A 57,671-nucleotide genomic window follows, 5' to 3' on the forward strand; every position below is an offset into this window, starting at 1 on the left:
TCCTCCGATCGCGAATTGAACTCGGCCACGGCCAATTCGACTCTGCCTTGGAAGGTCTGAAATCACAGCTCAAACGTCTTAATAACCGAGGCTGGCTCCGCACCGAGGCCCGATTGCTAGAGGCGCTCTTCGAGACCTATGTCGGCTTACAGGATTTCGCATCGGCGCGCGTAGCGGGTGACCGGCTCAGGGACCTGGCAGAGCACACCGATATTCCCCGCTTCCGATGGACTGCGGACCTTGCGGCAGTCGTCATTAATGACGATGTTGCGCTCGCCGAAACGCTAATAAGGGAAGCCGACTCTGAAGGAGCCGGCTTCATCGTCGCTCGCGCCGAATTCGCCCTGGGCGTGGCTAAAGGGAACGACCCTGACCCGCTGCGACGTGCATTGATCCGTTTTGATGCGATGGGAGCTCGATCGTGGCGCGAGCGAGTGCTCTTGCACTTGAATAGTTCGCCGATCAGCCCGGCCGTGGAATCGACTGACCCGCGATATCTCGATCTAACGGATGTCGAAAGGCGGCTTGTAACTCTAGTTCGCGATGGGCTCAACAATCGCGAGATCGCAGACGAGCTCCATTACAGTCGGAAAACGATTGAGGCATACCTGAGCCGACTGTATCGGAAGTTCGATTGCCACTCGCGGGTTGGCCTCATCGTCGCTCTTGAGGAAGACGGTGGATAGCGCGGGTCCGTCCGCGCTAAAAAACCGACCTTTAACGTTGTAGCGGCTGCCACCCGAGCGTCATGACCCGAACACGTTACCAGCGAGTGAACGCGTCCGTGATTCGAGGGCCAAGCAGTGAAAGCCCTGCGGAGGTCCTCGTATCGGGTTCGCACCAGTTGAATCGTCGATTCTCTAAAATAAATGAACCGCGTGGCATGCCGGCGGCTGGAGTGCCGTGGGCTGGATGAACCTCGCACTACTCACCATCTGCCTCACCGTCGCGATCCTCATCCGGATCCGCGCACGCGAGCCCGCACCATTTGCTTCCTGACGGCCGACCCTCACCATCTTGCAGCACTCGAGGTATCGACCTAGCGGTCAGTGTCGCCGGACTGCGTTACCTAGCGAGTATCGGCGGCACCAGCGGAACGCCTTGCTAATTCAATACCTGGTCAGTTGATACGGTTTGCGCGTGATCAAAGAATCCGTGACCGACACACTTCGGACAGTCGTCGAGGAGCGCGACTGGGCACAGTTCCACACACCCGAGAACCTCGCCAAGAGCATTGCGATCGAGGCGGGCGAACTACTTGAGTGTTATCAGTGGAGTGCCGATACCGATCCTGAGCGCACAAGAGACGAGCTCGCTGACGTACTGACATATTGCCTGCTGCTCGCCGACAGGCTGGACTTGGACGCTAACCAAATCATTCTCGAGAAACTGGCAACGACACGGGCGAAGTACCCCGTCGAGAGAGCCCGCGGCCGAAGCACCAAGTATGACCAACTTTGAGATCGAGCAACTGCGGTTCTCACAAGTAGACGTCAAAGGTTGGGCCACCCTCAGCAATCGACACACCAACTGGCCGGTTGTCTACAGCCTCGACGACGGGAGCGACATCTACGTCGGGGAATCCCTCAACGTCGCAGCCCGCTTGCTTCAGCATCTCGAGTCCCCTGATAAGAAGCATCTTCGGCGGATTCGGGTTGTCATCGACGGCACATTTAACAAGTCCACGTGTCTGGATCTCGAATCATTTTTAATCCGGCTGCTTGCCGGAGACGGTCGCTACCAAGTTTTGAACCGTAACGCCGGCATCACCGACGCGGACTACTTCAGTCGGAACCAATACCAACAAACCTTCGAGGAGGTATTCGCAGAGCTCCTTGCAGCGGGGGTGTTCACGCGCACCATTCCACAGATAGAGAACAGCGACCTGTTCAAGCTGTCCCCGTTCAAGGCCCTCAACAACGACCAGGCAATCGCAGTTGAGGACATCCTCGAGGGTCTGTTCGAAGACCTCGCCTCCGGCGATCGCAGCACTGTCGTCGTACAAGGCGACCCCGGCACCGGAAAGACCATTGTCGCCATCTACCTCATGAAACTGCTTCGAGATATCGCAAGGTCCATGCCAGGCGAAGAAGTGGACAGCGATTCGATCTTCTCCGAATTCTTCGCCGAGGGCTACCGCGAACTTCTCGAAAACGTGCGCATCGGACTTGTCATCCCCCAGCAGTCACTGCGTTCTTCGATCGAGAAGGTGTTCTCTAAGACTCCCGGACTCAGCAAAGGAATGGTCTTCACTCCGTTCCAAGTTGGCGAGAGCGAAGAGAGATTCGACTTACTCATCGTTGACGAGACACACAGACTCAACCAGCGTGCCAACCAGCCTTCTGCGATCCAAAATCGCCGATTTGCCGAGATCAACAAACGACTATTTGGTGTTGACGACAGTTCGAAAACGCAACTTGACTGGATTCAGACGCAAAGCAATCATCAAATCTTCCTCCTCGACTCGGCTCAGAGCGTACGGCCAGCCGATCTGCCTTCTGCAAGCCTCGAACGCCTCGCCGCGACGGACCGTTGCTACCCCCTGACCTCCCAGATGCGAGTCCGCGGAGGTTCGGACTACATCTCATACGTACGGCAGATACTGAGTCCATTACCGCCGACCCGGGAGCTCTTTCGGGACTACGAGTTCCGGATGTTTGATGATCTGGAGCAGATGCGCGACCAAATCCGGCGGAAAGATTCCGAGGAGGGCTTGTGCCGCCTCGTCGCAGGGTACGCCTGCCCATGGAAAAGTAAGAAGGACCCAACGGCGTACGACATCGAGCTTGACGGAGTTCAACTGCGATGGAATAGGACGGATAAGGACTGGATTAACTCCGCTAACTCAGTGGATGAGGTCGGATCAATCCACACAGTACAAGGCTATGACCTCAACTTCGCTGGCGTGATTATCGGACCCGATCTTCGTTACGATGCCTCGAATAGCCAGCTAGTCTTCGATCGAGCGAACTACTTCGACAAAAAGGGTAAAGAGAACAATCCACGCCTTGGCATTACCTACAGCGACGACGATCTGCTCCGGTTTGTCGTCAACGTCTATAGCGTGCTACTTACCCGTGGGATACGAGGAACTTACGTCTACGCGTGTGATCCAGCGCTTCGCACCTACTTGCAGCGATTCATCTCGATCTAACTAGAGCCGGCTACGACCTGGCGCCAGGATGGGCAGTGGGTTTACGCGCTGGTCGGTGCCTAGTCGCGACTGGCGCGGCCGACCCTTTCGCCGCGCCCCCGTGACCCAGACCCGACGACCTGTCCGATAGCCGGGATCTGCGCTTTAGTCGGCCCACTTACCCCCTGCTGCTTGGTTGCGCAATGCCGCTAAACTGTGGCTCGTCGGGGCTCGCTGGCCACTGCCATCCGTGGGCCGATTTCTTGTGGGGTAACTGTAGTGATTGTCGGGGGACGCTTGTATGTCTGCGCCTGTTGAGAGTTCGTCAGGTAATAAACCGTGGTATTTGCAGCGGTGGAGTTTGGCCCTTGCGCTCATTCTGATCATTGGCATTATCGGCTCATTATCGAAGTCAGGTACCGATAACGATGCGGCGTCGACTGTTGCACCGTCGTCGTCGGCCTCGCCGACATCGTCACCGACCAAGTCGACGCCCGCAGCGTCGTCGTCAGTCGAGGCCCTTACTGCGAATTTCGCTGCCGCGCAGGCCGCGTCACCTGATATTACGGCGTTGTTAGAGACGTTGCCGGTGAAGGGCCGCTCGCCGGAGACAGGATACGACCGAGACTTGTTCGGGTCGTCCTGGACGGACGATGTGATGGTTGACGGCGGGCACAATGGTTGCGATACCCGCAACGACATCCTGCGACGTGATCTGGTCGAGATCACGTTAAAACCGGGCTCAAACGGCTGCACAGTGTTGTCGGGCACGTTGAATGATCCGTATACGGGGACCGCGATCCCGTTTGTGCGGGGCGAGGGCACGTCAACTGCGATCCAAATAGATCACGTTGTGGCGCTTTTGGATGCATGGCAGAAAGGTGCGCAGCAGTTGTCTGCACAGCAGAGGACTGATTTGGCGAACGATCCAATGAATTTGCAGGCGGTCGATGGTCCGACGAATGAGGCTAAGGGTGATGGGGATGCCGCGACATGGTTGCCTCCGGACAAGTCGTATCGCTGCACATACGTGAGTCGGCAAGTGCAGGTCAAAGCGAAGTATGGGTTGTGGGTGACCACCGCTGAACGGGACGCGATTGTGAAGATTCTTGGAAATTGCGATGCACCGGCGGCGGCCTCGGTTGTTCCCGTGCCTGCACCGGTCACCACGACGACCGCGCCTCCACCGGTGACCACGACGGCCGCGCCTCCACCGATTACTACGACTCAGGCACCCGCGCCGGCGCCGGTCCCCGCGCCCAAGGTGGCACCTGCTCCTGCTCCACCTCCTGCGCCGCCGGCGCAGACGAACGTCTACTACCAGAATTGTGCGGCGGCCAAGGCCGCAGGGGCCGCGCCGATATACGCCGGTCAGCCCGGGTATCGGTCGGCGCTCGATAGGGATAAGGATGGCGTGGCCTGCGAGTAGCCTATGAAGTCACGGCTTCGAATAGTCCGTCAACGCCAGCTACTGGCGACTAGTTCACAGACGTGTTGCGACACCCCCTGACCCCACAGCCAGTCGCCACCGGAGCAGGTCAGTTCACGGCGAGAGCAAACACGATGCACGCGAATAGGATCAGCACGGTGACGGTCACCGCCGCCCGCTGGGTGAGTTGGTGTCGCATCTCAGATCCTACTTTCGCGCGAGGCTCTGGCTAGACAAAATTGAAGCGTTCGGTGTGGACCTTGTCTCCGGGAACACCCAGAGCCGCGAGAGCATCCTCCAGCGCGTCCTGCATGGCACCCGGCCCGCAAATGAAGTACTGCAACGCCTCTCGCCTGTCGACGGGCAGATGCCGGTGCAGCATGTCGGCGTCGAGGCGGCCGCTCTCGCCCATCCAATCGCCGGGTGGATCCGACAGCGTGAGTACAACGGTCAGGTCAAGAGACTCAGCGAGGTCGACCATTTCGTCGTAGTACGCCGCGTCCTCGATTCGCTTCGTGCCGTAGAACAGGTGGCACGGTCGGCGGTCGCCGCGAGCGTCGAGGGTGCGCAGCATGCTCCTGATCGGCCCGATCCCGACACCCCCGGCGAGGAACACGAATCCTGGCCCTTCGTCGAAGTCGGGCGAGAACACGCCGTGTGGGCCGTCAAGGTAGGCAACAGTGCCCGCTTGTAGGGCACCGATTGCGGAGGTGAAGTCGCCAAGGTCCTTAATGCTCATCTGCAGCCGTGCGGGGTCGTCACCGTTAGACGAGAACGAAAACGGGTGTTGGGTCACCGCAAACGGCGATCGATGAATCGACAGCCACCCGAACTGTCCTGGCGCGAAGGTGAATCCGGCGTGCCCTGCTGGCGTCAGAGTAACCGTGTTGACCCCGCCGGGTTCTGGTGCTACCGACTCGACCGTCCACGGCCTGCGCATGCGAAGGATCGGTCTGAGAATCCGCACCCAGATAAATATTACGACGAAGCCCAACGTCATCACGGTCCATAACACCCGCTTCCACGGCTGATTCACGTAGTGGCCGATCAGCTCGACATGCACCAGCGCTGCCGCGATTGCGACCGTCGAAAGCACGAGGTGCGTTGCCTGCCAGACCTCATAGGAAATGCGTAACGCTGAACGCCAGGCCGATGTGACGATGAGGATCAGCAGGCACAGAATCGCGAACGTACCGAATCGTCCGGCCCAAGGCGCGGTGAACGGGTTGACCCGTTCGATGTAGCTCCGGTCAACCAAAACGATCAGCATGATCGGGTGAGCAAAGATAAATAACGTTCCCACATAACCCATATAGCGATGAAAATGCACCAATGCGTCTTCGCCGAATGGTTCGGCCACCGTGCGAATCCGGGCTACGAGGACGAACTGCGCGCCCATCATTGACAGGCCGACGAACCCTAGCGCGACAGCGCACTCCCGCCAGAATCCTCGGTGCGCGTCGGTGACACCCAGGGCGGCGAAAACCAACGGAATCACGATTACCGCAACGTACGCACCGAACCAGATCGTGGAACGAACCGCCATGCGCATCCGGTGGCTCCAATCTTCCGCCCGACAACCATGACGTCGGATATCGAGGCGGGCCGTCGAACGCGTGGAGGGCTCAAGACTGTCCATCCGACGGCGTCGGATTTTGGGCGGCCGACCGCCTCACTTTGTCACACCCAGAACGATTCCCGCCAGCCTTCGCCTATCGACGATCTGGGCGCCGCTACTAGCGGTGAACTTGCGGATGAGACCCCAGTTGATTGGATCCAAGGCGGCGGCGAAACCGAGCTCTTGGTCGAATCCGCTCGACGTGCGGCGAAAAGCCTCGCAGCATGAGTCTGCCAACGCCACCAACGGAGCGCGCCGACCTCGCGGACTTCAATCTCTACGGGGACGGTTCTGTCCTTACATCTCTGCCAGGTCGCCGATGACTGACAGCAGCTGCAGCTTGTCATAGCTCTCGCTTCCGGGAGTGGCGGTGTAGACGAGCAGCGAGTGCGACCCCTCGGGATCCGCGAGCGCCTGGCAGTGCAGCTCGAGTGCACCGAGGTCGGGGTGGACGAAGTGCTTCTTCTCGCGGGGCCGCAGGCCGACTTCATGCTCGTCCCAGATCTGTCGAAACTCCTCGCTGTGCGCGCGCAACAACTCGGCGTAATGCGCCGCGCGGGAACCGGTGCCGCGTCTCGCGCTGGCCTCGCGCAATCCTGACACCCACAGCCGACCGAGGAAGGCGTGATCCTCCGGCGCGTACCGGAGTCGCGTCGATGGGTCAGTGAACCACCGGTAGCCGATGCTGCGCGCCGGACCACTGTAGGCGGTCAGGTCGCCGGTGAGCGCGACACCGAGTGCCGTCTGCCGAAGCGTCTCACCGAGCTCGGTGACGATCTCGGCCGGAGTGTCGTGCAGTCGATCGAGGATGCGCAAGAGTCCGGGGCTGACGTGGTCGCTCTCGGCAAGTCGCGCGGGCGGGGTGTGTCCGGCGAGTCGGAGCAGATAGTCCCGCTCGTCGCGGGCGAGGTGAAGCCCCATCGCGATAGAGGCAACCATCTGCTCCGATGGATGCGGACCCTGTCCCCGTTCGAGGCGGGCGTAGTAGTCGGCGGACATGTGGCTCAGCGCTGCGACCTCCTCCCGGCGTAGCCCTCTGGTACGTCGGCGCTGCCCGCGAGGAAGCCCGACGTCCTCCGGCTGCAGCGCCTCCCGGCGGCGACGGAGGAATGCCCCGAGCCCCTCACGATCGATCTGCATGGTCGTCTCCGTTCCATCTGCCTTAACTTCTACAACCATTGCGTCGCGACATCCACTGCCTGACGATCCCTCCCTCCGCTTCGGTCGGTGGATCGCGTATCCGTGGATTGAGAGGTCCTGGTCAGCCTCGCCGACTTCCCCGAGACTAGAAGACGACACCGACTTCAGGAGCGAGACATGGCACGCCGACCCACCAACATCAGCATCCCCGACCTCTCCGGCACACGCGCCGTCGTCACAGGCGCGAGCGACGGCATGGGGTTCGGCATCGCGACCCGACTCGCCGCGGCCGGCGCCGAAGTGATCCTGCCCGTGCGCAATTCGCGCAAAGGCGAGGTCGCGCTCGGCATGATCCGTCGGAACGTCCCCGAGGCGGACGTGTCGCTGCGCGAGCTTGACCTAGCATCGCTCGCCTCCGTCGCCGCGTTCGCAAACGTGCTGCGCGACGAGGATCGGCCGATTCATCTGCTCATCAACAACGCAGGCGTCATGACACCACCCGAGCGGCAGGCCACCGCCGACGGATACGAGCTGCAATTCGGCACCAACCATCTCGGACATTTCGCCCTCGTCGCGCAACTGCTGCCGTTGCTGATCGCCGGGCGGGCGCGCGTGACCTCGCAGATCAGCATCGCGGCCAATCAGGGAGCAATCAACTGGGACGACCTGAACTGGGAACGTTCGTACGACGGCATGCGTGCCTACAGCCAGTCGAAGATCGCGTTCGGGCTTTTCGGCCTCGAACTCGACCGGCGCAGCCGTGCAGAATCCTGGGGAATCACCAGCAACCTCGCCCATCCCGGCATCGCGCCGACGAGTCTTCTCGATGTGCGGCCGGAACTCGGCCGGGAGGCACCGGCCACAGGACTCCGCCTGATCACTCTGCTTTCGCGAGTCCGAATCGTCGGCTCAGTCGACAGCGCCGGGCTCCCTGCCGTTCTCGCGGCCACTACCCCGGACGCCGGCGGACGCTTCTACGGGCCCCGCGGAGTCGGTCATCTCGGCGGCGCGCCGGCCGAGCAGAAGCTCTATTCCCGCCTGCGTTCCGAGGACGATGCGGAGCGAATGTGGCGCGTGTCGGAGGAGCTCACGAAAATCGCATTCCTGGTCTGATCCAACACTGGTTCCGGCACACCGGCGCGGCCTGACCCGACCGACGCCGCTGTGGCCTTGCAGGTACACCAAGCAATCCCCCGCCCACGCGCCCATCGAGACGACGAAGCCCAGCGATCCGGCGGCTCCTTGGCTCGCCGGTGTTCGGTTCGACGGCCGGCACCGCGTGGCGTGCTGGCGGCTGGAACGCTGTGGGATGGACGAACCTCGCATTACTCGTCGGGAGATCGGTTGGGCATTGCTGGTTGCGTTGTCCAGTAGGTAGTGTCACTTCATGATGCCGCGGAAGACAGACGCGGAATCTACTCGCCCTTCACGGGCCCACAACTACCTCGCGCACCCCGCGCATGGTCCGCTGCCCGCCCTTCTGCTCGTGCTCACGTTCAGCACTGGGCTCATCGACGCGATCAGCATCCTCGGCCCGGGTCGCGTGTTTATCGCCAACATGACCGGCAACGTCGTGTTCATCGGCTTTGCGCTGGCTAAGGCGCCCGGATTCAGCCTGTGGGGGCCGTCCGTTGCCCTCGTATGTTTTCTGGTCGGGGCATCGGTTGGCGGCGTCGCGATCTCACGGTACGGCGAGCATCGAGACAGGCTACTGCGCAACGCACTCGCCGTTCAGCTAGCCCTCTTCGTCGTCGCCCTCGCTATCAGTCTCGCCGCTGGGACGCCTCTGCCGATCGCTCATAAGCTCCTGATCCTGGCGGTGGGCAGCATCGCCCTCGGCATTCAGAACGCGGTCGTGCGCCGTCTTGCCGTGCCCGATGTGACCACCACTCTCCTCACCATGACGCTTACGGGCATGGGAGTAGATCTGCGCAAACGAGACCTGGTGACGGCCACACGACGTTTGCTCGCGGTGCTCGCCATGCTGATCGGAGCCGAGATCGGCGCCATCTTGGTTCTCAATCTCGGTGTCACTGCCGGCATGGTGGTCGCGACTATCGTCCTTGCCGTGGCTATGGTCGGAGCGACCCTCGCCGCGCGCGGCGCACCCAACTGGGCCACGGGCACCGCGTTGTCCTAGTAGCTGCATTTTCCAAAAGGCTCCAACGACCTCGATGGCAGGGACAGCGTGGCAATCCGGGGGGCTGGACGCGGTGGGCTGGATGAACTTCGCACTGCTCATTGTCTGCTTCACCGTCGCGATCCTGATCCGAACGCGCGCGCGAGAGGCGCTAAGGACGGATTACCACCCGCATCGCCAAGGCGAGCGAAGCCAGCCATTCAGCATCCGAAGGAAGAGCGAACACCCTCGTGCTCGCGTGACCCGGGAGAGCCTGCAACGCGCCACGAGACAAGCGGTCCCCGAACAGACAGAAAGCTTTGCTGGAGTTGTAGTGCCTGCACATATAGGTCACACCACTCAGGCCCTCAAGCCAAGCTGCCTCTGCCCACCGCACCGTCTCGGGGTAGGCCCTGGGGTCGGTATCGGTGAGGTCGGACGGAAATAGCCCGACCTTGGTTGAGTCGCTAGGTAGACCCACGTGTACCGACCCGTTGCGCGCGTTGGTGATGAGCCCGGCTTCGTCCTTCGTGAGCCCAAAATCGTCGACGCATCGATCGAGGCGCTGTAGTACCTCATCAAGCCCGATCGTGCGTACCCGCGGATCGGCGAGTGTCGCCCTCGTGGTCAGGATGAAGAGCGACAGTTCCATGTTGCTGGTGAGCTTGACGAGCAATGCGGGGTTGCGCCGCCACAAGGCGACCTTGCCCAAGTGCTCCACTGCAGTGGGCGCGAGCACCCCCACGAGCCATGTGTCATCGGCGCTCCAAGCGGTGAGGGCCAACTCGATGGAGCGCGACGCCGACGTGATCAGAGTGGTTTCAACGCTGACCGGCTCTGGTGCAGGTTCATGTGGTTCGTGGGTCATGCCAGCGAGCGTTCCACACCGTGGGTCACCGACGTCGGGTCGGCAACGCTTACCCCGGAAAGTCACCGTCACGACCGACCCCCAGCATTCCTGTCAGACCGTAGTACGTGCTTCTGATGACACGGACCGTCTAGGTGCTCAGTCGTCTGACATGACCGCTTAGTCGCCGTTGTGGGTCGCCATCGCCACGTTGGCCACTGCGGGATTAGCCGACGCCTCGGGACCATCAGCGTGACTGATGACGGTGTCTCACGTATGATCCCGGAGCAGCGCAACGTTGTCGTTGAGCTGCGTTGATTCTTTTTGCAGAGGGGTTCCTGAATGAACTGTGTCGCGTGCGGTAATGACAATGTCACGATCGAGATGATGCAGGCTGGCGGTCGCACGCGAACGCACGGCACGGGCCTGGGCGGTAAGACCAACAATATGGCGCGTGGCATGACCGCCGTCAGCACCCTGGGCATGTCCAACCTCGTGTGGAAGAAGTCCAAGGGCACCGAGAAGATGAAGTACAAGAATCAAAAAGTCGCGCTCTGCCAGACCTGCGGCCATGATTGGTCAATCCGCTAGGGGCGGAATCGGAAGGTCTGAAAAGGCTCACTCCGCCTTCGGTAGATATCGCTTCCGAACCAGGCTGGCGGTCATGGCGTGGAGAGCACCCGACCGTCAGGGAGACGTCCGCCAGCATGCGAAAGGCGCGGGCAAGCGGGGGTCAGGAGAACTCATGTTCACCTTCGGTTCGGGCTGTCACGCCGGTTCGGCTGCGTCGCTCGCCTCGAAGGCCGAGATCGACGCGAGATAGTCGCCAGCGACAACGTGCGGGTTGTCCTTGTGGCCCTCGATCTCGATGACCACGGTGTCATCAGTCGTCGCTATCACCCGGAACCGCGCGCCGACCTCCAGCGTGATCCCATTGTCGTTGGCAACGTGGTCAACCACCTCGATCCAAGACGGTTCGTTCGAGGCTTGAGACTGTGACCGCCGGTCGCCCTTCAGTCGCTGGATGATCTTCTGTGCACCGAGAGTGCCTGTGGAGCCCACCGCCACCAATGCAGTGGCGACGGCCGCGGTCGCCGTCGCCGGCCCGCCCAGCTTCTTTACGACCGTGACGAGTACCTGGTAACCGCCGAGGTTTCCGGCCATGAGCGCCCTGCTTTCGATGAGGTGCGAGCGATGTTATCAATCGACACGATCAGACATCAGGTCGGCGCGAGGACATGATACGGGCAGGAATTGGCCAAACTGTAGCTACCTTATGGCCGCGACTGGCTCATGACTCGACGCGGGCCGCTTCGTGCCCGAGATTGTCCGGGCGATGGACGCCGACGGGACTGGAATCGGCCATACCCACTGACTGGCCGCGTCGTGAACCGTGGACGTCCGGCAGGTGGGTCGCTATGCAGAGCCGCCGGCGGCCGGCGGCGCAGCGAGCTTCTCGACGTCCTCGATCACCTCGAGCACGTTTCGGTAGCGCTTGGCGGTGTCTTGGTCGGTGCACTTGCGCACGATCTGGCCGACCTCATCGTCGCTGTGCTCCAGCGACGACTTGCCTGTGAAGATGAATCGCAGTAGCCAGCCAGCCGAGTAGATGTCGTTGACGACTGCGAAGTCCTTCATGCTCGCCAGCTGCGGGTCCCTGATCGTCCCGCGCATCTCGGTGCGGGTCATCGTGAACTGCGAGTCGAGATCCTTGATCAGCCCGAAGTCGGACAGCTTGACCAGCGCAGCTCCGCGGTCGAAGGTCTTGATCAGCACGTTCTGCAAGCTCAGGTCCCGGTGCAGAATCCTTTTGCCGTGGATGTAGTTCAGTCCGTAGAGAAACTGCAGGGCAATCCGCTTGCGGGTGGGCTGCTTGAGATCCTGGTTGTTCTTGTTGATGAACGAGCGCAGCGTCTCTTCGCAGTACTCCATGCTGTACTGGTTCTTCTCTTCGTCATAGCGGTAGACCTGCACGACGTACGGGAAACTGAGCCCTTTCAGGATTTCGAACTCGCGTTTGAACCTCGCTAGGTCCCGCTCGGAGATGTCTTTTTTGGCTCGTTTGATCGCGACCGTGGTGTCATACAGGTCATCGATGTAGGCGTAGACGTGCGCGTACGAGCCCGTTCCCACGAGCGTGAGCTGTTGTTCGGTGCGCTGCGCATCTAGCGTCACGCGAAGAGCATCGTCCGTGCCGAGGAATACAGGTTCGTGCTTGATAAGCGTGACCGGCGCGAAATCCTCGGGGATGGTGCTGCCGTTGGTACTCGCGAGCCATGGCGCGCATGCCTGCAGTGCATTTGTGTAGGTGTCTATGAGCGTCGCGGTCGCGCCTGCCCGTTCGAGTGACCGCAGTGTGGTCTCAATCGTGTCGATCAGCGCGATGAACTGACGACTGGCCTCGGCCCAGTAGTAGCGTTGCGGCGTTCGTGCTCGGTCGTTGATGGAGTTGAAGTGCTCATTAAGCTGCTCGTGGATCACGGCGAAAACGTGTCCGTGGTCGATCTCGCTGTATAGCGCCTCGAAGGCGGCCGAGGCTGGTTGTGCCGCATGCTCTGCGCTTAGGGCGGCCAAGATCCGCTCTTGGGCCTTGGGTGTGATCACGGCGCTGCCCCTCTCTGGCATCTAGTAGCAGTCGATCGAAATTGAGGCCGCCCCGTGGCGGTCAGTCCGTCACGAAAGAACTGGGGAGTTTCACGCTTCACGCGTAGCCGGCGAGCCTGAAACGCACTAGTCAGGTCGCTCAACGCTCCCCTCGGTCATTCCATCGGCTTGACCTTGGCCTCGATGAAGGCGATCTCCTCCGCGTCGAGGCCGTACTTGGCGTACAACTGTTGGTCGATCTGCGGGATCGACTTGGACCAGTCGATGTCTGATGACGCGGCGAAGTCCTGCATCGGAACATGCCGCCAGGTGTGCGCGGCGTTGTGTTGCGTCACCTTGAGGATGCCGAGCATCGCGCGAGCGAACTTCGACTTGACATACTTCAGCAGTGCTTCAGCCTCGGCGACGGTGGCGAAAGAGCCGATGGTGAGAAACGTGCTGGTGACCGCGACATCTGGCCCAAGCGCAGTCGGGTTGTTCAGTGCTACGCCAAAGAAGTCGGTTGTCGATCCCGAGCCGTTGGCCGCCGGTACAGCAACTTTGTAAGCAAGGAGCGAGGGTGGACCGGTGACGTAATCGCGGCGCAGCCAACGGGTGACGCGATTCCTCCCCGACAGACCAAACACTTCAACATAGTCACGCCCATCAGACGGCCTTTCCTCGTGGAACAGGAATGGGAGTCGCACAAAGGTACCCGCGTCGAGTTTGTACGGATTGCCTTTTGACATCAAAGCGCGTGCGCTGAGATTCTCCTCGTGCATCTTGTCTGTGTAGCGGTGCTGACGGTCGTTCGTGATGCCCAAGTCGATGAGAGAGGAACCGCGCGACGCTTGGACTTTTTGCAGAATCGCGTCCAACTCGGGATGTTTGGCGAATTGTCCGATGGGACCGAGCTGACGCTCCGAGTCGCGGTATGTGACGGCGATGCCGGCCTTGATTGGGTCCGTAAGGCCGGGGAAAAGGCGATTCGAGTCAGGCTCGAAGTGCGCCACCATCAGGTGCTCGTCCGCGAGCATCTTCGCATTCCATGCCTTGGGCGTGTAGCCGGCGTTGAAGAGGAATCGTGCCGGCGTAATGAGCACTACTTTGGTGCCGACCTCGAATGCGGCGTCCATGAACTTGTCGTAGATCGGCATGTTGTGGGTTGATTCGCCAACCGAATCTTCCTGGTAGGGCGGGTTGCCGATCACAACATCGAACTTTTTGCTCATGTCAGTGTCCTTCGGTCAGCATGTCGTCGGTCATCGCCTGGCGTTCCTCGGCGGTCATCCTGGCAAGGTTCCCTACTTTGAAGTGACCCGAGTCCTGGAGCCACGCCTTACGTTCAGCGACACCGCCGGAGACGGCTTCGATGGTGATGCGGTGCAAGATCTCGTTGTGGCTCATCTCGAAGACCTGAGACGTCAGGATGTGCTTGAGCCTGACCTGTTGGTCCGGGAACGTCGGAGCCAGATCAGTGTCGAGTCGGCGTACTAGTTCCATCAGGAATAGCCCTGCGGTGGAGAACAGGTCCGCGAACGTCTTGTCTGGGTCTTCGAAGATGCCTGGGTTCTCCGCCTCGAGGGTGTCGACCATCATCTTGACCACCGGCTGCGGGGTGAAGACCAGCGATGTCTTCTGCTGCGGGATGTAGGCGAAGATGTTCTCGGTCTGCGCGTCGTTGAAGTAGTCAGCCAGGGCTTCCTTCTTGTCGAGGAACTCCTGGATCGACTGATCAAACACTGAGCCGTCGAACATGCCCGGGATCGTCGTGACGACCCCGTTCTCCTCCTGGATCTCCTGACCGTCGCGCAACAGTCGGAACTCGGCCTCGGTGATCCCGGTGATTTCCTCGAACACGTCGTCGGGCGTGTAGTCGTCGAAGTTCGACAACCGTATTCCGCGGTCACCATAGGCCATCAGGAACATCGGAATCGTGCGGGCGAAGCCGCGTAGGTGGGAACGGGCGTCGTCCATTGTCTGGTCGGCGCGCTTCTGCTCTTTCTTCGTCTCCTCGCGCGTGACCACCTCAGGCACGATCTCCCCCATCGTCTTGTCCACGATGGCCAGGATGCTGCTCTGGAACGCCTTGTCGTGCTCAAGCCTCTGGGCCTGCACTGCCTCGGCTTCGGCTTCGGTGGCGGCGTTCTTCAGCTCGTCGTCGAGGTGTTTGCTGGCTATGTTGTGCTCGACGTAGGCACGCTCTACCTCGTCCTTGACCACCTGCTCGGTGCGCTTCTCGTCGCGTGCAACCTGCTTGCCAGTCAGCCCGTAGGCCTCCTTGAGCTCCTCGCGCTTCTGGCGGGTCTGCTCGGTCACGGCCGCGGCGATCTGCTTCGCTGCGGCCTGGGGCGGAGCGTCCGGTTCGATGCTCGGAAGATCTTCGATGCGATACACAGGCTTGCCCAGTTCAGCGACCTTCGGATTGATCACCGTCTCGGCGTCCACCTGGACGTTACCGTCGCGGTCAGTCACCGGCGGCGGCTGCGGGAGCTCGAAAGACTCATCGTTCTTGATCTTGCCCTGCTTCGCGGTCGGCAGCTTGTCGAGGATCGCCTTGACGTGCTCGGAGTACCGGAAGATCCCCCCAACGTTCGCGAACAGCAGGTTGGACAGGAACCCGCGGCGTACAACCTCGCGGGCCTTGAACACCTGCGGGAAAGTCAGCACCTGAGCGGCATCGAGCTCGATCATCCGGCCCTGCGCGTCCTCACCCAGGACCGGGAAGAAGTTCAGCAGCGTGCGGATGTTCTCCTGACGCGCCATCGGGTCTCCCGACGGATTGGGGTGCAGGTTGTTCGCGAAGGCGTCAAAAATCGTGAGCGTGCGCTCGGGCGCGAAGTCGAAAATATAGGCGTTCTGCTTCTGATACACCTGCCCACCACGCTCGAAAATGCACGGGTTCTGCGCACGGAACGCCGCCTGCATGTACTGCGCCGGCGAAGCCAAGTCAGACAGCATGATGACCGCAGTCCACTCCGGCACTGTCACACCCGTCGTGAGCTGCCCCACCGACAAGGTGATGGTCCTTCCGTCCGACTCCTCAGCCTGCGCGATAGCATCCCGCACCTTGTCGAGCGCCTTGCCCGCAGCCACGGGATCACTGTCGTCATTCTTCCCGTCGCCGGCGGCCAAGACGACGGTGTAGTCCTTGAACACGTCATGGTTCCGAAGGAGCTTCTCGAGCGCCTTGGCAGACGCGACGCGGTTCAGCAGCCAGAAAGAGTGCCGGATCTCGTCCCGTAACTGGGGCGTCGAGAACGGGTACTTCTCGTTGGTCGCCATGCAGTCGAGGAACTTTTTGACCTCGGTCTCGTGCTCGAAGAAGCCGTTGTCCTTGGTCGCGAAGAACTCGTTGAGGTCGAACGTGTAGTCGATGTTCGCCTCGTCCTCCTGGATTGCGACACCCTCGGCGAGACGGTCCGTGATCATCCGCGAAATCTGGTAGGTCAGCAGGTTGAGCGTGGGCAGTCCCGCGTACGGGTTCTCCTTACTTTCTCCATCGTGGTCCCACTGCTGCCGGGCGTTCTGCTCGTCCTCGTAGGTCCAGTTGAAGATCTGGTCCTGATCGAACCGCCCGGAAGCTAAGGCCTTGAAGGGCGTACCCGACAAGTGCAGGGTTCGCGCTCTTTTAATCTGGTCGAAGGCAACGTCTGTCTTGGCGGTGTCGATGCCCTCGTGCGCTTCATCGATGACCAACAGATCCCAGTCGACCTGTGCCACGTGCCTGAGCTTGTCGTAAGGGCCGCCGAAGTACTGCGATCCCTTCAGGTCCTGCAGTGACAGGAACTCCACGATGCGTGCGTCCTGATGATCACGCGAGTACCCGCGCCACTGCTCGCGGGTCATCGGGGACCGACCGGCCAGCGACGGCGACTCAGACACGAACTTGAACGTCGTCCGATGTGCGATGAAGCGCGTGAAATCGTCGAACCACGAGTTCGCGATCGCCGGGCGGTTGGTGACCATCAGGACGCGTCTCACATCCAGGGTCCGCATGAGGTGATAGGTCGTCAGTGTCTTACCGAACCGCGGTTTGGCGTTCCACAGCACCTCGGCCTCGGTGGCCGCGAAAGCAGCCACTGCCTGGTCGACCGCAGCTTGCTGCTCAGGGCGCAGCACGTAGTCGTCGGTACCGCTGCTCTGCAGATCGGAGAAGTCTTGCCCCGCGAAGTCGTTGAAGTACTCCAGCGACTTCTTCGGTGCTTCGCTGAACCGATGCCACTCGGTTCGTTTAGGGGTTGTCTCGCGCTCGACGCCTTGCTGTTTGAGGTAGGCGTGGAAGTCGTGGTCAGTGAAGCGTCCGCCGGCCTCAGTCGTGAACAGTGCCCTGCGGGACCACAACAGATTCTTGTGGATCGACATCTGAGATGCCTGCTGAGCCACGCGCTCGGCGGCGGTCTGCTGATCGGTATATCCGATCTTCTCCCACCCCGCGTACTTAGGCAGGTCAGGTGTGGACCAGGAATAGATGACCGGCCGGATTTCCCGGTAGGTCTTGATCCTCGGACTTGGCGGTATCGATTCAGACAGCATCGAATCAGACATCGCCGCCTACTTCCTCGTGGACCCTGTCGATCCGGCACGGTTGATATGTGTCGTAGATGGTGAAGTCGAAGCCACCGCTATGGCGCAACGAATCGAGCGTGAACGGCTCCCGCTGCACAGACCCGGCCTGGCCGTCGACGCGGTGCCACCACGAGAACTGGATGTCCTTGCCCTGGGAGGTCTGACCCGTCAAGGTATTGCCACGCACGATGTTCGTATCGATCAGATAGACCGCGGCCCGATGCAGGTTCGTGCGGGTACCACAGGCAACGCCGTGGGCTTCGTGGAAACTCACGAACTCGGCGAGCATGATCGCCTTGGCATCCCGATGGTTGTCCTCTAGCAACTCAACGCCGTAAATCGACGCCAGCGCGAACAACGACTCCTGCGGCCACTCCTGTGCGGGGAACCGGCTCTGGATCGCGTTCAACTTGCGCTGCAGGATCGCTACGAGGAAGTTGCCGTCGCCGGCCGCAGGCTCGAGGAACGTCTTGTCGACGAAGTCGGGTCCGGTCTCCAGCTCCTCGCGGACCAAGTCGAGCATCTGGTCGACCATGTGACGGGGAGTAAAAACCTCCCCGTACGTCTTCACGCGGTGCCGTGATCTCACAAATTGCTCCTCGACGACCGTCTCGGTCACCGTCATCGCTGTACCGTCAGGGCCGCCACGAACGTGCCCGAGCTGTACTCGGCGTCCGCGTGCGGGCCACGAAGCGTGTCAGCAACGCCCCAGATGAAGTTCGACAGCACAGACACGACGCGCGGATCTCCTCGTTTATGAGGCTGTACTCAGCCAATTGCTACGCATCGTAACTGGGCGCTCAGTCATGCCAACCTCGCCCGTGGGATGGGCGGAGTGCAGCGGAGTTCGCTTGCACGTCGTCGAGCTGACGCACGGTTGACGACACCGGATGTCGCAGTCAGCTCACCAGTGATGTCCGCCCCCTCAGCTAGGTTCTTTATGCGATAGGTATCGCCGGCGGCTGAGGAGGCGACGATGGCGAAGTACGACCTGCAACGCCTGAGGTAGCTCAGCTCGGCGTCACTCCATTTGGCGGCGACCTTCTTCTGCCCGTCACCTTCGTACATGATGGCGACATCGAGGCGACAGATGCCGGTCGAGAACGACTTCACCGTGATCTCGTACGACTGAACAAGCTGCGTCTCCCCCAACTCCGGAGCAGCATTCTTCATCTCCTCCGATAGTTGCACGACAGTTGGGCTCGGAGCGAAGGACGGAAACAGGTCATCGGCGTCCGCCACTTTGATGTCGTCGAACTGATAGACCACCGACGGCTCCTGCGACGTGCTGCCTGGCGCGCCAGCCGGTGAACCGTCCTTGGGATTCGCAACCGCGTCGGAACTCGAGCATCCCGCAACGGCTGCAACGATCGAGAGCGAAGCCAACGGGGAACTCCCTAGTATCTAGCGGTCACATTGACTCCGAAAACGACAGTGCCCAGGTGAAAAACATACTCTCACCTGGGCATTTGTCGGGCTGACAGGATTTGAACCTGCGACCCCCTGACCCCCAGTCAGGTGCGCTACCAAGCTGCGCCACAGCCCGTCGTACCCACGGCGTACGCCGTAAACACGAACGTCGCCCCACCTTGCGGCAGGGCGACGTTCAGAATACCTCAGTCGTTCTCGGCGTTCGAAAACGGCACGGGCGTGTTTAGCGGTCGGCGGCGGTGTATTCGATCATGCCGCGGATGTTCTTGCCATCGCGCATGTCCTGGTAGCCCTTGTTGATGTCCTCGAGCTTGTACTTCGTGGTCGCGAGCTCGTCGAGCTTGAGCTGACCCTCCTGGTACATCGACAGCAGCCACGGGATCTCCTTGCGCGGGTTGGACCCGCCGAAGATCGCGCCCTGCAGGTCCTTCTGCAGCAAGGTGAGTTCGAACAGGCTCAGCTTGACGTCCTGATTCGCCGCGTTGCCCATGCCGGTGACGACCGCGCGGCCGCCCTTGGCAGTGAGCGCGAGCGCCTGCTGGATGTCCTCGCCCTGGATGTCGCCGACGGTGATGATCGTCTTCTCCGCCATCCGGCCCCAGGTCAGCTCGTTGACCGGCTCCAGCGCGGCCTCGGCGCTGGCGAAGGTGTGCGTCGCACCGAACTCCATCGCCCGCTCCCGCTTGGACTCGACCGGGTCGATCGCGATGACGCGCTTCGCGCCCGCGGCGGCCGCACCCTGTACGGCGTTCATGCCGACGCCGCCGGTGCCCATGACCACGACGGTCTCACCGGGACGTACGTCGGCCACGTGGGTCGCCGAGCCGAAGCCGGTGGTGACGCCGCAACCGACCAGGGCCGCGATCGCGAGCGGGATGTCCGGCTCGATCTTGACCACGGAGGCCTGGTGCACGGTGATGTACGGCGAGAACGTGCCCAGCAGGCACATCGTGATGACGTCCTTGCCCTTGGCCTGTACCCGGAACGTGCCGTCGCTGATCGACTGGCCGGTCAGCAGGCCCGCGCCGAGATCACAGAGGTTCTGGTGACCCGAGGAGCACGGCGGGCACTGGCCGCAAGCCGGGATGAACGCGGTGACGACGTGGTCGCCTTCCTTGAGGCCGGTGACGCCGGGGCCCACCTTGGTGACGACGCCGGAGCCTTCGTGGCCGCCGAGCACCGGGTAGAACGGCACCGGGCTACCGCCGGTGACGAGGTGCTCGTCGGAGTGGCACAAGCCCGAGGCGGCCAGCTCAACGGTGACCTCACCGGCCTTCGGATCCCCGACCTCGATCTCCTCGACGGACCATTCCTCGCCGATACCCCACAGGATCGCGCCTTTAGTCTTCATACGATCTGTCCATCCTTACGTCGTTGAACGATGCGAATATGGCGATGACCTCATATGTCCGCGCACGCCGTACCGAAGTACGCCGCGGCCGGACGAAGGACACCCCCGCATAGGTGACCATATGTGATCCGGACCCCAATATCGACCGCGGATGCCCGATACGTCACACAACCCGCACGCGAGACCTGAAAGATTGACGCCAAAGCGAAACGTACGCCGTGGTCATCGCCCCATCCGTCCCAGTAGTCTCTTTAGGGACGCAAACTACTGAGCCGACGCAGACCCGAACGCACGATGACGACGAGACTTCGCTGGAGGCGGTGCAATGGGATTTTTCGACTTCCTGTCCGAACGCCGGGACGACATGATCACCCTCGGCATCCAGCACATCTGGCTCGTCGCGATCGCCGTCGCGATTTCCGCGTCCATCGGCGTCATCCTCGGCATCATCGCCTACCAGCGCCCCAAACTGCGCGCGGCGATCCTCAGCGTCACCAGCGCCTTCCTCACCGTCCCATCGTTCGCACTGTTCGTCCTGCTGCTGCCGCTGGTGGGCCTGGGCGCTCCCCCGGTCATCATCGCGCTGACGCTCTACGGTCTGCTGCCGGTCGTGCGCAACACCATCACCGGGCTGCGTGAGGTCGACCCCGCCATCATCGAGTCCGCCCAGGGCATGGGCATGGGCCGCCGCCAGCGGCTGCTCAAGATCGAATTGCCCATGGCATGGCCGGTGATCATCACCGGCATCCGGGTCACCACCGTGATGCTCGTCGGGATCGCCACCATCGGTGCGATCGTGCTCGGCCCGGGCTACGGCTCGCTGATCTTCGACGGCCTCGGGCACGCCGGCGTACCGGTCGCGGTCAACCTCGTGCTCGCCGGAATCATCGGCACCATCATCGTCGCGATCATCTTCGACGCGCTCTTCACCCTCATCGGCCGACTGACCACTTCGAGAGGACTGCGATGACTCAGACCGAACCACTTCAGGCTCCCCCGGCCGCCAAGCGGACCATGATCCAGCTGGAGGGCCTGACCAAGACGTTCCCCGGCACCAAGAAGCCGGCCGTGGACAACCTGAGCCTGGAGATCCCCGAAGGCGAGATCGTCATCCTCGTCGGCTCCTCCGGCTGCGGCAAGACCACCACGATGAAGATGATCAACCGGATCATCGAGCCCAGCGGCGGCCGGATCATCCTCGAAGGTGAGGACGTCACCAAGGCCGACCCGGACGAGCTACGCCGCCGAATCGGCTACGTCATCCAGCAAATCGGGCTGTTCCCGCACATGACCATCGAGCAGAACATCGCCACCGTGCCCAAGCTGCTCGGCTGGGACAAGAAACGCATCAGCGACCGGATCGACGAACTGCTCGAGACGGTCAGCATGGACCCGGCGCTCTACCGCCGCCGCTACCCCAAGGAACTGTCCGGCGGTCAGCAGCAGCGTGTCGGCGTCGCCCGCGCGCTCAGCGGCGATCCGGACGTGATGCTGATGGACGAGCCGTTCGGCGCGATCGACCCGATCACCCGCGAACGCCTGCAAAACGAGTTCCTGCGGCTGCAGGCCGATGTCAAGAAGACGATCGTATTCGTCACCCACGACATCGACGAGGCGATCAAGATGGGCGACCGGATCGCGATCCTGCAAGAAGGCGCCAACATCGCGCAGTACGCCACGCCCGAGGAGATCCTCACCAACCCGGCCAACGACTTCGTCGCCGACTTCATCGGCTCCGGCGCCTCCCTGAAACGTCTCAACCTCAGCCGGGTCCGCGACATCGAGCTGAGCCAGTGGCCGACCGTCTCGGTCGAGGCCACTCCCGACGAAGCGCTCGAGGTGATCCGGCGTTCGGAAGAGTCCTCCGTGCTCGTGCTCGACAAGAACAACCGGCCGGTCCGGTGGGTCGGCGCCACCGACATCCAGCGCCGCGGCGAGCGCAACCTGCTTCAGCTCGGCGCGCCCACCACCGCCACCGTGCACATGCACTCCACGCTCAACGACGCGCTCAACGAGATGATCACCGCCAGCCACAGCGTCGCGATCGTCGTCACCAACGACGGCACCTACCAAGGGATCGTGGACATCGACCGGATCAACGAGTCGATCCGCGCCATGCGCAGCGCCACCCGCACCCGGATGCGCGGCTCGCTGAAGCACAGCTCCGAGCCGGACGACGAGTAGTCATGTCGTTGACCACCGATAGTCAGACCGACACCGTCGACCCGCGGGCCACCACCGCGCCGCACGAGGGCAAGCGGACCCTCGCCAGCTACCTGCTGATGCCGATCTTCCTGGTCGTCGTACTCGTCGTGCTCTACCTCTACATCAAGAGCCAGGACCTCGACACCATCGAAGCCCGCTCCCTCAACGCCAAGACCATCTCCACCGCCGTCCTGCAGCACATCGGGCTGACCGCGGTGTCCACCGTCTTCGTGCTGATCATCGCGATCCCGCTCGGCGTCGTACTCACCCGGCAATGGACCCGCAGCTTCCGCGGCGCCCTGATCACCATCGCCAACATCGGACAGGCCACCCCCACCATCGGGCTGCTGGCCCTGATGTCGGTGGTCTGGTACATGATCGGCTTCAAGGCCGCGATCATCGCGCTCGTCGCGTACGCCGTCCTGCCCGTGCTGCGCAACACGATGGTCGGCATCGAGCAAGTCGACAAGACCGTCCTCGAGGCCGGCCGCGGCATGGGCATGTCCCGCGGCGGCGTACTGGCCCGGCTCGAACTGCCGCTCGCCGTACCGGTGATCCTCGCCGGCGTGCGCACCGCGCTCGTGGTCAACGTCGGTACGGCGACCCTCGCGGCGTACATCGGCGCCGGCGGGCTCGGCAAGATCATCGTCGCCGGCCTGTCCACCAACCGCATCCTGGTCACCATCACCGGCGCCGCGCTGACCGCCGTACTGGCGCTGCTCATCGACTACCTCGCCGGGATCGTCGAAGATGTGCTGCGCCCCAAGGGACTTTAAGCACCTACATGTGAGGAGAACGATTGTGTCGAACAAAAAACTCGTACGCCGGGGGGCTATTGCGGCCATCGCCGTGCTCACGATGCTCGCGTCGGCCTGCTCGTCCAACACCGACGTCAGCGGCGGGGACAAGGGCGGCTCCGCGTCCGGAGGGTCGATCGGCAAGGACTACGACCTCAAGGGCGCGTCGTTCACGGTGGGCTCGAAGGAGTTCACCGAGTCCGTCGTACTCGGCCAGATCACCATCGCCGCGCTCGAAGCGGCCGGCGCAAAGGTCAACGACAAGACCGGCATCAGCGGCACCGACACGGTGCGCGCGGCGCTGACGTCCAAAGAGATCGACATGTACTGGGAGTACACCGGCACCGGTTGGGTCAACATCCTCAAGCACACCACCACCGACCTGCCCACCGACCTCTACAAGGCCGTCGCGGACGCGGACAAGGCCAACGGCGTGACCTGGCTGCCGGCGGCGCCGTTCAACGACACCTACCGGATCGCGGTGAAGGCGGACTTCGCGAAGAAGAACAAGATCGAGTCGATGTCCGACGCGGCGGCGTACATCAACAAGAACCCGTCCGATGGCACGCTCTGCGCGGCGAGCGAATTCCTCAACCGTGACGACGGGCTGCCCGGTCTGGAAAAGGACTACGGCACGAAGTTCAAGGTCACCGAGCTCGACCTCAACCTGATCTACCCGCAAGTCGGCAAGGACTGCAACTTCGGTGAGGTCTTCTCCACCGACGCGCGGATCGTGTCCAACAAGCTGCAGACGCTCAAAGATGACAAGAAGTTCTTCGTCGACTACAACGGCGCGCTGACCGTGCGCACCGACGTACTGGACAAGAACCCCGATATCGCCAAGATCATGGAGCCGATCAGCAAAGAGCTCACCGACAAGGTCGTGACCGAGATGAACTCCAAGGTCGACAACGACGGCGAGAAGCCGGCCGCAGTCGCCAAGGCGTTCCTGAAGGACCACGGCTACATCGATTAGCTTCCGGTACGGCGCTCCATCTGCTTCGCGGTTGGGGCGCCGTACGCATGTGTAACACCTAAAGAGGAGAAGGAAAGTTGAAGAGGAATTTACGCGCGAGCCTGATCGCCGTTGCAGCCGTTTTTAGCCTGACACTCGGCGCATGCTCATCGAACACCGACGTCAGCAAGGGCGACTCGGGCGGCGCCGCATCCGGCGGCTCGATCGGCAAGAACTACGACCTCAAAGGCGCGTCGTTCAAGGTCGGCTCCAAGGAGTTCACCGAATCGGTCATCCTCGGCCAGATCACGATCGCCGCGCTGGACGCGGCCGGCGGCAAGGCGGCGGACAAGACCGGCATCAGCGGCACCGACACCGTGCGCGCGGCGCTGACCTCCGGCGAGATCGACATGTACTGGGACTACACCGGCACCGGCTGGGTCAACATCCTCGGCAACTCCACGACCGACGTACCGACCGATCTTTACAAGGCCGTGTCCGAGGCAGACAAGGCCAACGGCGTGACGTGGCTGCCGCCGGCGCCGCTGAACAACACCTACGCCATCGCGGCCAAGAAAGACTGGGCCTCGAAGAACAAGATCGAGTCGATCTCCGACGCCGCGGCGTACATCGCGAAGAACCCCAACGACGGCACGATCTGCGCGGCCAGCGAATTCCTCAACCGCGACGACGGCCTGCCGGGCGTGGAGAAGGCCTATGGGACCAAGTTCAAGGTCACCGAACTCGACCTCAACCTGATCTTCCCGCAGGTCGGCAAGGACTGTAACTTCGGCGAAGTCACCTCCACCGACGCGCGGGTGAAGTCCAACGACCTCGTCGTACTGAAGGACGACAAGAAGTTCTTCGTCGAGTACAACGCGGCGCTGACGGTGAAGACCGACGTACTGGACAAGAACCCCGACATCGCGAAGATCTTCGCGCCGATCAGCAAGAAGCTCACCAGCGAGACCATGCTGGGGCTCAACGCCAAAGTCGACATCGACGGCGACAAGCCGGCCGCGGTCGCGAAGGAGTTCCTGAAGAAGAACGGCTTCATCGACTAACTGTCTTGTAGCCGCTTGTGTCACGAACCGTGCCCTTGTGTCACCGACGTCGGTGACACAAGGGCACGGTCGATGATACCGGCGGGAGTTGGTGACCAACGTTTCGACCGCGGGCCGCAGCTAGGCGGCGACGAAGTACCAAACGACGCCGATCGCCCACATCGAACCGGCCAGGCACGCGCAGCAAAACTCGATCAGGATCCCGACGCCGGTCGCTTTCAACGCGGCGATCGCCGCGGACCAGGCCTCGGCAGCATTGGCGCGCCGCTGCAGTTCGCTGAGGAACAGGCCGAGCGTGAAGCCGACGAATAAACCGACCACCGGAACCACGAACATCCCGACGACGGCGAAGATCCCGCCGACCAGCACCGACCTGCCGGGGACCTTGCGTTCCTTGAGCTTGCGACCGGTCAGCACCAGCGACGCGGACCATCCGATGAGCACCAGCGCCATGCCGAGCCCGCCCATGACCCACGCCGGTGGCGCATCGAGGGTCCAGGCCCACCCCAGCAGTGTCAACAGCGCCAGCAGGCTTCCGGGCAGCACCGGAACGATCGTGCCGATCGCGGCGACGACAAGGAGTAATCCGGCCATTACTGTGACGATGATTTGCAAACTCACACGGAAAGTATCTCATCGCGCCCGCTGTTTGGTGTGCAAACGAGCACAGCCGAACCCCCGCAACGTGGTAGTGCCCACTAAGCCGAGTGGGTCTCCCATTCGAAGCCGTCCGGATCGGTGAACGGCGCCGCGTCGGCTCCGATGGCGATCCGGTGCGAACCGGTGCCGTCCGGGCAGACACCGGCGTCCTTCGCAAGCGCACGCAGTCCGTATAGCGCGAGCTTGACTGGGCTCGACGGCGAGGCGAACTCGACGTACTTGCTGCCGAAGCTCTTCCCCACCGTCAGGCCGCGTTCGACGTAGAACCGTTTGCTGGCCTTGACGTCCGAGACGCCAATGAGGAGTGCGATCTCGTCGATCTTCCGTACGTCGGGACTGGTGTCCTTTTTCGACGAGGTCGCGACCTTCCAGATCGCGCCGTCCGGAGCCTGTACGACGCCGCCGTACCCCCAGAACGACTTCGCGACCGGCTTCAGGGACGTCGCGCCGGCTGCGAGCGCTGAGTCGATAAGGCTGTTGACGGTGGCCGGCTGGGACACGATAAGTGACAGCGTGAACCCGCGAAAGCCGGTCGTCGGCGGCTGCGATTCGCGCAACACCAGCGGCGAGTCGAGGCCGAAAGCCTCGCTATAGAAGGCTTTTGCCGCGGTGGAGTCGGGAACTTCGAGAGTGATGGACTTAATGGAGGTCATCGCAGATCAACTCTGTTGGATGCGGATCATGTTGCCCGCGGGATCGCGGAAGGCGCAGTCGCGTACGCCGTACGGCTGGTCGACTGGTTCCTGCACGACCTCTGCCCCGCTAGCTTCGAGCTTCGCGAACGTGTCATCGAGGTCCGGAGTGGCCAGGTTGACGCCGAAGTAGCTTCCCTTGGCGACGATTTCGATGATGGCGCTGCGTTCGTCGTCGGTGAGGCCGGGAGTGGCGGCCGGCGGATGCAGGACGATCGACGTGTCGGGCTGGCCCTCGGGGCCGACGGTGATCCACCGCATGCCCTGGTAGCCAACGTCGTTGCGGACCTCGAAGCCAAGGACGTCGCGGAAGAACGCCAACGAGGCATCGGGATCGCTGTGTGGGAGGAAGCTTGAGTTAATGGTGATCTTCATGGGAACTACGCTAGCGGCGTTGCCGGGACCGACGCTTCTTGATTCCTGATCGGTCTGGTGACCTGCTTGGCGACGCAGGACGGCATGCCCTCCGTCGTACGCGTCACCTCACGTCGATAGGTGCCGGGCGGTACGCCGACCAGCTCGGTGAAGCGCGTGCTGAACGTGCCCAACGACGAGCACCCGACCGCGAAGCAGATGTCGGTGACGCTGAGGTCGCCGCCGCGCAGCAACGCCATCGCCCGTTCGATCCGCCGCGTCATCAGGTAGGAGTACGGCGACTCGCCGTACGCGCGCCGGAACTCGCGACTGAGGTGCCCGGCCGACATGTGCGCGCCGCGGGCGAGTGCCTCGACGTCCAACGGCTGCGCGTATTCCCGGTCGATCCGGTCGCGGACCCGGCGAAGTACGGCGAGGTCGCGTAGACGCTGCGCAGTGTCGGGTTTGCTGGTCACCTGATAGATCATGCCACTCAGGGAGCTATGAGGTGGGTAGTACCGAGGTACCGCGACGCCGCCAAACGTGGCACCTCGGTACGACGGATGGCGCCGCCCGCGCCGGTAGCGTCGACAGTGTCGCGGACCGGAGACGATTCCGGTGGTCTGCATCAAGGGAGAGTCGATGATCGAGGCGCAACAACTGACGAAACGGTACGGCGAGAAGACCGCGGTGGACCGGTTGGGCTTCACCGTGAAGGCCGGCGCCGTGACCGGCTTCCTCGGGCCCAATGGCGCGGGCAAGTCCACCACCATGCGGATGATCGTCGGGCTGGACGCCCCGACCGGCGGCTCCGTGCGCGTCAACGGCCGCCGATACGCAGAGTTTCCCGCCCCGCTGCAGGAAGTCGGCGCGCTGCTGGAGGCCAAGTCGGTGCACCCCGGGCGGTCGGCGTATGCGCACCTGATGGCCCAGGCCTACACCCACGGCATCCCCCGCCGCCGGGTCGAGGAACTCATCGAGATGACCGGCCTTACGTCGGTAGCCAAGAAGCGCGTCGGCGCGTTCTCGCTCGGCATGGGCCAGCGGCTAGGCATCGCATCGGCACTGCTCGGCGACCCGGCCACGATCATCCTGGACGAGCCGGTCAACGGCCTGGACCCCGAGGGCGTGCTGTGGATCCGCACGCTGCTCACGGATCTCGCGGCCGAGGGCCGCACCGTGTTCGTCTCCTCGCATCTGATGAGCGAAGTCGCGCTGGTCGCCGACCACCTCGTCGTCATCGGCCGGGGCCGGCTGCTCGCCGACACGACCGTGCAGGACCTGGTCCGCCAGTCAGGTGGCGAGACCGTGAAGGTCGCCAGCGACGACCCGGCCCGGCTGCGCGAAATACTGTCCGGCACGGACATCGAAATCACCGGCCGACCCGGCTCCGAAGAACTCCAGGTGACCGGATTGTCCGCTCGTGTGATCGGGCGCAAGGCCGCCGATGCCGGAATCGCGCTGTTCGAGCTCACGCCGCATTCGGTCTCCCTGGAGCACGCGTTCATGGACCTCACGAGTGACGCGGTCGAATATCAAGGCGGAGCGAGTCCGGGCCGGCACGCCGCTGGCACTATCGAGAACGTCGGGAGCGCATCATGAGCCTCACCTCCACACCCTCGACCGCCGCGGCAAACGCTCCCGAGAAATCCACCCGCGCCGCCTACAAAGTGACACCTGCCCGGGTCCTGCGCTCGGAGTGGTCGAAATTTTGGTCGCTGCGCTCGACCTGGATCGCGGTCGGCCTGAGTCTGGTCTTCGTGGTGGCGTTCGGCCTCATCTTCGCGGCCCGCTACAAGTCCCACATCACCGCGGGCGTCACTCCGGGCGCGCAGCAGGAGGATCGTTTCGCAAGTGCTACCGCGGTGAGCCTCTCGCTTTTCGGGGTCAATTTCGGTCAGCTGGTGCTCGGCGTCCTCGGTGTCCTGGTCACGGCCGGCGAATACTCCACCGGCATGATCCGCTCGACCCTGGCAGCGGTTCCCCGCCGGCTGCCGGTGCTCTGGTCCAAGGCCATCGTCTGCGGCCTGGTGGCACTAGTCGTCGGAAGCGTCGCCGCTTTCGCCTCGTTCGGGATCGGCAGCCGGATCATCACTGGCACTCCCGCTGCTCTCGCACTGTCGAGCACGGGCGTGGTGCGCAGCCTGTTTGGCGCCGGGATCTATCTCGCCTTGGTCGCCATCATCGGTGTCGCACTCGGTTCCCTGCTGCGCTCGGCCGCGGCAGGCATCGCCGTGCTGCTCGGCGTACTGCTCCTCGTCCCTGGGCTGGTCTCGTTATTGCCGACGTCGTGGGCGCAGAATGTCAGCCAGTACCTGCCTAGCAACGCGGGCGATTCGATCCAGGCCTTGACGCGAGCCACGCACACGCTATCTGCCGGTGCCGGGCTCGCCGTACTCCTCGGCTGGACCGTCCTCGCGCTGGCCGCCGCCGCCTGGCGACTGATGCGCAGCGACGCCTGATACTCCCCCGCCACGGGCGAGCCTCCGGCAATATCCTGGAGGTCTCGCCCGTTGGGGCGTCGACGACGATGAAGGGTTGGCGCCGGTGAGCACCGAGGACCAATTGTCGATCCATCCCAAGGTTGTCGCCTGGCTGGCGGGCACCGGACGATGGTTGCGGCGCGCCGACCGGGCACGGCCATGGCTACTAGACGCCCTGTTGGTGCTGGCTATCCTGCTGGCCTTCGGCATGTATGCCGCGCTGCAGGGTCACGAGTACCCGACTACTGGCCTGCCGCTTACCATCATCGTGGCTCTGCAGTTCGGTCTGGCGCTGCCGCTGCTGTGGCGGCGCCGAGCGCCCTCGACGGTGTTCTCCATCGTGCTGGCGGTCTTCCTGCTGCAGTGGTCCCTGAACGTGTCACTGAACCTGCCATTGGATCTGTCGCTACATAGCGACGTCATCCTCTTCCTCGCACCGCTCGTCGCGCTCTACAGTCTGGCCCGGCACGGCCTATTGCGGCATCTAGGCTTCGGTTGTGTCGCGATGCTCGTCGCACTCTTGCTGGTGGCCCTGCGGGTGCCCATCCCGGTGTCTCCCCTCGTCGCGCTGTTCTTCCTGGGTAGCGCCGCGACCGCGTCGGTCGTCCTGGCGCTCGGGGTCCGGCTCGGTTGGGCCTACCTGGTGGAGCTGCAAGAGCGCGCGGCACGGCTGGAGGTCGAACGCGACCAGCGCAGCAAGCTCGCCACGGCTGCCGAACGCGCCCGCATCGCCCGCGAGATGCATGACATCGTCGGTCATAACCTCTCCATCATCATCGGCCTCGCCGACGGCGGCTCCCGCGCCGCGGACGTGACGCCGGCGCGCAGCAAACAGGCCCTGGACCTCATTTCCGGCACCAGCCGTCAAGCCCTCGCCGAGTTACGCCGGACCCTCACCGTGCTCAGCGAAGCACGCAGTGAGAGTGGGCCGGACAACACGCAGAGCGCCGAACTCAGCCCGCAGCCGGGCATCGCGGATCTCGACGCGCTGTGCGAGCGAGTGCGCGCCGCCGGTCCTCAGGTCGTCTACCGCACGATCGGGAAGCCTGACGCGTTGGATCCCGGTGTGCAGCTGGCGGCGTACCGGATCGTGCAGGAATCACTCACCAACACGCTCAAGCACGCAGGCTCCGATACCCGGGCACACCTCACCGTCAGCGCCAACGGCGCCCAGCTCACCGTCCGTATCGAGGACATCGGTCCACCCGACGGCGCCGCGCATCACGTGTCGGTCGGCCCGAACAAGCACGGTCACGGTATCGCGGGGATGCGGGAACGGACCGCGCTGTACGGCGGGACGATCACCGCCGGCCCGTGCCCGGGCGGCGGGTGGAGTGTCGATGCCGTCCTCCCCCTCGTGCCCGTCTCCGCCTCGCAAGTGCCGCACGTGGACCACGCGTCATGACCAGCGTGCTCATCGTCGACGACCAGCCGCTGCAACGACTGGGGTTCCGGATGCTGTTGGAAAGCACCCCGGACACTCAGGTGGTCGGCGAGGCCGCGCACGGCACAGAGGCGGTACGCCGGACCGCCGAGCTGCGCCCCGACGTGGTGCTCATGGATGTGCGGATGCCCGGTATGGACGGGATCGAGGCCACCCGGCGCATCGTCGCCGCCGGCGGCCGCTCGCGTGTCCTGGTGCTTACGACCTTCGACCTGGACGAGTACGCCCACGCCGCGCTACGCGCCGGGGCCAGCGGATTCCTACTCAAGGACGCCCACCCGGAGGAACTACTGGCCGGGATCCGAGCCGTTGCCTGCGGGGACGCGGTCATCGCCCCGCGCCTGACCCGGCGCCTGCTCGACGCCTACGCCGACCGGCTGCCCGGCGCCGCCGACGATCAACCGGCTGAAAACGACCCTCGCGTGCGCTCGCTCACCGAGCGAGAGCGCGAGATCCTGGTCGCGATCGGCCGCGGCTGGAGCAACAGCGAGATCGCCGAGCACCTGGTGCTGTCGCAGTCGACGGTGAAGACGCACGTCGGAAGGGTCCTGGCCAAGATCGGCGCCAGAGACCGGATCCAGGCCGTGATCCTCACCTACGACCTGGGACTGGTCCGGCCCGCTAAGTAACGGGCTTCTTGCGTAACGTCATACGTGACGCCCGGAGCGACCCGTCGCGGATTTCCAGAGAGCGGTATCCATCGAGAAAATGCCCGACGATGCCGTCCAGCAGTGCCCGTAGATCGGTGTCGGTGTTGTCGAGCCACCAGCCAATCGCTCCGGTCAGCTGCACGATCACGACGTACGCGAGGAGCTGTGGAGGTAGGTCCGAACTCAGCTCGGCACGCTGCTGCGCTGCCCGTACGACGTCGTAGACCGCCTCCAGGGTGTAGGCGAAGACTCGGCGGGTGGGTCGTGGAACGGAGGACGACTCCCGTCCGAGGGCCCGCAGCCCGCTGCTGGACTCGGCCCAGATCTCGTGCAGCGTGTTGGCGACGACCCGCACCAGCTCGGCAAATGACGGCTCGGTGAGCTCTTCTATCTGTTGGAGGATCCGCGCCGCAGCACGCTGATCGAGCTCGCGGATCAGCCCGCTCTTGGTTTCGAAATACCGGAAGAAGGTTGCCCGTCCAACCTGGGCTTCGGCGCAGATCTCCTCCACGGCGGTGTCGTCGTACCCGCGCTCGTCGAACAGCCGAATGGCGGCGTCGAAAATCCTCGCCTCCATCTGGCGGCGGTGGGCGGGGCGAGTCGTCATAGATATGGCCTGTTTCTGTAGCGGGTCGGTGGTCACGAACTCGGTCCAATGTATTGACTATTGACCGATACACCAAAGCTGAGACAGAATCTCAGAAAATCTCCTCGGGTCGGCATCCCGCCGTAGCCCCCGACACGAACGGTGCGCCATGACCACCACAAGACCAGATCTTGAGTTCGACATCGACGAGCTGCGCGCGAAGTACGCGACCGAGCGTGCGCGGCGCATCCGCGAAGACGGTTCCAACCAGTACTTCGAGGTGAGCGGACACCTGGCGAAGTACGACGAGACCGACCCGTACGCCGATCCGGACTTCACCCGGGACCCAATCACCGAGAAGGTCGAGGTCGTCATCATCGGCGGCGGGTTCAGCGGCCTGCTGGCCAGCGCCCGGCTGATCGAGGCCGGGGTTGAGGACTTCCGGGTCATCGAGGCCGCGGCCGACTTCGGCGGCACCTGGTATTGGAACCGGTACCCAGGAGCGCAGTGCGACATCGAGTCGTACTGCTACCTCCCGCTGCTCGAAGAGCTCAACTACATGCCGAGGGAGAAGTACTCCTACGGGGACGAGATCTTCGAGCACGCGCAACGCGTCGGCAAGCACTACGGGCTTTACGAGCGCACTCATTTCCAGACCCGCGTGCGCGATATGCGGTGGGATGAGTCCGCGCAGCGCTGGCTGATTACCACCGACCGCGGCGACGATATCCGCGCCGAATTCGTAATCAACGCGATCGGCCCGGCCAGCCGCCCGAAGCTGCCCGGCATCGAAGGCATCCACGACTTCGAGGGGCATTCATTCCACACCAGCCGTTGGGACTACGGCTATACCGGCGGTGACGCCACCGGCGGCATGACCAAGCTGAGCGACAAGAAGGTCGCGATCATCGGCACCGGGGCGTCGGCAATCCAGTGCGTGCCACGCACCGCGCAGTACGCCGAGCATCTCTACGTCTTCCAGCGCACGCCGTCGGCGGTCAACCCCCGCGGCAACAAGCAGACCGACCCCGAGTGGTGGGCGAGCCTGAAGCCGGGTTGGCAGCAGGAACGCCGCGACAACTTCGGTGGCATCGTGATGGGCGAGCCGCGCGAAGTCGACCTGGTGCAGGACGGCTGGACGGACATGGCGGCCAAGCTGCGGCAGATGCCGAAGGCGGAGTCCAAGGAAGAGCTGGCGCTGCTGCTGGAGATCGCGGACTTCCGCAAGATGAACGAGGTCCGTGATCGTGTCGACGAGTTCGTCACCGACGCGGGGCTGGCCGAACGGCTCAAGCCGTACTACAAGTTCCTCTGCAAGCGTCCGACCTTCAACGACGAGTTCTTGCCAGCGTTCAACCGCGACAACGTCACCTTGGTCGACGTCAGCGACTCCAAGGGGGTCGACCGGATCACGCCGCGCGGCGTGGTCGCGGGCGGTAAGGAGTACGAGGTCGACTGCATCATCTACGCGTCGGGCTTCGAGATCACCACGCAGTTCCGCCGCCGGATCGGGTTCGACGTCATCGGCCGCGACGGACAGTCGTTGCTGGACGAGTGGACCGACAACATGCGGACACTGCACGGGTTCATGACCCGCGGCTACCCAAACTGGTTCCACATCGGCCTGAGCCAGAATGCATTCAGCGTGAACATGACATTCATGTTCGACGAGCAGGCTCGGCACATCGCGTACATCATCGCCGAGACCAAGCGGCGTGGAGCGGTGGCCGCGGAGCCGACCGAGGAAGGACAGGACGAATGGGTCAGTGTGATCGAGGACGTCCGGCTCGTTAACACCTACCTCGACACCTGCACGCCGGGCTACTACAACGATGAAGGCAAGGGGCCGGCCCGTGGCCCCGGAGCTTATGGTCCGGGCATCGTGAAGTTCAACGCGTTGCTGAGTGAGTGGCGCGAGGAGGGCTCGATGCGGGGCCTGGAGCTTCATCGCAGTACGGAAGCTCGTCGTGGTGCCGACGTACGTCAGGCGACCGATGAGTAATCAGTCGGTGGTCCCGCAGATCAACGGTCACGTCGAACCCGGTTACGAGGCGGTTCGCGAGGCGTTCGCGCGCAACTTCGAGCGACACGAAGAGGTCGGCGCGTCGTTCTGCCTCTATCGCGACGGCAAGCCAGTTGTCGACCTGTGGGCAGGCGTAGCCGATCGCGCGACCGGGCGCGAATGGTCGCAGGACGCCGTCGCGCTGGTCTTCTCCACGACCAAGGGTGCGGCCGCGGTCTGCCTGCACCTGCTGGTGCAACGGGGGCTGATCGCCCTGGACGAGCCGGTCGCGACGTACTGGCCGCAGTTCGCCCCCGCCGGCAAGGGTTCGGTAACGGTCCGGCAGGCAGCCGGTCACCGGGTCGGTATCGCGCCGATCCCCGAGGGTCTTACCCTTGCCGATCTGCTCGGCTGGGAACCGATCGTTTCCGCGCTCGCGGCCGCTGAGCCGATCTGGGAGCCGGGCAGCGCACACGGCTACCACGCGCTGAGCTTCGGCTGGATCGTCGGCGAGCTGGTGCGGCGGGTCAGTGGCAAAAGCATCGGTGAGTTCTTCGCGAGCGAGGTCGCCGGGCCTCTCGGCTTGGATTTCTGGATCGGGCTGCCGGAAGACGTCGAGCCCCGGGTGGCGGTGCTGGACTTTGCGCCGCCGGCCGACCTGTCGGGACTGCCGGAGGAGCAGCAGGCCGAGATCGCGCGGCTGGTCGGGCCCGGATCGCTGTTCTGGCAGGCCGCCGGGCGGGGGCTGATCAAGCAGTCCGACTACAACTCGCGGGCGATGCGGGCCGCACAGGTCCCTGGTGCCGGCGGTGTCGGCTCGGCGCGCTCGCTGGCGCGGATGTACGCCGCGACCATCGGTGAGGTGGACGGCGTACGCCTGCTCGAGCCGGCGACCGTGGATGCGGCACGAACCCTGGTCTCCGAGGGAACCGACCGCGTGCTCGGGATGCCGACGCGATTCGGCGCCGGTTTTATGGTGCCGGGCGGCTCGTTCGTGCTGTACGACGAGCACTCCTATGGCCACTATGGCGCTGGCGGCTCGGTCGGTCTCGCCTCACCGGAGTCGGGGCTGGCCTTCGGCTACGTGCCGAACCGGATGACCTCCAGCCTGATTGGCGATCCCCGCACGCTGGCGTTGTTCGAAGCCGTCCGATCAAGTCTCGCGTAACGTCACGCGTCCCGGTCGTTAGTAGCGACCGGGGCGTATGACGCTATCCGGAAGTTACTTCCGGCGTTTACGTTCGCGGACGCTAATCCGGATCGGGCTGCCGATGAAGCCGAAGTCCTCGCGCATGCGCCGTTCGATGAACCTCAGGTACTGCGCATCGATGAACCCGGTCGTGAAGATGATGAACCGTGGCGGGCGCGCCGAGGCCTGCGTCGCGAACAGGATCCGCGGCTGCTTGCCACTGCGCACGGGGTGCGGATGCGCCGACGCGATCTCCGACAGCCACGCGTTGAGCTTGCCGGTCGGCACACGCGTGTCCCACGACGCGAGCGCGGTCCGCATCGCCGGCGCGAGCTTGTCAACGGCGCGGCCGGTCTTCGCCGAGATATTGATCCGCTGCACCCACGGGATCCGCACGAGATCGCGTTCGAGCTCGCGATCCAAGTAGTAGCGGCGATCCTCGCTCATCAGGTCCCACTTGTTCATCGCCAGTACGACGGCCCGACCGGACTCGACGACCTGGGTGATGATCCGCTGGTCCTGCTCGCTGATCACTTCGGAGGCATCCAGCAGTACGACGCCAATCTCGGCCGCCTCGATCGCCGACGCCGTACGCAGACTCGCGTAATACTCCGCACCGCTGGCGTCCTTGACCCGCTTGCGCATTCCCGCTGTGTCGACGAACCGCCACATCTCGCCGCCGACCTCGACGATGCTGTCGACCGGGTCGACCGTCGTACCGGCGACGTCGTGTACGACGGACCGTTCTTCCTTGGCGAGCTTGTTGAGCAGTGAGGACTTGCCGACGTTGGGCCGCCCGACGAGGGCGACGCGCCGCGGACCGCCGTACGAACGGTATGTCTCACGCGGCGCCTCCGGAAGAGACTCCAGTACGACGTCGAGCAGGTCACCGCTGCCGCGGCCGTGCAGCGCGCTGACCGGATAGGGCTCGCCCAGACCCAGCGACCACAGCGCCGCAGCATCGGACTCGGCGCGGGCATCGTCGACCTTGTTGGCGACCAGGATCACCGGCGTCTTGGCCTTGCGCAGCACCCGCACGGCCTGTTCGTCGGTCACCGTCGCGCCCACGCTGGTGTCCACGATGAACAGCACGACGTCGGCATTGCGCATCGCGTGTTCGGCCTGCAACGTGACGCTCGCGGCCATCCCCGACGCGTCGGGTTCCCAACCGCCGGTATCCATCAGCGTGAACCGCCGGCCGTTCCAGCTGGCGTCGTACGTCACCCGGTCACGAGTGACCCCAGGAACGTCCTGTACGACGGCGGCGCGGCGACCGAGGATGCGGTTGACCAGCGTCGACTTGCCGACGTTGGGCCGCCCGACCACCGCGACGACCGGCGCCGGGGCGAGGGTGTCGGCGTCTGCATCAGGGTCGATACCGATCTCGGCGAGTTCGGACGCCACCCAGTCGGGTAACGCTTCTTCGCTCATCTAGTTGCCTCTTTGTTGTTGTTGCTTTGAGGTCGGCGCGTGCCAGACCAGGTGAAGTGCAGTGTCTATTGTCTGCTCAAGTGTGAGGTTGGTGGTGTCGATCTCGTGCACGCCGTCACTGGCGCTCTGGAAGTCGACCACCGTCGAGTCCTTCTCGTCGCGTACGACGATCTGCGCGGTCGTCATCGTGAGCGTCTCCTGGTCGACGGTGTCATGCAGTTCCGCCGTACGCCGCGCGATGCGGGCCTCGGGGTCGGCAGTGATCAGCAGCCGTACGTCGGCGTACGGCGCGACCACCGTCGTGGTGTCGCGGCCCTCGAGCACGATCGCTCCCCCGGCGACGATCGCCTGCTGGCGGGCGATCAACTCCGCGCGTACGGCGAGGTTGGTCGCGACCGCGCTGACGTTTTCGGACACCCTGGTCGTGCGGATTTCCGCCGTGACGTCGCGTCCGTTGGCGATCACGGTCTGATCGGCGGGGTCGGTGGGGGTGAAAAGTTCTAGCTGCTGCGCGTATGCGGCCGTAGCGGCCTCGTCGTGCAGGTCGATCCCGTCGTACATCGCCGCGGCGCAGACCGCGCGGTACATCGCGCCGGTGTCGAGGTAGCGCAGCCCCAGCCGGGTCGCGACCGCCTTAGCGACGGTCGACTTGCCGGAGCCGGACGGCCCGTCGATCGCGACGACGCCGGTGAACGTCTCGCTCATCGGCCGATCCGCGGGTTTAAGTGCAACGTTGTGTCCGGACGGTGAGCACTAAGGTTGCACTTTAAATCGGACATGCTCACGTGGCGAGGTCTCTGCGGAGCGCGGCGGCGCCACGCAGGTAGACATGCTTAACATCGGCGCGGGCGCGATCGGTATCGGCGAGCGCCATGAGTCGTACGACGCGCGGCATCGAGTCCGGCACGGCCATCTCGACCGAACACATCAGCGGTACGTCGGTGAAACCCATCTGGCGGGCGGCGTACGCCGGGAAGTCCGACGTAATGTCCGGTGTCGCGGTGAAGTAGATGCAGACAAGGTCGGCGTTTTCGAGTTCGTTACGCTTCATGACCTCGGCAACGAGCTCGGCGGTCGCCGAGTGGACTTCGTCGCGCACGTCGTGGTCGACCTGGATAGCTCCGCGAAACGCGCGTAGTGCCACTTGAACTCCCTCACTCACCTGACCAGTTGGCCATGACCAGTTGTCCAGCCTACTTGTCCACCGCCGCGAACAGTTCACCGATCTCCTTGCTGTTCAGCGGCCGGAGTACGGCGGAGCGCTGGGCACCAAGGTGGATCGGGCCAAACTTCGTGCGCACCAGGCTTTGCACGGGATGACCGACCTTGTCGAGCATCCGCCGCACGATGTGCTTGCGGCCTTCGTGCAGCACGAGTTCGACCATGACACGCTTGCCGAACTGATCGACAATCTTAAACGAATCGACCCGCGCGAGGCCATCGTCGAGTTCGACTCCGTCGCGCAGCTGCTTGCCAACGTCCTTGGCGACCGGGCCGATGATCTCGGCGAGATAGGTCTTCTCGACCCCGAACGACGGGTGCGCCAGCTTGTGCGCGAGCGCGCCGTCGTTGGTCAGCAGGATCAGGCCCTCGGTCTCGAAGTCCAGTCGCCCAATGTGGAACAGCCGGATGCCCTTATCGGTGAAGTTCTCGACGTAGTCACCGAGGTGGAATCGCTCGCGGTCGTCGCTCATCGCCGACAACACACCGGCCGGCTTGTTGAAGGCCAGATAGACCATGTCCTCGCGGACCTGGATGCGCGACCCGTCGACGAGCACGGTCGCCACTTGCGGATCGATGCGCATACCGAGGATCGCCCGCTTGCCGTCCACGCTAACCCGTCCCTTGGCGATCAGGTCTTCGCAGACGCGCCGGGAACCGAGACCGGCGCGAGCAAGCACCTTCTGCAGCCGTTCGCCTTCGCCGGTCGGTCGTGCGGTCTCCGGCTGCTGGCCGACGCCACTGCTCAGGTCGAACTGAGCGTCGGCGATCTCGTAGTCGTCCTCGTCGTAGTAGTCGCCGCCGAGATCGACGTCGCGCGTGTTGTCTTTCATGGAACTAATCCTCGCTGTCTAGGGAAGCAAGCTGGGCCAGTCCCGACTCGAGACGTTCGTCCATCTCGGGCGCAACGTCCGGCAAGTGCGGTGCGATGGGCGGTAGATCCTCGAGCGACCTGAGTCCTAGTTTCTCCAGGAACAGGTCGGTCGTCGAGAGCTGGCCGCCTCCGGTCTGCTCGTCGGTACCGCTTTCTTCGATGAGCTCACGGGTGAGCAGGGTGCGTACGACGCCGTCGACGTTGACCCCGCGAATCGCCGAGACCCGCGATCGGGTCACCGGTTGACGATAGGCAATGACGGCCAGTGTCTCAAGGGCGGCCTGGGTCAACCTCGTCTTCTGGCCGTCGAGGACATACTTCTCGACGTACGGCGCATACTCCTCGCGAGTGTAGAGCCGCCAGCCGCCCGCTGCCTGCCGTAGCTGGAATCCCCTGCCTTGTTCTTCGTAGTCGGCGGCGATCTCGGTCAGGTGCTGTTCTGCCTCTTCGGTCGAGATCCCTACCGCCCGGGCGATATCGACCGCGGGCGTGGGCGTATCGACGACCAGCAGGATCGACTCGATCGCCGGTGAGATATCGGACTCAAGGAGCCGAATGTCCGGTTCGTCGGCGACGACGGTCTCCTCGATCTCGACCGGTTTGGGCTCGGTGGACTCCAGCAACGGCTCGGGCTGGGTGGGCTCGACGGGCGCCTCGGGATCGATCGGCGTCTCGGCCTCGGCGGCGTCGTTGGGCTTGGTGGCCTCGATTGGCGTCTCGGGCTCGGCGGCGTCGGTGGGCTGTGCTGGGGTCTCGCTCATCCGTATTCCTCGTCAGGATCATAGGCGGTCTCGGTCGCCGCGGGTACGTCGTTGCTGCCGCCGACCCAGCGTACGTGCAGTTCGCCGAGCGCCGCGACCTGTTCGAAGACGACCACCTTGTCGCGGTACATCTCCAGTAGGCCGAGGAATCGGGCGACCACCTCAATGGTGTGCTCACAGTCATCGGTCAGGGCACGGAACGTCTGGCTGCCGACCGTGGAAAGCCTCGTGCGCAGGATGTCGATCTGTTCGCGCACCGAGACCTGCGGCGAGTGCAGGTGATCGAGGCGTACTTCGTCGGGCGTCCTTGGGGTCAGCGCGCGCAGCGCGATCTTCGCGAAACGTTCGGGACCGACGCCGATCAGCATTTCCGGCAACGCCTCGGCGTACCTCGGCTCGAGCGACACCGCGCGGGGGTAACGCTTGCCCGCGGTCGCGATGAACTCGGCGATCAGGCCGGCGACGTGCTTGTAGGCGCGGTATTGCAGCAGCCGCGCAAACAGCAGGTCCCGAGCCTCGAGCAGGGCGAGGTCCTCGTCGTCCTCGACCTCGCCGCGCGGCAGCAGCCGGGCCGCCTTCAAGTCGAGCAGTGTCGCTGCGACCAGCAGAAACTCCGTCGCCTGGCCGAGGTCCCACTCGCTGCCCAGCGCACGAATGTAGCCGATGAACTCGTCCGTCACCTGCGACAGCGCAACCTCGGTGACATCCAGCTTGTGTTTGCTGATCAGCTGCAGCAGCAGGTCGAACGGACCCTCGAAGTTGGTGAGGTGGACGGTGAAGCCGGTGTTCTTGGCCGCCGGCTGCTCCGGCGCGTTAGATGCGTCCGTTACCGGAGCCGAATCGCGGGATTTCGTGACGGATGGGCCGGATTTTGTGACGGATGAGCCGAATTTTGTGACGGATGGCGGGGTATTTTGTGACGGATCGGCGGGGGTGGTAGTCACTACTCGGGTTTGTTGTGGGCCAGGATCTCGCGGGCGAGATTGCGATAGGACTCCGCCGCCGCCGAGGTCGGCGCCCACGTGGTGATCGGCTGGCCGGCGACGGTCGTCTCCGGGAAGCGGACCGTGCGGTTGATGACGGTCTGGAACACCTTGTCGCCAAATGCCTCGACGATCCGCGAGAAGACATCGCGAGCGTGGATCGTGCGCGCGTCGTACATCGTGGCGAGGATGCCTTCAAGCTCAAGGTCAGGGTTAAGCCGGTCGCGTACCTTCTCCACGGTATCCACCAGCAGCGCGACGCCACGCAAGCTGAAGTATTCGCATTCGAGCGGGATGAGTACGCCGCTGGCCGCGGTCAGCGCGTTGACGGTCAGCAGGCCGAGCGAAGGCTGGCAGTCGACCAGGATGTAGTCGTACTGCGGCAGCAGCGGGCGAAGGACGCGTTCGAGGGTCTGCTCGCGGGCGACCTCGTTAACCAACTGGATCTCGGCCGCGGACAGGTCGATATTGGACGGCAGCAGGTCCAGGCCCTTGGTCGACGTACGCATGACGACCTCTTGGGCGTTGGCCCGCGGGTCGACCAGCAGGTTATAGATCGTGCTGTCCAGGTCGTGCGGCGCGACGCCGAGCCCGACCGAGAGTGCGCCTTGCGGGTCGAAGTCGACCAGCAGCACTCGGCGGCCGAACTCGGCTAGCGCGGCACCCAGGTTGATCGTGGAGGTCGTCTTGCCGACGCCGCCTTTTTGGTTGCAGACGGCGAGTACGACGGCCGGGCCGTGCCCCATGATCGGGGTCGGTTCGGGCAGGTCGGTCTGGCGTTCCTTGGCGGGGTCGACGAACGACGGGCTCTTGCGTTTACGGGCGGCCGGCTCGGCCGGCTGCGAAGTCTCAGGCTCAGGCTGAGGTTCAACCACGGCGGGGCTGATCTCCTGCTGCGGCGGCGCCGATCCGGGGTCAGTGGCATCGGCAAAGTCGTCGCCGGGATAAACGCTCGAACCCTGATCGGCATATTCGCCCATAGGCTTGGGAGACTGCTCGTTGGGCGGTTCAGGCGGCATCGTCATGGCGGGTAATCGAGACCTCTCGGTCGGAATTCTTCGTGTGCGGCGTACTGCGCAAGTTTAGGCGATCAACGTACGCGAGTCGGGGAGGTTTCGCACACCTGGGTTCATTGCGCGCGCGGATGAGAGGTCGCATACACCTCCCGCAGATGATCGACGGTCACGAGCGTGTAGACCTGGGTCGTGGTGACCGAGGCGTGTCCCAGCAGTTCCTGTACGACGCGTACGTCGGCGCCCCCGTCGAGCAGGTGCGTCGCAAACGAGTGCCGCAGGCTGTGCGGGGACAGCTCGCCCTCGAGCCCGGCGCGTTCGGCGCAGGTGCGCAAGATCGCCCACGCGCTCTGCCGAGACAGCCCACCGCCACGGGAATTGAGGAACAGCCGCGAGATCCCGCGACCCTTCGACACCAGCAGCGGCCGGGCCCGCACGAGATAGCTGTCGATCGCGCGCAACGCGTAGCTGCCGACGGGTACGACGCGTTCGCGGCCGCCCTTGCCCTTGATCCGCACCGCCCGCGAGTCGGTGTCGATGTCGTCGATGTCCAACGACAACGCCTCGGAGATCCGCGCGCCGGTGCCATACAGAAACTCCAGCAATGCCCTGTCTCGCAAGGCAAGTGGCGAGTCGACCGCGTCCGCCGCGTCGAGTAGCTTCTCGACGTCCGACAGCGGGATCGCCTTAGGCAGGCGCTTTTGCGGCGCCGGCGGGTGTACGTCGACCGCGACGTCGACATCGACGTACTGCTCCTTGAAGACAAACCGGTGCAGCCCACGGACCGCGACCACGGTCCGCGCGGCGGAGGTCGTGGACAACGCTTGATGCGTCTCGTCCCCTTCACGCAGGTGCGCCAGGAAGTCCGAGACGTGGGAGGGCGTGATGTCTTCCAGGGCGGTTATCGCGCGATCTTCGAGCCAGTCGGCGTACCGCTGCAAGTCGCGGCGGTAGGCCTGCAGGCTGTTGGCGGCAAGTCCCCGCTCGACCGCGAGGTGGTCGAGGTAGATCTTGATTCCCCGCTCGATGGGGTACGTCACTCTCAGGACCCTGCTCCCGCCAATGCGCGCGCGATCGGCACGTGGCTCATGCCGTGGGCTTCCGCGATCTGCTGCGGCACAAGGGATCCACCGACCGTGCACACGGCGGCGGCGAAATTGGGATCGTCGCTGACCGTCTTTTTCAGGCCCTGGTTGGCGAGGGTGAGCGCGTAGGGAAGCGTCGCGTTGGTCAGCGCGTACGTCGAGGTGTGGGGTACGGCGCCGGGCATGTTGGCCACGCAGTAGAACAACGAGCCGTGCACCTTGTAGGTCGGGTCGTCATGGCTGGTCGGGCGCGAATCCTCGAAACAGCCGCCCTGGTCGATCGCGATGTCCACCAAGACGCTGCCCGGCAACATGCCGGCGACCTGCTCGTTGCTGATCAACCGCGGCGCCTTCGCCCCCGGCACCAGCACCGCCCCGATCACGAGGTCCGCCGTGCGCACCGCCTGGTCGACCTCGTAGGCGTTGGAGATGACTGTCTCGACGGCCCCCCGAAAATGCTGATCGGCCGCGCGCAGCTTCTCGATGTTTTTGTCCATCAGCACGACGCGCGCCTGCATCCCGGACGCGACCCGGGCGGCGTGCATCCCCGAGACACCGGCGCCGAGCACCAGCACGTTAGCGGCGCGGACCCCCGCTACCCCGCCGAGCAGTACGCCCCGGCCGCCGTCGCCAGCCATCAGATGATGCGCGCCGACCTGCGGCGCCAGGCAGCCCGCGACCTCGGACATCGGCGCCAGCAGCGGCAGCGAGCCGTCCCCGGCCTCGACCATCTCGTAGGCGACGCTGTCCACGCCGGTCGCGATCAGCGCCTCCGTGCACTCCCTGGACGCGGCCAGATGAAGGTAAGTGAAAAGCGTCTGGCCCGGCCGCAGCAACGCATATTCGCTGGCGATCGGCTCTTTGACCTTGAGGATCAGGTCGCCCTCGGCCCACGCCTCGGCGGCGTCCGCGACGATTCGCGCGCCGGCGGCGACGTACGCCTCGTCCGGGATCGACGAACCGGCGCCGGCATTGCGCTGCACGATGACCTCGTGCCCGTGCACGACGAATTCGTGCGCCCCGGCCGGGGTCAGGGCGACTCGGAACTCGTGGTTCTTGAGTTCCTTGGGTACGGCGACTTTCATCAAGTTTCTCCTCGGGATCTGCCTTTCTGACTCTAGTGCGCGCGGGCCCGTCGGCGCGACACAGGCGGTAAGTGAGCCGATCCATGGGCGGTTTGCCGCTCGCCTCGACGTACTCTCTGCGAATTCGGTACGTCGATCGTACATTTGTGCTGTTCGGCAGCAGGTCTTCGCCTAACAGCGCTGCAGATTCATACATTTGTGCGGTGGTGAGGACGAAGCGCGAACCGACCAACGGCGCTACCGCCGTATCCAGCGTTCATGAAACCCGACCACCGCACACGCAAGCAGTCAGCACGGCGGTACAACCTCGCTGTGATCGCGCGGCACGAATTGTCCGATCGACGGGGCGTACGCCGCGCCTGACCCGATCGGGCCCGGGCCCGTCGTAACCTGCTGGGGTGAGTTCCGCCGCCTTCTCTTCCCGTGACACCAGCGCCAAATCAGCCGACGATGACCCGTCGGCTGACGCCCCGGCCGCGTCTTCTGGTGCGCCGTCGGACACTGCGTCCCACACCGCCTCCGGTACGCCGTCCGGGGTCGCCGGCGCGAGCACACCACTGACCTCCGGCCCGCCGCTCAGCGCATCGCACATTTTTGCTTCCAACGCCGCGCAACGCACCTCCGTCGACGGCGTCACGGCGTTCATCCAGCCCGGCGGCGGCGCCACGCGCGCGAGCCTGTCATTTCGCGTCGGCGCGTCGGACGAACCGCTCCCGCGGCGCGGGATCACCCACCTGCTGGCCCATCTGGCCACCAACGCCGCCGGCATCGACAGCCTCCTCACGCCACCGACCGTCAGCGCGAGCATCACAACGTTTCACTTTGAAGGGTCCGCACAGCAGGTCGCCAACGAGATCGGCGCGGTCTGTCACTGGCTCAGCAGCGCGCATGACCCGGCCAACATCTCGCCGCGGACCCTCGATCGGCACCGCGACTCGGCGTACGCCGACCTCGTGCGGCACGCGGGCGAACACATGGACCTGCTCGGCGTACGGCTCGGGCCCGCTGGCTGGGCAGCAGGCGGGCTACCCGAATACGGCTTGGCCAACGTCGGCCCTGCCGAACTTTCCCAGTGGGCTAAGGACTTTTTCGTCCAAGGTAACGCCGTACTCGCGCTGTCCGGCACCAAGACCACGACGCTGCGCACTCCCCTGCCGGAAGGTCAGGCGCAGCCGTATCGTGCGCTCGACGTACCCGACCTCGAGTTGCCGGCATGGGCACCGTCGCCGCAGGCCGAGCTCAGTGTCGGCGGGCTGATCACCCTCGACTCGGGGCATCGGGACCGCGACCGCGCCGTTTGCGGGCTCGTCTCGGATATCGCGCGGGCGCATGCCTCGGTCGCCGTACGCCGCAAGTACGGCCGCTCGTTCGCCGCCCGCAGCGGCACTTTGGCGCTCGGTGACGACCACGTGCACCTCGCGCTGTGGGGGCGGGTATCCGATGCCGACGAGTCCGGCGTACTGGCCGAAGTGCTGGAGTCGCTGCGCTCCCTAGCCGAAGATGGACTCGCCGAGGGCGAGCGTGCCGCCCACGTCAAACGCCGGCTGGACGCCTATGAACGGCACGGCCAACTGCCTTCCGGTGCGCACGAACTGCTGCAGCGCCAGGCAATCGGCGGACTGACCGGTACGCCGTGGTCGCTCCCGCTCGAACGCCGACTCCTCGGCACCGCGAGCGACGTACTCATCGAGGGCATGATCACGCAGCTGGCCGAGACCCTCATCGTGCGGTCCCATGCTCCGGTCGGCGGGCTCACGCCGGTCTCGTCGCGGATCACCGTGGAGGCGCCCGCGCGTGATGCACAGACCCATCGGTCGCGTCCGGCGTACGGCTTGCTCGCCCGGGGCCGGCCCGCCGACGAACGCCCCCGCCGCATCCTCACCGACGAGCACGCGCTGACCGTGCGCAGCCTCGATCGGCCCGACCAGCAGATCCGGTGGAACGACGTGGCCGTGGTCGAGTCGTACGACGACGGGCGGCGGGCACTGCTGTCGCACACCTCCGAGGCGATCGACGTACGGCCCGAAGATTGGCTGCATCCGGGCGATCTAGCCGATGTGATCGACGCGCGCGTGGATCCGGCGACTGTTGCCGCGTGCGGCGTACGGGAACCAGTGGAGCCCCGCCGAGCTGGCATCACCGACCGGCTGCCGGTGTGGCTGTGGCCGGTGCTGATCGTGGTCTGCCTCGCGCTCGTGGCCGCGGCCGTCGTACCGGCGTGGTCGGGCAGCTTTTCCTGGGCACGCTGGGTGATCGGCGCCGTCGGCTTCGTTGGGTTGGTCGTGGTCGGCGCCTTCGGGTACGACGTAGCGATGACCGAACGTCGCCTCCGCAAACCCCCCAAGCCCTAGCCGCGATCCGTCACAAAATACCTGGCGATCCGTCACAAAATCCGGCACGATCCGTCACAAAATCCCCCGCCGTCCGTCACACAGTTCCTGAGTGTCCGGCACTTCGTCCGGTTAAGGCCACCTTTAAGCGGCTAGATACGGACGGCGCCGCCTACTCGCCGTCGCCGCCTAGCTCAACTCCCGACGCGCCTCAACCCGGCGACACGCCACGGATCGGCGGACATACGTGACGGACGGTCGGACATACGTGACGGACGGTCGGACATTCGCGACGGATCGCGGGACATTCGTGACGGATCGCGGGTTAGGTGGGCCAGGGAGCGTCGGCGGGGCGCAGCGGCGTAGCCGGGTCGCGCACGTGCTGCGAGACGGCCAGTACGCCGGCGATCGCGAGCGAGTTGACGATCCGGCCGGTCATGACCCCGTGGACGCACTCCTCAAGCGGGATACGTCGTACCACCATGTCGGCCTCTTCGGCCTCCCGCACAAATGAGGTGTCCGAGGACTCGCGAAGGTCCGTAGCGAGGTAGATCCGGGCCTGCTCGTTGCTGAACCCGGGCGCGGACACGACGTCGACGAGCGTCTGCCAGGAACCGGCCTCGAGCCCGGCCTCCTCGACGAGTTCGCGGCGAGCGGCTTGCACGGGCGGCTCGCCTTCGACGTCGCGCAACCCGGCCGGGAGCTCCCACAGGAAGCGTCCGACGGCGGGCCGGTACTGCTCCAGCATCACCAGCTGTTGCCGGTCATCGAGGGCCGCGATCGCGACCGCGCCGCCGTGTTTGACCATGTCCCGCCGCGCGCTGGAGCCGTCCGGGAAGCTGATCGTCTCCCCCACCAGCGAGAAGATCTTGCCCTCGTAGATGCGTTCGGAGCCGGTGACGGCGTACCCCTCCGACGAGCGCTCGGGAAAGGTGAAGTAGTCGCTCACGACTGGTCGTCGACGCTGACCGGAAGCTTCGAGCTCTCCGCATAATCCAGCGACGCCTTCACGAACGCCGCAAACAGCGGATGCGGGCGGGTCGGCCGCGACCGCAGCTCAGGATGTGCCTGGGTGCCGACAAAAAACGGGTGTACGTCGGTCGGCAGCTCGCAGAATTCAACCAGGTGGCCATCCGGAGAGGTACCGGAGAACACCATGCCCGCCGCCTCGATCTGCTTGCGGTAGGCGTTGTTGACTTCGTAGCGGTGCCGGTGGCGTTCTTTGACCGCGGCCGCGCCGTAGGCGTTCGCTACGAGCGAACCCTCGGTGAGCTTCGCTTCGTAGAGGCCGAGGCGCATCGTGCCACCCATATCCCGGTCGCCCGCGACGACGTCGACCTGGTCTGCCATCGTCGCGATGACCGGGTACTTAACCGTCTCGTCGAACTCGGCAGAGTTGGCGTCCTCGAGACCGGCGAGGTTGCGGGCGGCCTCGATGACCATGCACTGCAGCCCGAGGCACAGCCCAAGGAGCGGGATTCCGCGGGTGCGCGCGTACTTCACGGCGCCGAGCTTGCCCTCGATGCCGCGGATGCCGAATCCGCCGGGCACGAGTACGCCATCGACGTCGGACAGCGCTTTGGCCGCGCCCGCGTCGGTCTCGCAGCTGTCCGAGGCGACCCACTTGATCACGACCTTGGAGTGGTGCGCGAAGCCACCGGCGCGCAGCGCCTCGCTGACCGACAGATAGGCGTCGGGCAGGTCGACATACTTGCCGACCAACGCGATCGTGATCGTCTCCTTCGGGTTGTGCACCCGATCCAGCAGGTCACCCCACACCGTCCAGTCCACATCCCGGAACTGCAGCCCGAGCCGGCGTACCAGGTAGGCGTCCAGGCCCTCGGAGTGAATGACCTTGGGGATGTCGTAGATGCTCGGCGCGTCGACGGCGGCGACGACCGCTTCGGGTTCGACGTCGCACATCAGGCTGATCTTGCGCTTGAGGCTCTCGGGCAGCTCGCGGTCGGCGCGGCAGACGATCGCGTCGGGCTGGATACCGATGCTGCGTAGCGCGGCGACCGAGTGCTGCGTCGGCTTGGTCTTCAGCTCACCGCTCGGCGCGAGGTAGGGCACCAGCGAGACGTGCAGGAAGAAGACGTTGTCGCGGCCGATCTCGTGGCGCACCTGGCGGGCGGCCTCGAGGAACGGTTGGGACTCGATATCCCCTACGGTCCCGCCGATCTCAGTGATCACCACGTCCACGAAGTCGACGTCCTCGCCGGGGACGGACATCGCGAGGATGCGGTCCTTAATTTCGTTGGTGATGTGCGGGATGACCTGCACCGTGTCGCCGAGGTACTCCCCGCGGCGTTCCTTGGCGATCACGGTCGAGTAGACCTGGCCGGTCGTCACGTTGGCGTAACCGTGCAGGTTGACGTCGAGGAACCGCTCGTAGTGCCCAATGTCGAGGTCTGTTTCCGCGCCGTCGTCGGTCACGAAGACCTCGCCGTGCTGGAACGGGTTCATCGTGCCCGGGTCAACGTTGAGATAGGGGTCGAGCTTCTGCATCGTGACGTTGAGTCCGCGCGCCTTGAGCAACGCACCGAGGCTGCTGGCGGTGAGTCCTTTACCGAGTGACGACGCGACGCCGCCGGTAACAAAAACGTGCTTGGTCGTGCGTGCTGTCTGCACTAGAGCGACTCTCCTGCGGGCCGTATCGAATGCCAACTCAGGTCGTGGAACAAGCGCCCTCGACCGGTGACAACCTACGGGGTTTCACAATACCAACTCGCCTTTGCGTTTCTGACGCGACACGATGCTTAGCCCGAGCCGTCCACGCATTCAGCCGCGCGACACCCGAGCGCCCATCGCTGGCGCCGGCTTAACGGCACCGTCCATACGATAAATATCAGCACTGGTCTAGCGGCCGAGCAGGAGTAAACCATGACCGCAGCGCACTCAATAGATTTCGAACACATTCAGATCTCCGACGAGCAGATGCGCGAACGCATCGCGGCCGCGCGCAGTTACACGCTGGTCCTGCTATCGGCGGGGCCCGGTTATACGAGCGAGGAGGCGCGCGCCATCATCTGGGAACACGGCCGCCGCAACATGCGCATGCAGGACGCCGGGATCATGCGGATCGTCTGTCCCGTACGCGATGACACCCCACTATGCGGGGTTGGGATCCTCGACGCCGACCTGCCAACCGCGGACCGGCTGTTGGCCGATGACCCCGGCGTACAAGCCGGTGTGTTTAGCTACGAACTCCACCCAGTCAGCGGGTTCGCCGGAAGCACCTTATAGCGCAGTACGGCGTGCGCTGTCACGCCACCAGTGTGGATTCACGCTCCCGGGCCAGTTCGCCGGTCGGTCTTTGACGCGACACGATGCTTAGGCCGAGCGGCACGGTCACGGCCAGCGTCCCGCCGATCAGCGCGATCCCGGAGTCGTTGATCGCGAACCCGACCACGGCCACCACTATGATCCCGACCGCCGCGGCACTGGCGTACGGCGCCTTGTCCTCGAGATAACCGATCACCTGGCGGGCCTTGTCCCGGTAGACCAGCACGCAGATAACGATCAGCACGAGCGTGAGCGGAGTGAAGACACTGCGGGTGAACAACCCGAGGTTGTTGTGCAGTTTGCGGCCAATCACGGTAAACGCCGTACCGTCGAGGACCTGACCGACGAACCGGCCTAGGTGCGTCTGGCTCTGTTCGGGCCGCAGATAGTCACCGACCGCTATCAAGATCACCACGATCGCGCCACCGGCCAACGCCGCCAGGAGACGCCAGATCGACACCCTGATCCGAGCGGCTATCAACCCGAGCAGCAGCAGCGACGGCACCAGCGAGACGACGCCTCCAAAGTCCGATCCCGCACCCGGTGCGCCGTCGATAGCGATAGCCGCGACGCCGATCGCCGCGACCACGCCGATCTCGCGGGCCCGCGAACCGGACACGGTCTTGACCGTGAGCCCGATGATCATCATCAAGGCGCCGGCGAACACCGAGAACGCGATATTGCCGAAACCGGTGAATCTGCCCGCCACGATCGCGTCGTACCCGAGCGGTGAGTTGATCGCCAGATAAGAACCGGTGAGTACGTCGATGCCCAGGATCGCGACGGTCAGCCCGGCCGCGACTAGCGGCGGTCCGGACGGATGTCGCCGCCACGGCCCCGCGAAGCACACCGCCGTCAGTAACGCAGTCGCACCGGCGATGACAAGCACTATTGCCGTGCCCGGGCTGCTCCCGCGCCACCAGGGCACGAAGTTGCACAGGAAGCTCGCGGCCGGCAACGTCCCGGCCGCGATCGCGATGACCTGAAGCCACCCGCGCGGTCGCCACCGGGCCTTAATCGCCACGAACAGCAGCAACGAGGCCAGCGCGCAGATCACCGCGAGGATGTTGAAGAAGTCGCTGGAGATCCACACGTGCGCGGCGGCCGCGGTCGCCAGGTCGGCGAACTTCGCGACGGTGGCGCTCATCGATTGATCACGATCGCTCGTCGTCGCCGGTTGACCCACCATCGAGTTGGGCGCCTTGCCGCCCATCATCCGGATCACGGTCGGCGCGATGTCGATCAGCTGGATGTACGGCGAGCGCCCAGTGCTCGGCGAGCTGAGGATCTTGCCGTCGAGACCCGCGCCGACGGCAATGATCGCCTGCAGGTGCGAGCGACGATAGTCCGGCTGCGAGATGCCCGCGACGATCACGGTCGCGCCAGCTTTCTTGGCGCCGTCGATGATCTTCCCAACCGATTCGTCGAGCGCGGCGATCTCGGCCGGTGTCTTGCCCTCTGGCGTGCCGGAGGCCACCAGCGTGAGGGGGCAATGCGTGGCGAGGGTCGCCCAGCCGTCCGCATTGGTCGGCCGGGGCGCCGGATTGACCTTGGCGCCCTTGGCACCGACGGCCAGGATCGGATCGCGTCCGACGGTCGTCGTACACGCCACTTGCGTGCCCAAAGCCCCTGGTACGGCGCCAAACCCGAGCTTCTTGTTCTCGACGATGGCCGCGGTGAGCTTGCTGCCGCTGGTCGTCGGTACGGTGCCGCGCTGACCCAGACAGTCCTTCGTCGCGTTGGTCGCGGCCTGCTGCTGTGGTGTCGTCGGCGTGGTCCCGTCCGGGTTGAGCTGGCCCTCTCCTGGCAACGGCAGTTCGCCCTCAGGCGGCAGCTCGTCCTCGGGCACCGGCGCGGGATAGCGGGCCCGGTTGCCGGCGCCGAGCGTGACCCAGCCGTCCCACGGACAGGTCACCGCCCGGGCCGCCCGGTTGGTGATCAGGCCGACCGCGCCCTCGTTGGCGGCATTCCACAGGTGCGGCGTCCCGGTCTCGGAGATCGCTGCCCACTCCAGGCCTGGGACACTGACGATCACGACGCGGTCGGCCTTGCCGGGCGCGCCGATGTTGGAGGACTCGGTCACCGTCCGCAGACCCGCAATCAGCACGCAGATCGCAGACAGGGCGATCACCAGGGCGGTCCAACGCTTCGCCGTCACGGGTGGCGCACCGGCCCAGACGTCGTGCCGAGAAGCTCTTGGTAGAGCTGGACCAGCGCGAGCGCAGTGTCGCGTTCGCTCGGGAAGTCCTGCGCCCGCCGCGCGCCGGCCACGGCGAGTGCGCGACGGGCGTCCGGGTGGTCAAGTAGGTCGTTCACGGCCGCGGCCAGGCCGTCGACGTCGCCGACGTCGATCCGGTACGCCGCATCCCCCACCAGCTCGTCCATACCGCCGGCCGTGGTGCTGACCAGAGCGACGCCGGCGCGCATTGCCTCTTGCGCGACCAGTGATCGAGCCTCCCACACCGACGGCAGCAACACCAGGTCGGCGGCGCCCATCAGATCGGCCACGTCGGATCGGCGGCCGAGCAGCTTCACCGGCGCGCCCAACTCGTCGATCTGGTCGTGCAGCGCGCCCATCAGTGGCCCATCGCCGGCGATCATCGTGATCGGGCGATCAGCGCGCTCACGCCACTTCACGGACGCGGGAATCAGTGTGTCGTAACCCTTCTGGGGATGAAGCCGGCCCACGCACAGCAACAGCGGGCGGTCGTCGGTGACACCCAGCTCGCGGCGTACCTGCTCGCGCGACTTGGCCGCGGGCGGCAGCGGCGGCGCGCCGACCGGGCCGAAGACGACGTACCGGCCGCCGACGTCGCGGGCCCGTTCGACGAGGTCCATCGACGCGCCGATGACGACGTCGGCGCTGCGCGCAACGAAGTGTTCGACCGCGCCGTACACCTTGCGCAGCACTGGGTTGGCGGTGTCGACGGTGTTGTGCAAGGTGACCGCGAGCGGCGTACGACGTCCGAGGTTCGCCAGCGCGGCGACGGTGGCCGCGCGCAGCCCATGGGCGTGGATGAGCTTGGCGTCGCTGGTGACCGCGCGCAACCGGCGGGCGGCGCGCAGGTCTTCCAGCGGCCGCGGTCCGGAGGCGATCTCGACCGGAGCGAACCGGGCACCCGCGGTGGTGAAACCGAAGAGGTCTTCGGTCGCCTGCGGTCCGTGCACGCGCACGTCCGCGCCGGCCTCGACAAGGGTCGGCACAAGGCCGCGCACGTGGGTGCCGACGCCTCCGGTCGAGGTCGCGATCACCTGGGCGAGCGCGCGTCCGGTGAGTTGTTCGCTCGTCACGGTGTCCTCTCGTTGGTGCTCGGGTCTGGCTGGGCTGTGTCGGACTGCGTGGTCTCGGATTGTGAATGGCTCCGTTCGTATGCGTCATGCGGTTCCTGGGCGCCTTTACGCCGCCGTGCCACCAGACCGCGGATCGGTGAGCCCGGCAACACGAACAAAATCACCCCGCACACCACGACCGCGATCAATCCTCGCAGACCCCCGGCGAGGAAGCCTGCCCAGATCGAACTGTCGGAATCGATTTGTAACGGTCCCGGCAAGGTGACCCATTTTGTCACCAATCCGACGGCGACGGCGGCCACACCCGTCGCCAGGGCGGAGGTGACGTCGGCGGCCACCCGCCGACCGGCCTTGACGCCGACCGTCACCAGCAGCGCGATCCCGAGCACGGTCACGCCGATAGCGTTGCCCCAGGTGAGGGCCGCGACCCGCTGTCCCTTGGGCAGGATGAACGACAGCGCGATGCCGGCCACCACGACCAGTCCCCAGCCGCCTACCGCGGCAATGGCGTTGCCGCGGGCATCACCGAGCGCGAACAGGGCCCGGGACCCGATCGCGAACAGACTGTAGCCGACCAGCCCGACGGTGAATCCGACGATCCCGTCGGTCAGCGAGTGCACGCTCGGCTCCCCGGGCGCGGACCGCACATAGACGTAGGCGATCTCGGCGGCGGCCGCGATCAGCGCCGCCGTGGCGATTCCGCTGAACGCCACGATCGAGTCGGTGGCATTGCCAAACCGCAGTCGGAAGCCGCGCATGTCCCCTGCGTCGGCGTCCTCGGACAGCTTCGGGAACACCGACGTGGCGATCGGGACGGCGAGAATCGCCCACGGCAGCAAGTAGATCGTCTGCGCGTAGACGAATACGTTGATCGATGCGGTCGGCACACCCTGCTGGTTGGTCAGCACGAGGGAGACGATGACCGCGCACTGCTGGGCCAGCAGCCCCGCGACTCCCGAGGCCGCCATCGCGGCGGCACGCCGCGCGACACCGGGCGGGAAGCGGTAGGTCGGGCGGAAGCGCAACCCGGTGCCACGCAGCGGGACTAGGAGGCTGCCAGACAGCGCGACCACGCCGAGCGTCGTACCCAGACTGAGGATTAGTTGCTCGCTGGCCGAGGTCTGTTGCAGCGTCGCGCCGCGGCCAGCCACGACGGCGAATGTGACGTACGCCGCGATCACCACGAGACTGGACAGCAGCGGCGCGAACGCCGGCCCGCCGAACTTGCGGTGCGCCTGCAGGATCCCGGTGAGTACGACGCCCACGCCGTACAGCACGATCTGCGGCGCGAAGATCCGCAGCATCGTCGCCCCGGCTGTGACCGCGCCATCGCACTGGCTGCCACCTAGCAGCAGCCGGGTGATCGGTTCGGCGAACAGTGCCACTAACAGCGCGATCGGCGCCAGCACGCTGAGCGCCCAGGTCACCAGCGCCGAGGACGTCTTGGATGCGTGCTCCCGGTCGCCCCGGGTGATCGCCGAGGACAGCAGCGGTACGACGACGCTGGCCAGTGCGCCGCCCGCGACAATCTCGAAGATGATGTTGGGGACGGTGTTGACCGTCTGATAGGTCTGGCCGAGGCAGGTCTGCCCGACGGTGTTGGCGAACACGACGTTGCGGCCGAACCCGGCGATCCGGGCGAAGACGGTGAGGACCGCGATCAGCAGCGCGGCCTTGGCGAAGTTATGGCCGATGCGGCTACCCGATCCGGCCGGTGATGCCGGGGCTGGCTGCTCTGCTGGCGCTGGCGGCCCCGCCGAGGGTGAGGGAAGGTCCGCCATCGGCGCGTCGCTCATCGGCGACGGCCGAGAGCATCCACCTCTCGCAGCACCGGAGTCGACTCGATGACCTTGGTGAAGCTGATCTTCTCGCTGGCGATGGTCAGCGCGGCCAGGACGCCCAGGACGCCGAGTCGCCACCGCGGCCCACCGGCGGCGGCCAGTCGCAGGCCGAGTACGGCGCCGACCGCGTTGGCGCCGCCGTCACCGAGCATGGTGCGTTCGCCGAGATCGTCGGGCAGCAGCCCGGCCGCGGCACCGACCGGTCCCGCGACGATGCCGCCGTTAGCGCCGCCGATCGTGATCGCACCGAGCCCTATGGCAGCCTTCAATGCACGCCCGGGCCGCAGGTCGAGCAGGTTGATGAGATTGGCCGTGCCGGCGATGACGCCGCCCGCGACGATCCGGTCGAGCGGATGCTTGGTAACCGAACCGGCGGCCACGAGGCCCGCCGTACCGACCCCGGCGATCTTGACCAGACCGGAGGTGACCCGGCCTTCCTTGAGCGCTCCGAGGTGGCCGCGGAAACCCTTGTCACTGCGCTGATCTGCGCGGGCGCCGACGATATCGTCGTACACGCCGACCGCGCCGGATGCGAGAGTCACACCGACCGCGGCAGCGCGATAGCCCTGCGGCGCACCGACGCCGGCGGTGAGTGCGGACGCGGCCGCCAATGCCGGACCGGACAGCAAGCTCACCGACTCACCACGATGGTTCACGCGGGCCCAAGCCTTCTCGCCGCCGGGCTGGGCCTGTTGCAGCACGTCGTACGCCGCCTGCCCTGCCATCGCGCCCGCGCCCGCGAGCGCGATCCGCTTTATCAACTGCCCAAAAAAACTCATGTCGAGGATGATTCCTTATTTAGCTGCCGGGCGCCTTATTTAGGTGTCGGCGGGATCGGCTGGGCATCCTTCGCGGCGCCGTACTGGCCGCTCTTGCCGTTAGCCTCGGCCGCGAGCGCCCACACGACGCTGATCTGGCCGGAGGCGAAGTTGCTGTTGTCGACGGTGGAGATCCGAGACGCGATCGACGCATCCGTCTTGGCCGCGCCGATCAGCCCGCTCGAAGCGGCGGAGTCCAGATCGCCGGCGATCACCACAGCCGCGCCCTTTTTGTCCAGCTCGGAGGCCAATGCCAGCAGCGTGGCGTTGCGTTTCTTCGCCTCGTCGGTGGCCTTGCCGCTGGTCACGATGACGATGTTTTGGGCCGGGGAGATGTCGGTGCTGTCCAGCTTGAGTACGCCGAGGCCACCCAGCCCGCTGAGCACGGCGGTGATGGAGGCTCCGGGCTGAGCGGGGCTGCCGTCCTTGGGCGTCACGATCATGTTGGCGATCAGGGACCCGACGACCGTGCCGGTGTTGGAAGACTGCGCGACCGTGACGCCGGCGGGCAGGTCCGAGGTCGCGTAGTTCATCAGCGTGGAGGCCGACTTCGGGTCGCTGTAGCTATCGCTCAGCGAGATCGAGCCGGTGTTCTTCGCGCCGGCGGCCTGAGTCATCTTGATGATCGCGTCGCGCTGTTCGGCGGTGACCGAATCGCCTGCGGTGATCGTGATGAAGGACTGGTCGGCGAGGACATCCTTGACCAGGGTCGGCGCGACGGCCGCATCGAAGGCGCTGTTCTGCTGGATCTGGATGGCGCTGCTGCTGACCCGCGCCTCAAGGTCACGCTTGTCATTGGTCAGCGTCTTGACCTGGGAGTTGAGGTTGTCGGTGATTGCTCCATTGAGGGCCGTCGTACCGATGATGATGCCGAGCGCGATCGCCAGGAACACCGAAATCAGCGAGACGACGTGGTATTTGAAATCAATCACTAGAAGAGGTCCTTAACCCAGAATATGAAACTCTGCCACTTGTCCAGCAGGATCTCGATGTATGTCTGCCCGACCTTGGACACGGCCAGCGCGACACAGATCGCGACCAGTGCGGCAATCACTAGTACGACGAGGGCCCCAGAAGAGATCCGGCTGCGATAGAGTCGGCTCACACCTTTTGCATCGACCAGTTTGCTGCCGACCCGCAGCCTGGTCAGGAACGTCGAGGCCATGCCGCCGCGACCCTTGTCCAGGAACTCCACCAGCGTGGCGTGCGTGCCAACCGCGACGATCAGCTCGGCCCCCTTCTCATCCGCGAGCAGCATCGCGATGTCCTCACTCGTGGCGGCGGCCGGGAAGGTCACGGCCTCCACCCCGAGGTCCTGCACGCGTTGCAGGCCCGGCGCGCGGCCATCGACGTACGCGTGCACGACGACTTCCGCGCCGCACTTCAGGACGTGGTCAGACACCGAGTCCATATCGCCGACGATCATGTCGGGAGTCATGCCCAGCTCCAGCAGCGCGTCCGCGCCGCCGTCCACCCCGATCAGCACCGGGCGGTACTCCCGGATATAGGGCTTGAGCATCTTGAGGTCTTCTTTGTAGTCGTAACCGCGTACGACGATCAGGCAGTGCCGGCGCTCGAAGGACGTCTTAACATCAGGTACGCCGATGCCGTCGAGCAGCAGCGTGCGCTCCTGCTTCATGTATTCCATGGTGTTGGCGGCGAACGCCTCCAACTGGGTCGACAGGCCCGCGCGCGCCTCGTTCATCGCGACGGTGACCGACTCGTCGTCGTACCGGAATCCGGTTGTCACCTCGCGGTCGCCGGCGTACAGCGTGTTGCCGGTGAGGGTGACGCGGGTGCCCTCCTTGAGTTCGGAGAAGACCTGCTTACCGACGTTGTCCAGCAGCGGGATGCCCGCGCCAAGGAGGATCTCCGGACCGAGGTTGGGATAACGCCCGGAGATGCTGGGTGACGCGTTGACCACGGCCGCGACCTTGCAACCGACGAGCGCGTCGGCGCTCACCCGGTCGATGTCGACGTGATCGATGATCGCCACTTCACCCGGTCTGAGCCGCTTGGTGAGGTTCTTCGTACGACGATCCAACCGCGCCACGCCTTCTGCTCCGGAGCCGGCCGGATCGGGCCGCCCCTTGCGGATCGTGGCGATTTTCATTGGGCCAGTCTTTCATCGAGTCATGTGGTTATGGGGTATTTGGGGCACCGACACACCTGTGAGCGGGCGTGACCCTGCTCGCCACCACGAGACGTGCTCGCGGCCCGCGACGGCCTATTTGGGGTCGCTCACCTGCCGCGCCCGCTTCGAGGTCGTCGTACGGCGCCCCGCCTTCGTCGGTGACTTTTTGGCCGGTGCTGCCGCCTTCGTCGTACTTTTCTTGGCCGAAGACTTGGCGG

General features: G+C 64.7%; 54 protein-coding genes and 1 tRNA gene (2 of these 55 cut by a window edge). 20 read left to right on the plus strand and 35 right to left on the minus strand.

Going from position 1 to position 57,671, the window contains the following annotated elements; translation table 11 throughout:
* The 4 genes from CLV47_RS14725 to CLV47_RS14740 form a co-directional block, all read left to right on the plus strand.
* Positions 1-686 carry the 3' portion of a helix-turn-helix transcriptional regulator gene (locus CLV47_RS14725; RefSeq protein ID WP_106349824.1) on the plus strand. The gene continues 2,155 nt to the left of window position 1, outside the view, so the window shows 686 of its 2,841 coding nt (coding positions 2,156-2,841); its start codon lies off the left edge, out of view; its stop codon occupies positions 684-686.
* A gap of 454 nt (positions 687-1,140) precedes the next feature.
* The gene (locus tag CLV47_RS14730; RefSeq protein ID WP_106349825.1) at positions 1,141-1,461 is read left to right on the plus strand and encodes a MazG-like family protein; all 321 of its coding nucleotides are present in this window, start codon (positions 1,141-1,143) and stop codon (positions 1,459-1,461) included.
* Positions 1,448-3,154, plus strand: a complete 1,707-nt coding sequence (locus tag CLV47_RS14735; RefSeq protein ID WP_106349826.1) for a DUF2075 domain-containing protein — start codon at positions 1,448-1,450, stop codon at positions 3,152-3,154. The genes CLV47_RS14730 and CLV47_RS14735 overlap by 14 nt, the downstream gene beginning before the upstream one ends.
* Positions 3,155-3,434: 280 nt before the next feature.
* On the plus strand, positions 3,435-4,562 hold the full coding sequence (locus CLV47_RS14740; protein WP_106349827.1) for a GmrSD restriction endonuclease domain-containing protein: 1,128 nt from the start codon (positions 3,435-3,437) through the stop codon (positions 4,560-4,562).
* A 229-nt stretch (positions 4,563-4,791) separates the two neighbouring features.
* On the opposite strand, the gene CLV47_RS14745 is transcribed toward CLV47_RS14740, so the two are convergent.
* Both CLV47_RS14745 and CLV47_RS14755 read right to left on the minus strand, forming a co-directional pair.
* Complete coding sequence (locus CLV47_RS14745) at positions 4,792-6,108, minus strand: ferredoxin reductase family protein (protein ID WP_170111097.1); 1,317 nt, start codon at positions 6,106-6,108, stop codon at positions 4,792-4,794.
* A 369-nt stretch (positions 6,109-6,477) separates the two neighbouring features.
* Complete coding sequence (locus CLV47_RS14755) at positions 6,478-7,320, minus strand: helix-turn-helix transcriptional regulator (RefSeq protein ID WP_106349879.1); 843 nt, start codon at positions 7,318-7,320, stop codon at positions 6,478-6,480.
* Between the two features lie 177 nt (positions 7,321-7,497).
* On the opposite strand from CLV47_RS14755, the gene CLV47_RS14760 reads away from it, so the two are divergent.
* Together CLV47_RS14760 and CLV47_RS14765 are read left to right on the plus strand one after the other, a co-directional pair.
* Positions 7,498-8,433 carry an SDR family oxidoreductase gene (locus tag CLV47_RS14760; protein ID WP_106349830.1) on the plus strand — a complete coding sequence of 312 codons (936 nt, stop codon included), beginning with the start codon at positions 7,498-7,500 and terminating at the stop codon, positions 8,431-8,433.
* A gap of 274 nt (positions 8,434-8,707) precedes the next feature.
* A complete protein-coding gene (locus tag CLV47_RS14765; protein ID WP_106349831.1) occupies positions 8,708-9,460 on the plus strand; it encodes a YoaK family protein in 753 nt (250 codons plus the stop codon).
* A 151-nt stretch (positions 9,461-9,611) separates the two neighbouring features.
* On the opposite strand, the gene CLV47_RS14770 is transcribed toward CLV47_RS14765, so the two are convergent.
* Positions 9,612-10,307: a hypothetical protein gene (locus tag CLV47_RS14770; RefSeq protein ID WP_106349832.1), complete on the minus strand. Its 696-nt coding sequence runs from the start codon at positions 10,305-10,307 to the stop codon at positions 9,612-9,614.
* A 321-nt stretch (positions 10,308-10,628) separates the two neighbouring features.
* On the opposite strand from CLV47_RS14770, the gene CLV47_RS14775 reads away from it, so the two are divergent.
* Entirely contained in the window at positions 10,629-10,877 is a 249-nt protein-coding gene (locus tag CLV47_RS14775) for a hypothetical protein (protein ID WP_106349833.1), read from the plus strand.
* 177 nt (positions 10,878-11,054) lie between these two features.
* Here the strand turns inward: CLV47_RS14775 and CLV47_RS14780 are convergent, their stop codons facing one another.
* The 9 genes from CLV47_RS14780 to CLV47_RS14815 form a co-directional block, all read right to left on the minus strand.
* A complete protein-coding gene (locus tag CLV47_RS14780) occupies positions 11,055-11,450 on the minus strand; it encodes a hypothetical protein (protein ID WP_106349834.1) in 396 nt (131 codons plus the stop codon).
* A 252-nt stretch (positions 11,451-11,702) separates the two neighbouring features.
* On the minus strand, positions 11,703-12,890 hold the full coding sequence (locus CLV47_RS14785) for a protein kinase family protein (protein ID WP_202862605.1): 1,188 nt from the start codon (positions 12,888-12,890) through the stop codon (positions 11,703-11,705).
* A gap of 155 nt (positions 12,891-13,045) precedes the next feature.
* On the minus strand, positions 13,046-14,101 hold the full coding sequence (locus CLV47_RS14790) for an Eco57I restriction-modification methylase domain-containing protein (protein WP_106349836.1): 1,056 nt from the start codon (positions 14,099-14,101) through the stop codon (positions 13,046-13,048).
* Between the two features lies 1 nt (position 14,102).
* A complete protein-coding gene (locus CLV47_RS14795) occupies positions 14,103-17,417 on the minus strand; it encodes a DEAD/DEAH box helicase (protein ID WP_202862606.1) in 3,315 nt (1,104 codons plus the stop codon).
* The gene (locus CLV47_RS14800; protein WP_106349837.1) at positions 17,410-18,063 is read right to left on the minus strand and encodes a DNA methyltransferase family protein; all 654 of its coding nucleotides are present in this window, start codon (positions 18,061-18,063) and stop codon (positions 17,410-17,412) included. The genes CLV47_RS14795 and CLV47_RS14800 overlap by 8 nt, the downstream gene beginning before the upstream one ends.
* Positions 18,060-18,173, minus strand: a complete 114-nt coding sequence (locus CLV47_RS22520) for a type I restriction-modification system subunit M N-terminal domain-containing protein (RefSeq protein ID WP_238145451.1) — start codon at positions 18,171-18,173, stop codon at positions 18,060-18,062. Before CLV47_RS22520 ends, CLV47_RS14800 begins: the two co-directional genes overlap by 4 nt.
* Before the next feature lie 69 nt (positions 18,174-18,242).
* A complete protein-coding gene (locus CLV47_RS14805; RefSeq protein ID WP_106349838.1) occupies positions 18,243-18,824 on the minus strand; it encodes a hypothetical protein in 582 nt (193 codons plus the stop codon).
* Between the two features lie 86 nt (positions 18,825-18,910).
* Positions 18,911-18,984 (minus strand) — tRNA-Pro (locus CLV47_RS14810).
* A gap of 108 nt (positions 18,985-19,092) precedes the next feature.
* The gene (locus CLV47_RS14815) at positions 19,093-20,220 is read right to left on the minus strand and encodes an NDMA-dependent alcohol dehydrogenase (RefSeq protein ID WP_106349839.1); all 1,128 of its coding nucleotides are present in this window, start codon (positions 20,218-20,220) and stop codon (positions 19,093-19,095) included.
* A gap of 325 nt (positions 20,221-20,545) precedes the next feature.
* On the opposite strand from CLV47_RS14815, the gene CLV47_RS14820 reads away from it, so the two are divergent.
* The 5 genes from CLV47_RS14820 (at position 20,546) to CLV47_RS14840 (ending at position 25,241) form a co-directional block, all read left to right on the plus strand.
* Complete coding sequence (locus CLV47_RS14820; protein ID WP_106349840.1) at positions 20,546-21,190, plus strand: ABC transporter permease; 645 nt, start codon at positions 20,546-20,548, stop codon at positions 21,188-21,190.
* Positions 21,187-22,404 (plus strand): betaine/proline/choline family ABC transporter ATP-binding protein, encoded by a 1,218-nt coding sequence (locus CLV47_RS14825; RefSeq protein WP_202862607.1) that lies wholly within the window; start codon positions 21,187-21,189, stop codon positions 22,402-22,404. The genes CLV47_RS14820 and CLV47_RS14825 overlap by 4 nt, the downstream gene beginning before the upstream one ends.
* A 2-nt stretch (positions 22,405-22,406) precedes the next feature.
* Positions 22,407-23,201 (plus strand): ABC transporter permease, encoded by a 795-nt coding sequence (locus CLV47_RS14830; protein WP_106349841.1) that lies wholly within the window; start codon positions 22,407-22,409, stop codon positions 23,199-23,201.
* A 25-nt stretch (positions 23,202-23,226) separates the two neighbouring features.
* Positions 23,227-24,198 carry a glycine betaine ABC transporter substrate-binding protein gene (locus CLV47_RS14835; protein ID WP_170111098.1) on the plus strand — a complete coding sequence of 324 codons (972 nt, stop codon included), beginning with the start codon at positions 23,227-23,229 and terminating at the stop codon, positions 24,196-24,198.
* Positions 24,199-24,275: 77 nt separating this feature from the next.
* The gene (locus CLV47_RS14840; RefSeq protein ID WP_106349843.1) at positions 24,276-25,241 is read left to right on the plus strand and encodes a glycine betaine ABC transporter substrate-binding protein; all 966 of its coding nucleotides are present in this window, start codon (positions 24,276-24,278) and stop codon (positions 25,239-25,241) included.
* A gap of 120 nt (positions 25,242-25,361) precedes the next feature.
* Here CLV47_RS14840 and CLV47_RS14845 read toward each other — a convergent pair whose 3' ends face one another.
* The 4 genes from CLV47_RS14845 to CLV47_RS14860 form a co-directional block, all read right to left on the minus strand.
* Positions 25,362-25,862 carry a DUF456 domain-containing protein gene (locus tag CLV47_RS14845; protein WP_106349844.1) on the minus strand — a complete coding sequence of 167 codons (501 nt, stop codon included), beginning with the start codon at positions 25,860-25,862 and terminating at the stop codon, positions 25,362-25,364.
* A gap of 77 nt (positions 25,863-25,939) precedes the next feature.
* Positions 25,940-26,554: a VOC family protein gene (locus CLV47_RS14850; RefSeq protein ID WP_106349845.1), complete on the minus strand. Its 615-nt coding sequence runs from the start codon at positions 26,552-26,554 to the stop codon at positions 25,940-25,942.
* A gap of 6 nt (positions 26,555-26,560) precedes the next feature.
* Complete coding sequence (locus CLV47_RS14855; protein WP_106349846.1) at positions 26,561-26,968, minus strand: VOC family protein; 408 nt, start codon at positions 26,966-26,968, stop codon at positions 26,561-26,563.
* A gap of 5 nt (positions 26,969-26,973) precedes the next feature.
* A complete protein-coding gene (locus tag CLV47_RS14860) occupies positions 26,974-27,423 on the minus strand; it encodes a helix-turn-helix transcriptional regulator (protein WP_106349882.1) in 450 nt (149 codons plus the stop codon).
* 166 nt (positions 27,424-27,589) lie between these two features.
* Between CLV47_RS14860 and CLV47_RS14865 the strand changes: the two genes are divergently transcribed.
* The 4 genes from CLV47_RS14865 (at position 27,590) to CLV47_RS14880 (ending at position 31,503) form a co-directional block, all read left to right on the plus strand.
* Positions 27,590-28,549, plus strand: a complete 960-nt coding sequence (locus CLV47_RS14865) for an ABC transporter ATP-binding protein (RefSeq protein ID WP_106349883.1) — start codon at positions 27,590-27,592, stop codon at positions 28,547-28,549.
* Complete coding sequence (locus CLV47_RS14870) at positions 28,546-29,409, plus strand: ABC-2 transporter permease (protein ID WP_106349847.1); 864 nt, start codon at positions 28,546-28,548, stop codon at positions 29,407-29,409. The genes CLV47_RS14865 and CLV47_RS14870 overlap by 4 nt, the downstream gene beginning before the upstream one ends.
* Before the next feature lie 85 nt (positions 29,410-29,494).
* Positions 29,495-30,835: a sensor histidine kinase gene (locus tag CLV47_RS14875; RefSeq protein WP_202862608.1), complete on the plus strand. Its 1,341-nt coding sequence runs from the start codon at positions 29,495-29,497 to the stop codon at positions 30,833-30,835.
* Positions 30,832-31,503 carry a response regulator gene (locus CLV47_RS14880; RefSeq protein WP_106349849.1) on the plus strand — a complete coding sequence of 224 codons (672 nt, stop codon included), beginning with the start codon at positions 30,832-30,834 and terminating at the stop codon, positions 31,501-31,503. Before CLV47_RS14875 ends, CLV47_RS14880 begins: the two co-directional genes overlap by 4 nt.
* Here the strand turns inward: CLV47_RS14880 and CLV47_RS14885 are convergent.
* The gene (locus CLV47_RS14885) at positions 31,496-32,167 is read right to left on the minus strand and encodes a TetR/AcrR family transcriptional regulator (RefSeq protein ID WP_146135396.1); all 672 of its coding nucleotides are present in this window, start codon (positions 32,165-32,167) and stop codon (positions 31,496-31,498) included. The genes CLV47_RS14880 and CLV47_RS14885 overlap by 8 nt on opposite strands.
* 112 nt (positions 32,168-32,279) lie before the next feature.
* On the opposite strand from CLV47_RS14885, the gene CLV47_RS14890 reads away from it, so the two are divergent.
* A complete protein-coding gene (locus CLV47_RS14890; protein ID WP_106349851.1) occupies positions 32,280-34,112 on the plus strand; it encodes a flavin-containing monooxygenase in 1,833 nt (610 codons plus the stop codon).
* Positions 34,105-35,280, plus strand: coding sequence for a serine hydrolase domain-containing protein (locus CLV47_RS14895; RefSeq protein WP_106349852.1), 1,176 nt, complete (start codon positions 34,105-34,107; stop codon positions 35,278-35,280). The genes CLV47_RS14890 and CLV47_RS14895 overlap by 8 nt, the downstream gene beginning before the upstream one ends.
* Before the next feature lie 54 nt (positions 35,281-35,334).
* On the opposite strand, the gene der is transcribed toward CLV47_RS14895, so the two are convergent.
* The 9 genes from der to ald form a co-directional block, all read right to left on the minus strand.
* A complete protein-coding gene (gene der, locus CLV47_RS14900; RefSeq protein WP_106349853.1) occupies positions 35,335-36,732 on the minus strand; it encodes a ribosome biogenesis GTPase Der in 1,398 nt (465 codons plus the stop codon).
* Positions 36,733-37,437, minus strand: a complete 705-nt coding sequence (gene cmk, locus CLV47_RS14905; protein ID WP_106349854.1) for a (d)CMP kinase — start codon at positions 37,435-37,437, stop codon at positions 36,733-36,735.
* Between the two features lie 76 nt (positions 37,438-37,513).
* A complete protein-coding gene (aroH, locus tag CLV47_RS14910) occupies positions 37,514-37,876 on the minus strand; it encodes a chorismate mutase (protein ID WP_106349855.1) in 363 nt (120 codons plus the stop codon).
* Positions 37,877-37,925: 49 nt separating this feature from the next.
* Positions 37,926-38,786, minus strand: a complete 861-nt coding sequence (locus tag CLV47_RS14915; RefSeq protein WP_106349856.1) for a pseudouridine synthase — start codon at positions 38,784-38,786, stop codon at positions 37,926-37,928.
* 4 nt (positions 38,787-38,790) lie between these two features.
* Positions 38,791-39,588 carry an SMC-Scp complex subunit ScpB gene (gene scpB, locus CLV47_RS14920; RefSeq protein ID WP_177557550.1) on the minus strand — a complete coding sequence of 266 codons (798 nt, stop codon included), beginning with the start codon at positions 39,586-39,588 and terminating at the stop codon, positions 38,791-38,793.
* Complete coding sequence (locus CLV47_RS14925) at positions 39,585-40,532, minus strand: segregation and condensation protein A (protein WP_177557552.1); 948 nt, start codon at positions 40,530-40,532, stop codon at positions 39,585-39,587. Before CLV47_RS14925 ends, scpB begins: the two co-directional genes overlap by 4 nt.
* Positions 40,532-41,596: an AAA family ATPase gene (locus CLV47_RS14930; RefSeq protein WP_272946800.1), complete on the minus strand. Its 1,065-nt coding sequence runs from the start codon at positions 41,594-41,596 to the stop codon at positions 40,532-40,534. The genes CLV47_RS14925 and CLV47_RS14930 overlap by 1 nt, the downstream gene beginning before the upstream one ends.
* Positions 41,597-41,700: 104 nt before the next feature.
* Complete coding sequence (gene xerD / locus CLV47_RS14935) at positions 41,701-42,624, minus strand: site-specific tyrosine recombinase XerD (protein ID WP_238145452.1); 924 nt, start codon at positions 42,622-42,624, stop codon at positions 41,701-41,703.
* A 2-nt stretch (positions 42,625-42,626) separates the two neighbouring features.
* Positions 42,627-43,754, minus strand: a complete 1,128-nt coding sequence (gene ald / locus CLV47_RS14940; protein ID WP_106349859.1) for an alanine dehydrogenase — start codon at positions 43,752-43,754, stop codon at positions 42,627-42,629.
* A gap of 398 nt (positions 43,755-44,152) precedes the next feature.
* Between ald and CLV47_RS14945 the strand changes: the two genes are divergently transcribed.
* A complete protein-coding gene (locus CLV47_RS14945; RefSeq protein ID WP_106349860.1) occupies positions 44,153-46,105 on the plus strand; it encodes a peptidase M16 family protein in 1,953 nt (650 codons plus the stop codon).
* Between the two features lie 304 nt (positions 46,106-46,409).
* Here the strand turns inward: CLV47_RS14945 and CLV47_RS14950 are convergent, their stop codons facing one another.
* Both CLV47_RS14950 and CLV47_RS14955 read right to left on the minus strand, forming a co-directional pair.
* Positions 46,410-47,033, minus strand: coding sequence for an NUDIX domain-containing protein (locus CLV47_RS14950; protein ID WP_238145453.1), 624 nt, complete (start codon positions 47,031-47,033; stop codon positions 46,410-46,412).
* Positions 47,030-48,715: a CTP synthase gene (locus CLV47_RS14955; protein ID WP_106349861.1), complete on the minus strand. Its 1,686-nt coding sequence runs from the start codon at positions 48,713-48,715 to the stop codon at positions 47,030-47,032. Before CLV47_RS14955 ends, CLV47_RS14950 begins: the two co-directional genes overlap by 4 nt.
* A gap of 252 nt (positions 48,716-48,967) precedes the next feature.
* Between CLV47_RS14955 and CLV47_RS14960 the strand changes: the two genes are divergently transcribed.
* Positions 48,968-49,330: a YciI family protein gene (locus CLV47_RS14960; protein ID WP_106349862.1), complete on the plus strand. Its 363-nt coding sequence runs from the start codon at positions 48,968-48,970 to the stop codon at positions 49,328-49,330.
* A 19-nt stretch (positions 49,331-49,349) separates the two neighbouring features.
* Here CLV47_RS14960 and CLV47_RS14965 read toward each other — a convergent pair whose 3' ends face one another.
* From CLV47_RS14965 to recN, 7 genes are all read right to left on the minus strand, one after another.
* Positions 49,350-51,527 carry an alkaline phosphatase family protein gene (locus CLV47_RS14965; RefSeq protein WP_106349863.1) on the minus strand — a complete coding sequence of 726 codons (2,178 nt, stop codon included), beginning with the start codon at positions 51,525-51,527 and terminating at the stop codon, positions 49,350-49,352.
* Positions 51,524-52,660, minus strand: coding sequence for a glycosyltransferase family 4 protein (locus tag CLV47_RS14970; protein WP_106349864.1), 1,137 nt, complete (start codon positions 52,658-52,660; stop codon positions 51,524-51,526). The genes CLV47_RS14965 and CLV47_RS14970 overlap by 4 nt, the downstream gene beginning before the upstream one ends.
* A complete protein-coding gene (gene murJ, locus CLV47_RS14975; RefSeq protein WP_106349865.1) occupies positions 52,657-54,456 on the minus strand; it encodes a murein biosynthesis integral membrane protein MurJ in 1,800 nt (599 codons plus the stop codon). The genes CLV47_RS14970 and murJ overlap by 4 nt, the downstream gene beginning before the upstream one ends.
* On the minus strand, positions 54,453-55,280 hold the full coding sequence (locus CLV47_RS14980) for a hypothetical protein (protein ID WP_106349866.1): 828 nt from the start codon (positions 55,278-55,280) through the stop codon (positions 54,453-54,455). The genes murJ and CLV47_RS14980 overlap by 4 nt, the downstream gene beginning before the upstream one ends.
* A 35-nt stretch (positions 55,281-55,315) precedes the next feature.
* Positions 55,316-56,251 (minus strand): copper transporter, encoded by a 936-nt coding sequence (locus CLV47_RS14985; protein ID WP_106349867.1) that lies wholly within the window; start codon positions 56,249-56,251, stop codon positions 55,316-55,318.
* A complete protein-coding gene (steA, locus tag CLV47_RS14990; RefSeq protein ID WP_106349868.1) occupies positions 56,251-57,432 on the minus strand; it encodes a putative cytokinetic ring protein SteA in 1,182 nt (393 codons plus the stop codon). The genes CLV47_RS14985 and steA overlap by 1 nt, the downstream gene beginning before the upstream one ends.
* Positions 57,433-57,546: 114 nt before the next feature.
* Positions 57,547-57,671, minus strand: partial view of a DNA repair protein RecN gene (gene recN / locus CLV47_RS14995; protein ID WP_106349869.1) — the 3' portion only. It continues 1,771 nt past the right edge of the window; only the last 125 of its 1,896 coding nucleotides appear in the window; its start codon lies off the right edge, out of view; it ends in the stop codon at positions 57,547-57,549.

The organism is Antricoccus suffuscus (assembly GCF_003003235.1).
Lineage (GTDB): Bacteria > Actinomycetota > Actinomycetes > Mycobacteriales > Antricoccaceae > Antricoccus > Antricoccus suffuscus.

What these genes read in the sequence shown, in the direction of transcription:
- CLV47_RS14930 (WP_272946800.1), bottom strand. Translation starts at nt 41,596, where the DNA reads ATGACGATGCCGCCTGAACCGCCCAACGAGCAGTCTCCCAAGCCTATG.
- CLV47_RS14760 (WP_106349830.1), top strand. Translation starts at nt 7,498, where the DNA reads ATGGCACGCCGACCCACCAACATCAGCATCCCCGACCTCTCCGGCACA.
- CLV47_RS14825 (WP_202862607.1), top strand. Translation starts at nt 21,187, where the DNA reads ATGACTCAGACCGAACCACTTCAGGCTCCCCCGGCCGCCAAGCGGACC.
- CLV47_RS14795 (WP_202862606.1), bottom strand. Translation starts at nt 17,417, where the DNA reads ATGTCTGATTCGATGCTGTCTGAATCGATACCGCCAAGTCCGAGGATC.
- CLV47_RS14895 (WP_106349852.1), top strand. Translation starts at nt 34,105, where the DNA reads ATGAGTAATCAGTCGGTGGTCCCGCAGATCAACGGTCACGTCGAACCC.
- CLV47_RS14960 (WP_106349862.1), top strand. Translation starts at nt 48,968, where the DNA reads ATGACCGCAGCGCACTCAATAGATTTCGAACACATTCAGATCTCCGAC.
- CLV47_RS14915 (WP_106349856.1), bottom strand. Translation starts at nt 38,786, where the DNA reads ATGAAAGACAACACGCGCGACGTCGATCTCGGCGGCGACTACTACGAC.
- CLV47_RS14755 (WP_106349879.1), bottom strand. Translation starts at nt 7,320, where the DNA reads ATGCAGATCGATCGTGAGGGGCTCGGGGCATTCCTCCGTCGCCGCCGG.
- ald (WP_106349859.1), bottom strand. Translation starts at nt 43,754, where the DNA reads ATGAAAGTCGCCGTACCCAAGGAACTCAAGAACCACGAGTTCCGAGTC.
- CLV47_RS14745 (WP_170111097.1), bottom strand. Translation starts at nt 6,108, where the DNA reads ATGGCGGTTCGTTCCACGATCTGGTTCGGTGCGTACGTTGCGGTAATC.
- steA (WP_106349868.1), bottom strand. Translation starts at nt 57,432, where the DNA reads ATGAAAATCGCCACGATCCGCAAGGGGCGGCCCGATCCGGCCGGCTCC.
- CLV47_RS14800 (WP_106349837.1), bottom strand. Translation starts at nt 18,063, where the DNA reads ATGACGGTGACCGAGACGGTCGTCGAGGAGCAATTTGTGAGATCACGG.
- CLV47_RS14790 (WP_106349836.1), bottom strand. Translation starts at nt 14,101, where the DNA reads ATGAGCAAAAAGTTCGATGTTGTGATCGGCAACCCGCCCTACCAGGAA.
- CLV47_RS14775 (WP_106349833.1), top strand. Translation starts at nt 10,629, where the DNA reads ATGAACTGTGTCGCGTGCGGTAATGACAATGTCACGATCGAGATGATG.
- scpB (WP_177557550.1), bottom strand. Translation starts at nt 39,588, where the DNA reads ATGAGCGAGACCCCAGCACAGCCCACCGACGCCGCCGAGCCCGAGACG.
- CLV47_RS14855 (WP_106349846.1), bottom strand. Translation starts at nt 26,968, where the DNA reads ATGAAGATCACCATTAACTCAAGCTTCCTCCCACACAGCGATCCCGAT.
- der (WP_106349853.1), bottom strand. Translation starts at nt 36,732, where the DNA reads ATGAGCGAAGAAGCGTTACCCGACTGGGTGGCGTCCGAACTCGCCGAG.
- CLV47_RS14980 (WP_106349866.1), bottom strand. Translation starts at nt 55,280, where the DNA reads ATGAGTTTTTTTGGGCAGTTGATAAAGCGGATCGCGCTCGCGGGCGCG.
- cmk (WP_106349854.1), bottom strand. Translation starts at nt 37,437, where the DNA reads ATGAGCGAGACGTTCACCGGCGTCGTCGCGATCGACGGGCCGTCCGGC.
- CLV47_RS14780 (WP_106349834.1), bottom strand. Translation starts at nt 11,450, where the DNA reads ATGGCCGGAAACCTCGGCGGTTACCAGGTACTCGTCACGGTCGTAAAG.
- CLV47_RS14850 (WP_106349845.1), bottom strand. Translation starts at nt 26,554, where the DNA reads ATGACCTCCATTAAGTCCATCACTCTCGAAGTTCCCGACTCCACCGCG.
- CLV47_RS14890 (WP_106349851.1), top strand. Translation starts at nt 32,280, where the DNA reads ATGACCACCACAAGACCAGATCTTGAGTTCGACATCGACGAGCTGCGC.
- CLV47_RS14765 (WP_106349831.1), top strand. Translation starts at nt 8,708, where the DNA reads ATGATGCCGCGGAAGACAGACGCGGAATCTACTCGCCCTTCACGGGCC.
- murJ (WP_106349865.1), bottom strand. Translation starts at nt 54,456, where the DNA reads ATGAGCGACGCGCCGATGGCGGACCTTCCCTCACCCTCGGCGGGGCCG.
- CLV47_RS14815 (WP_106349839.1), bottom strand. Translation starts at nt 20,220, where the DNA reads ATGAAGACTAAAGGCGCGATCCTGTGGGGTATCGGCGAGGAATGGTCC.
- CLV47_RS14740 (WP_106349827.1), top strand. Translation starts at nt 3,435, where the DNA reads ATGTCTGCGCCTGTTGAGAGTTCGTCAGGTAATAAACCGTGGTATTTG.
- CLV47_RS14865 (WP_106349883.1), top strand. Translation starts at nt 27,590, where the DNA reads ATGATCGAGGCGCAACAACTGACGAAACGGTACGGCGAGAAGACCGCG.
- CLV47_RS14880 (WP_106349849.1), top strand. Translation starts at nt 30,832, where the DNA reads ATGACCAGCGTGCTCATCGTCGACGACCAGCCGCTGCAACGACTGGGG.
- CLV47_RS14735 (WP_106349826.1), top strand. Translation starts at nt 1,448, where the DNA reads ATGACCAACTTTGAGATCGAGCAACTGCGGTTCTCACAAGTAGACGTC.
- CLV47_RS14770 (WP_106349832.1), bottom strand. Translation starts at nt 10,307, where the DNA reads ATGACCCACGAACCACATGAACCTGCACCAGAGCCGGTCAGCGTTGAA.
- CLV47_RS14830 (WP_106349841.1), top strand. Translation starts at nt 22,407, where the DNA reads ATGTCGTTGACCACCGATAGTCAGACCGACACCGTCGACCCGCGGGCC.
- CLV47_RS14820 (WP_106349840.1), top strand. Translation starts at nt 20,546, where the DNA reads ATGGGATTTTTCGACTTCCTGTCCGAACGCCGGGACGACATGATCACC.
- CLV47_RS14870 (WP_106349847.1), top strand. Translation starts at nt 28,546, where the DNA reads ATGAGCCTCACCTCCACACCCTCGACCGCCGCGGCAAACGCTCCCGAG.